The sequence below is a fragment of the Paenibacillus sp. 7541 genome, assembly GCF_002276395.1.
Lineage (GTDB): Bacteria > Bacillota > Bacilli > Paenibacillales > Paenibacillaceae > Paenibacillus_AQ > Paenibacillus_AQ campinasensis.
This window is the reverse complement of sequence record NZ_NQLZ01000027.1, coordinates 1-57,671: the sequence shown is the minus strand read 5'-3', so window position 1 is coordinate 57,671 and position 57,671 is coordinate 1. Positions and strand designations below refer to the sequence as shown.

52 protein-coding genes and 1 tRNA gene are annotated in these 57,671 nt (G+C 50.3%); 19 read left to right on the top strand and 34 right to left on the bottom strand.

Translation table 11 applies throughout. From position 1 onward, the window contains the following. Positions 1–260 precede the first annotated feature (260 nt). The 17 genes from dnaB to rpsF form a co-directional block, all read right to left on the bottom strand. Positions 261–1,625 (bottom strand): replicative DNA helicase, encoded by a 1,365-nt coding sequence (dnaB, locus tag CHH75_RS17025; RefSeq protein ID WP_095266679.1) that lies wholly within the window; start codon positions 1,623–1,625, stop codon positions 261–263. 2 nt (positions 1,626–1,627) lie between these two features. Continuing rightward, positions 1,628–2,071, bottom strand: coding sequence for a 50S ribosomal protein L9 (gene rplI, locus CHH75_RS17020; protein WP_095266678.1), 444 nt, complete (start codon positions 2,069–2,071; stop codon positions 1,628–1,630). Further along, positions 2,068–4,059: a DHH family phosphoesterase gene (locus CHH75_RS17015; RefSeq protein WP_095398725.1), complete on the bottom strand. Its 1,992-nt coding sequence runs from the start codon at positions 4,057–4,059 to the stop codon at positions 2,068–2,070. The genes rplI and CHH75_RS17015 overlap by 4 nt, the downstream gene beginning before the upstream one ends. A gap of 11 nt (positions 4,060–4,070) precedes the next feature. After that, positions 4,071–4,994, bottom strand: coding sequence for a DUF2232 domain-containing protein (locus CHH75_RS17010; RefSeq protein ID WP_244908248.1), 924 nt, complete (start codon positions 4,992–4,994; stop codon positions 4,071–4,073). After that, complete coding sequence (locus CHH75_RS17005) at positions 4,991–5,293, bottom strand: MazG-like family protein (RefSeq protein ID WP_176475605.1); 303 nt, start codon at positions 5,291–5,293, stop codon at positions 4,991–4,993. The genes CHH75_RS17010 and CHH75_RS17005 overlap by 4 nt, the downstream gene beginning before the upstream one ends. A gap of 185 nt (positions 5,294–5,478) precedes the next feature. After that, positions 5,479–5,913 (bottom strand): CBS domain-containing protein, encoded by a 435-nt coding sequence (locus CHH75_RS17000; RefSeq protein ID WP_095266674.1) that lies wholly within the window; start codon positions 5,911–5,913, stop codon positions 5,479–5,481. 187 nt (positions 5,914–6,100) lie between these two features. Then, entirely contained in the window at positions 6,101–7,081 is a 981-nt protein-coding gene (locus tag CHH75_RS16995) for an LCP family protein (RefSeq protein ID WP_095398724.1), read from the bottom strand. 303 nt (positions 7,082–7,384) lie between these two features. After that, positions 7,385–8,359, bottom strand: a complete 975-nt coding sequence (locus CHH75_RS16990) for a D-alanyl-D-alanine carboxypeptidase family protein (protein ID WP_413773636.1) — start codon at positions 8,357–8,359, stop codon at positions 7,385–7,387. Positions 8,360–8,544: 185 nt separating this feature from the next. Next, positions 8,545–9,510: an ABC transporter ATP-binding protein gene (locus CHH75_RS16985; protein WP_095398723.1), complete on the bottom strand. Its 966-nt coding sequence runs from the start codon at positions 9,508–9,510 to the stop codon at positions 8,545–8,547. Further along, positions 9,507–10,484, bottom strand: coding sequence for an ABC transporter ATP-binding protein (locus CHH75_RS16980; RefSeq protein WP_095266671.1), 978 nt, complete (start codon positions 10,482–10,484; stop codon positions 9,507–9,509). The genes CHH75_RS16985 and CHH75_RS16980 overlap by 4 nt, the downstream gene beginning before the upstream one ends. Before the next feature lie 10 nt (positions 10,485–10,494). Beyond that, positions 10,495–11,418 (bottom strand): oligopeptide ABC transporter permease, encoded by a 924-nt coding sequence (gene opp4C, locus CHH75_RS16975; protein ID WP_095266670.1) that lies wholly within the window; start codon positions 11,416–11,418, stop codon positions 10,495–10,497. Positions 11,419–11,430: 12 nt separating this feature from the next. Next, positions 11,431–12,393 carry an ABC transporter permease gene (locus CHH75_RS16970; protein ID WP_095266669.1) on the bottom strand — a complete coding sequence of 321 codons (963 nt, stop codon included), beginning with the start codon at positions 12,391–12,393 and terminating at the stop codon, positions 11,431–11,433. 66 nt (positions 12,394–12,459) lie between these two features. Then, positions 12,460–14,220, bottom strand: coding sequence for an ABC transporter substrate-binding protein (locus tag CHH75_RS16965; protein WP_095398722.1), 1,761 nt, complete (start codon positions 14,218–14,220; stop codon positions 12,460–12,462). A gap of 762 nt (positions 14,221–14,982) precedes the next feature. Beyond that, a complete protein-coding gene (locus tag CHH75_RS16960; protein ID WP_095266667.1) occupies positions 14,983–15,657 on the bottom strand; it encodes an SOS response-associated peptidase in 675 nt (224 codons plus the stop codon). Between the two features lie 739 nt (positions 15,658–16,396). Then, on the bottom strand, positions 16,397–16,669 hold the full coding sequence (rpsR, locus tag CHH75_RS16955; RefSeq protein ID WP_006207333.1) for a 30S ribosomal protein S18: 273 nt from the start codon (positions 16,667–16,669) through the stop codon (positions 16,397–16,399). A 21-nt stretch (positions 16,670–16,690) separates the two neighbouring features. After that, positions 16,691–17,173 carry a single-stranded DNA-binding protein gene (gene ssb, locus CHH75_RS16950; RefSeq protein WP_095266666.1) on the bottom strand — a complete coding sequence of 161 codons (483 nt, stop codon included), beginning with the start codon at positions 17,171–17,173 and terminating at the stop codon, positions 16,691–16,693. A gap of 52 nt (positions 17,174–17,225) precedes the next feature. Then, positions 17,226–17,510, bottom strand: a complete 285-nt coding sequence (gene rpsF / locus CHH75_RS16945; protein WP_095266665.1) for a 30S ribosomal protein S6 — start codon at positions 17,508–17,510, stop codon at positions 17,226–17,228. A 194-nt stretch (positions 17,511–17,704) separates the two neighbouring features. Between rpsF and CHH75_RS16940 the strand changes: the two genes are divergently transcribed. After that, a complete protein-coding gene (locus tag CHH75_RS16940) occupies positions 17,705–17,899 on the top strand; it encodes a YjzC family protein (RefSeq protein WP_095266664.1) in 195 nt (64 codons plus the stop codon). 529 nt (positions 17,900–18,428) lie between these two features. On the opposite strand, the gene CHH75_RS16935 is transcribed toward CHH75_RS16940, so the two are convergent. The 4 genes from CHH75_RS16935 to CHH75_RS16920 all read right to left on the bottom strand — a co-directional run bounded on the left by CHH75_RS16935 (position 18,429) and on the right by CHH75_RS16920 (position 20,108). Then, positions 18,429–18,519, bottom strand: a tRNA-Ser gene (locus CHH75_RS16935). A 144-nt stretch (positions 18,520–18,663) separates the two neighbouring features. Continuing rightward, positions 18,664–18,882, bottom strand: a complete 219-nt coding sequence (locus CHH75_RS16930) for a DUF951 domain-containing protein (RefSeq protein ID WP_095266663.1) — start codon at positions 18,880–18,882, stop codon at positions 18,664–18,666. An 81-nt stretch (positions 18,883–18,963) separates the two neighbouring features. After that, the gene (locus tag CHH75_RS16925) at positions 18,964–19,854 is read right to left on the bottom strand and encodes a mechanosensitive ion channel family protein (RefSeq protein WP_413773639.1); all 891 of its coding nucleotides are present in this window, start codon (positions 19,852–19,854) and stop codon (positions 18,964–18,966) included. 11 nt (positions 19,855–19,865) lie between these two features. Next, on the bottom strand, positions 19,866–20,108 hold the full coding sequence (locus CHH75_RS16920) for a putative Se/S carrier protein (protein WP_155618994.1): 243 nt from the start codon (positions 20,106–20,108) through the stop codon (positions 19,866–19,868). Between the two features lie 240 nt (positions 20,109–20,348). On the opposite strand from CHH75_RS16920, the gene yyaC reads away from it, so the two are divergent. Then, positions 20,349–20,954 (top strand): spore protease YyaC, encoded by a 606-nt coding sequence (yyaC, locus tag CHH75_RS16915; protein WP_095266661.1) that lies wholly within the window; start codon positions 20,349–20,351, stop codon positions 20,952–20,954. Here the strand turns inward: yyaC and CHH75_RS16910 are convergent. From CHH75_RS16910 to rpmH, 12 genes are all read right to left on the bottom strand, one after another. Then, positions 20,929–21,429 carry a DUF4446 family protein gene (locus tag CHH75_RS16910; RefSeq protein WP_095266740.1) on the bottom strand — a complete coding sequence of 167 codons (501 nt, stop codon included), beginning with the start codon at positions 21,427–21,429 and terminating at the stop codon, positions 20,929–20,931. The two genes, yyaC and CHH75_RS16910, sit on opposite strands and share 26 nt — an antisense overlap. Positions 21,430–21,467: 38 nt before the next feature. Continuing rightward, entirely contained in the window at positions 21,468–22,616 is a 1,149-nt protein-coding gene (locus tag CHH75_RS16905; RefSeq protein WP_095266660.1) for an aminotransferase class V-fold PLP-dependent enzyme, read from the bottom strand. A 280-nt stretch (positions 22,617–22,896) separates the two neighbouring features. After that, positions 22,897–23,736: a ParB/RepB/Spo0J family partition protein gene (locus CHH75_RS16900; RefSeq protein WP_095266659.1), complete on the bottom strand. Its 840-nt coding sequence runs from the start codon at positions 23,734–23,736 to the stop codon at positions 22,897–22,899. Then, a complete protein-coding gene (locus tag CHH75_RS16895) occupies positions 23,729–24,490 on the bottom strand; it encodes a ParA family protein (protein ID WP_095266658.1) in 762 nt (253 codons plus the stop codon). The genes CHH75_RS16900 and CHH75_RS16895 overlap by 8 nt, the downstream gene beginning before the upstream one ends. 345 nt (positions 24,491–24,835) lie before the next feature. Beyond that, the gene (gene noc, locus CHH75_RS16885; RefSeq protein ID WP_095266657.1) at positions 24,836–25,654 is read right to left on the bottom strand and encodes a nucleoid occlusion protein; all 819 of its coding nucleotides are present in this window, start codon (positions 25,652–25,654) and stop codon (positions 24,836–24,838) included. A 777-nt stretch (positions 25,655–26,431) separates the two neighbouring features. Next, positions 26,432–27,154 (bottom strand): 16S rRNA (guanine(527)-N(7))-methyltransferase RsmG, encoded by a 723-nt coding sequence (gene rsmG, locus CHH75_RS16880; RefSeq protein ID WP_095266656.1) that lies wholly within the window; start codon positions 27,152–27,154, stop codon positions 26,432–26,434. Positions 27,155–27,157: 3 nt separating this feature from the next. Beyond that, a complete protein-coding gene (gene mnmG / locus CHH75_RS16875) occupies positions 27,158–29,044 on the bottom strand; it encodes a tRNA uridine-5-carboxymethylaminomethyl(34) synthesis enzyme MnmG (RefSeq protein WP_095398720.1) in 1,887 nt (628 codons plus the stop codon). Positions 29,045–29,222: 178 nt separating this feature from the next. Next, positions 29,223–30,599, bottom strand: a complete 1,377-nt coding sequence (mnmE, locus tag CHH75_RS16870) for a tRNA uridine-5-carboxymethylaminomethyl(34) synthesis GTPase MnmE (protein WP_095398719.1) — start codon at positions 30,597–30,599, stop codon at positions 29,223–29,225. 161 nt (positions 30,600–30,760) lie between these two features. Continuing rightward, positions 30,761–31,543: an RNA-binding cell elongation regulator Jag/EloR gene (gene jag, locus CHH75_RS16865; protein ID WP_095266653.1), complete on the bottom strand. Its 783-nt coding sequence runs from the start codon at positions 31,541–31,543 to the stop codon at positions 30,761–30,763. Then, a complete protein-coding gene (locus CHH75_RS16860) occupies positions 31,540–32,406 on the bottom strand; it encodes a YidC/Oxa1 family membrane protein insertase (RefSeq protein WP_095266652.1) in 867 nt (288 codons plus the stop codon). Before CHH75_RS16860 ends, jag begins: the two co-directional genes overlap by 4 nt. Before the next feature lie 77 nt (positions 32,407–32,483). Further along, the gene (gene rnpA, locus CHH75_RS16855) at positions 32,484–32,834 is read right to left on the bottom strand and encodes a ribonuclease P protein component (protein WP_095266651.1); all 351 of its coding nucleotides are present in this window, start codon (positions 32,832–32,834) and stop codon (positions 32,484–32,486) included. Positions 32,835–33,069: 235 nt separating this feature from the next. Next, on the bottom strand, positions 33,070–33,204 hold the full coding sequence (gene rpmH, locus CHH75_RS16850; RefSeq protein WP_095266650.1) for a 50S ribosomal protein L34: 135 nt from the start codon (positions 33,202–33,204) through the stop codon (positions 33,070–33,072). A 382-nt stretch (positions 33,205–33,586) separates the two neighbouring features. Between rpmH and gnd the strand changes: the two genes are divergently transcribed. The 9 genes from gnd (at position 33,587) to gyrB (ending at position 43,989) form a co-directional block, all read left to right on the top strand. After that, the gene (gene gnd / locus CHH75_RS16845) at positions 33,587–34,486 is read left to right on the top strand and encodes a phosphogluconate dehydrogenase (NAD(+)-dependent, decarboxylating) (protein ID WP_095398718.1); all 900 of its coding nucleotides are present in this window, start codon (positions 33,587–33,589) and stop codon (positions 34,484–34,486) included. Between the two features lie 133 nt (positions 34,487–34,619). After that, positions 34,620–35,300 (top strand): GntR family transcriptional regulator, encoded by a 681-nt coding sequence (locus tag CHH75_RS16840; protein ID WP_095398717.1) that lies wholly within the window; start codon positions 34,620–34,622, stop codon positions 35,298–35,300. Positions 35,301–35,534: 234 nt separating this feature from the next. Beyond that, positions 35,535–37,082 carry a gluconokinase gene (gntK, locus tag CHH75_RS16835; RefSeq protein WP_095266738.1) on the top strand — a complete coding sequence of 516 codons (1,548 nt, stop codon included), beginning with the start codon at positions 35,535–35,537 and terminating at the stop codon, positions 37,080–37,082. Between the two features lie 555 nt (positions 37,083–37,637). Then, entirely contained in the window at positions 37,638–38,984 is a 1,347-nt protein-coding gene (dnaA, locus tag CHH75_RS16830; RefSeq protein WP_095266647.1) for a chromosomal replication initiator protein DnaA, read from the top strand. A 202-nt stretch (positions 38,985–39,186) separates the two neighbouring features. Beyond that, on the top strand, positions 39,187–40,329 hold the full coding sequence (dnaN, locus tag CHH75_RS16825) for a DNA polymerase III subunit beta (protein ID WP_095266646.1): 1,143 nt from the start codon (positions 39,187–39,189) through the stop codon (positions 40,327–40,329). Between the two features lie 73 nt (positions 40,330–40,402). Beyond that, positions 40,403–40,618: a S4 domain-containing protein YaaA gene (gene yaaA, locus CHH75_RS16820; protein WP_095398716.1), complete on the top strand. Its 216-nt coding sequence runs from the start codon at positions 40,403–40,405 to the stop codon at positions 40,616–40,618. 54 nt (positions 40,619–40,672) lie between these two features. Then, positions 40,673–41,785, top strand: coding sequence for a DNA replication/repair protein RecF (recF, locus tag CHH75_RS16815; RefSeq protein WP_095266644.1), 1,113 nt, complete (start codon positions 40,673–40,675; stop codon positions 41,783–41,785). Between the two features lie 15 nt (positions 41,786–41,800). Further along, positions 41,801–42,052, top strand: a complete 252-nt coding sequence (gene remB / locus CHH75_RS16810; protein WP_095266643.1) for an extracellular matrix regulator RemB — start codon at positions 41,801–41,803, stop codon at positions 42,050–42,052. A 26-nt stretch (positions 42,053–42,078) separates the two neighbouring features. After that, positions 42,079–43,989 carry a DNA topoisomerase (ATP-hydrolyzing) subunit B gene (gyrB, locus tag CHH75_RS16805; protein ID WP_095266642.1) on the top strand — a complete coding sequence of 637 codons (1,911 nt, stop codon included), beginning with the start codon at positions 42,079–42,081 and terminating at the stop codon, positions 43,987–43,989. 48 nt (positions 43,990–44,037) lie between these two features. Here the strand turns inward: gyrB and CHH75_RS16800 are convergent, their stop codons facing one another. Continuing rightward, positions 44,038–44,871 carry a YheC/YheD family protein gene (locus tag CHH75_RS16800; RefSeq protein WP_095266641.1) on the bottom strand — a complete coding sequence of 278 codons (834 nt, stop codon included), beginning with the start codon at positions 44,869–44,871 and terminating at the stop codon, positions 44,038–44,040. 433 nt (positions 44,872–45,304) lie between these two features. Here CHH75_RS16800 and gyrA point away from each other — a divergent pair, with 433 nt between their 5' ends. From gyrA to CHH75_RS16760, 8 genes are all read left to right on the top strand, one after another. After that, entirely contained in the window at positions 45,305–47,797 is a 2,493-nt protein-coding gene (gyrA, locus tag CHH75_RS16795) for a DNA gyrase subunit A (RefSeq protein WP_095266640.1), read from the top strand. A 165-nt stretch (positions 47,798–47,962) separates the two neighbouring features. Then, on the top strand, positions 47,963–49,795 hold the full coding sequence (locus tag CHH75_RS16790; RefSeq protein ID WP_095266639.1) for a cache domain-containing sensor histidine kinase: 1,833 nt from the start codon (positions 47,963–47,965) through the stop codon (positions 49,793–49,795). Beyond that, a complete protein-coding gene (locus CHH75_RS16785) occupies positions 49,792–51,330 on the top strand; it encodes a helix-turn-helix domain-containing protein (RefSeq protein WP_095398715.1) in 1,539 nt (512 codons plus the stop codon). Before CHH75_RS16790 ends, CHH75_RS16785 begins: the two co-directional genes overlap by 4 nt. A 118-nt stretch (positions 51,331–51,448) precedes the next feature. Continuing rightward, positions 51,449–52,720, top strand: a complete 1,272-nt coding sequence (locus CHH75_RS16780) for an ABC transporter substrate-binding protein (protein ID WP_095266637.1) — start codon at positions 51,449–51,451, stop codon at positions 52,718–52,720. Positions 52,721–52,749: 29 nt separating this feature from the next. Then, the gene (locus CHH75_RS16775; RefSeq protein WP_095266636.1) at positions 52,750–53,634 is read left to right on the top strand and encodes a carbohydrate ABC transporter permease; all 885 of its coding nucleotides are present in this window, start codon (positions 52,750–52,752) and stop codon (positions 53,632–53,634) included. Then, the gene (locus CHH75_RS16770; RefSeq protein ID WP_095266635.1) at positions 53,631–54,455 is read left to right on the top strand and encodes a carbohydrate ABC transporter permease; all 825 of its coding nucleotides are present in this window, start codon (positions 53,631–53,633) and stop codon (positions 54,453–54,455) included. Before CHH75_RS16775 ends, CHH75_RS16770 begins: the two co-directional genes overlap by 4 nt. A gap of 85 nt (positions 54,456–54,540) precedes the next feature. Further along, positions 54,541–56,034: an alpha-N-arabinofuranosidase gene (locus tag CHH75_RS16765; protein ID WP_095398714.1), complete on the top strand. Its 1,494-nt coding sequence runs from the start codon at positions 54,541–54,543 to the stop codon at positions 56,032–56,034. A 354-nt stretch (positions 56,035–56,388) separates the two neighbouring features. After that, on the top strand, positions 56,389–57,501 hold the full coding sequence (locus CHH75_RS16760; RefSeq protein WP_095266633.1) for an HD-GYP domain-containing protein: 1,113 nt from the start codon (positions 56,389–56,391) through the stop codon (positions 57,499–57,501). The last annotated feature ends 170 nt before the right edge of the window (positions 57,502–57,671 follow it).

Below are 57,671 nucleotides of genomic sequence, written 5' to 3'. Positions count from 1 at the left end.
GAATCATGTTATAGATATAGTAGTCGCTGTTTACGGGATTACGTCGTGGATTATCAATTTGCATTGATGTTGATCCCGATCCGTCCAACATAATCGAGTCTACCGCATTCAATCCGAGGCCATCCATAATATCTCGGCATACCAAATTGTGCCTATGCTCCATCAACACGTCCCTTTTAGGTACTTGTCGCACGAAAGTGCGCCTCTGCTCCGCCGATAATAAGCTTAGTACTATTCAGCTGCGTCCCCCGCTCCCGGCGCTAACCGGCGGCAAATGCATCCGCATGAGTCCGCTCGTAATTGACGAATTTATTGAAGTTCTTCAGGAAGACCAGCTCCACGGTGCCGACCGGACCGTTACGCTGCTTGGCGATGATGATCTCGATGATGTTCTTTTTCTCCGTTTCCTGGTTGTAATAATCATCCCGGTACAAGAATGCCACGATGTCGGCGTCCTGCTCGATCGAGCCGGATTCCCGAAGATCACTCATCATCGGACGCTTGTCCTGACGCTGCTCTACGCCCCGGCTGAGCTGGGACAGCGCAATGACCGGCACTTCCAGTTCCCGCGCAATCTGCTTCAGTGTACGCGAAATCTCGGACACTTCCTGCTGCCGGTTCTCGCCCGGCTTGCCGCGGCCGTGAATGAGCTGCAGATAGTCGATCAGAATCATGCCGAGGCCCTTCTCCTTCTTGAGGCGGCGGCATTTGGCCCGGATATCGGCCACGGTCACACCCGGCGTATCGTCGATATAGATCTCCGCTTCCGACAGGGCGGCAATGCCCATCGTCAGCTTCGACCAATCCTCGTCGCCCTTGAAATCCCCGTTTCGCATAACGCCGGCATCCAGGTTGGCCTCCGCACAGATCATCCGTTGTACGAGCTGCGGCGCAGACATCTCCAGACTGAAGATGGCAACCGTCTCCTTCGCCCGGATCGCCACATTCTGGGCGATGTTCAAGGCGAAGGCCGTCTTCCCGACCGATGGACGGGCGGCCACGATGATCAAGTCACTGCGCTGGAATCCGCTGGTCATCTTGTCGAGGTCTACGAATCCCGACGGAATGCCCGTCGTGCTTCCCCGGTTCTGGTGCAGCGTCTCCACCTTCTCGAACACTTCCATCAGCACATCCCGGATCGCGATAAAGCCGCTTCCCGTACGGCGGTTCGAGATTTCCAGGATGCGCCGCTCGGCTTCGCTCAACAGCGAACCGACGTCATCCCCGCCGGTATAGCCCTCGCTGACGATTTGCGTCGCTGTCCGGATCAGACGCCGCAGCATCGATTTCTCCTCGATAATCTGGGCGTAGTAGTCGACGTTCGCAGCTGTCGGTACCGCGTGGGCCAGCTTCGCCAGATAGCTGACGCCGCCCACTTCCTCCAGCTGGCCTTTATCCTGAAGCCTGGAGGTGAGAGTCACCAAATCGATCGGCTGATTCTCTTCCCCGAGCTGAACCATCACTTCGTAGATCATCTGGTGCGTCTTGTCGTAGAAATCTTCGCTCTGCACCCGTTCCATCGCCGTGATCAGCGCTTCGCTCTGCAGCAGGATGGCGCCCAGCACCGCCTGCTCCGCCTCCAGGTTTTGCGGAGGCACCCGATCGAAATAGAGTTCTCCCCCCATGCTTATTCCTCCGTAATTTGAACCTTGAGCGTCGCTTTGACCTCAGGATGCAGTTTCACCGGCACCTGTGTTACGCCAAGCGTGCGGATCGGCTCACCCAGTTCAATTTTGCGTTTGTCGATTTTAATCTTCTGCTCAGCCAACGCTTCGGCAATCTGCTTGCTCGTAATGGCGCCGAACAATCGTCCGCCCTCGCCGGCTTTTGCTTTCAGCACAACGGTCATCTCATCCAGCTTCTTGCCGAGCTGCGCCGCTTCTTCCTTCTCTTCCGCCTTCCGCTTCTGTTCGGAGGCATTTTGCTGCTGCAAAGTCTTCATATTGCCTTCCGTCGCCGGACGAGCGATGCCGCGCGGGAACAGGAAATTCGTTGCATAGCCTTCCGAGACCTCTTTAACCTCGCCTTTCTTGCCTTGACCCTTCATATCTTTGATAAAAATGACTTTCATTCGAATAACCCCTCTTTCGCTTCAATGTCTGCCAGTACTTCCAGCAGCCTCTCCTCTGCTTCCTCCAGCGTCGTATTCAGCTGGACTGCGGCGTTCGTTAAGTGTCCGCCACCGCCCAGCCGCTCCATGATGACCTGGACATTGAGCTTTCCCATCGAGCGGGCACTGATGCCGATTCGGCCGTCAGGACGCTCGCTAATGACGAATGAAGCTTGAACATCGGTCATATTCAGCAATAAATCTGCCACCTGAGCTATAAGCAGCTGCGGAATCTTCTCCCCGCTCTTCGAGACTGCAAGTGCGATATGTTCATATACCATTCTAGCATGCTTCACGATTTCTGCCTTGGCAATGAATTCCGTCAAATCCTCCTTCATCACCCGCTGGATCATCATCGTGTCGGCACCATGCCGCCGCAGGAAACCGGCCGCCTCAAACGTGCGGGACCCGGTGTGCAGCGCATAATGCTTCGTATCAACCGTAATACCCGCCAGGATCGCCGTGGCCTCCAGCGGCGTCAGCGATACGCGGTCGTGGATATACTGCAGCACTTCGGTCACCAGCTCACAGGTTGACGACGCATAGGGCTCAAGATATATGAGCACCGCATCGTTAATAAACTCCTCGCCCCGGCGATGGTGGTCCATAACGACCACCCGGCTGGCTCGCTCCACCAGACGCGGCTCCATCGTCATCGACGCCTTATGCGTATCCACAACGACGAGCAAGGAGTGCTCGCTGAGCAGCTGCATCGCTTGTTCCGGGGAGATGAACCGGTCCATGAGCGCCTCGTCCTTGCGCACCTCGCTCATCAAACGCTGGATGGACGGGTTCAGTCCCTCCAGCACGATGAATGCCTCAACATTGTACAGCTGTGCCGCTTTCAGGACACCGATGGAAGCTCCGATCACGTCCATATCCGGCAGCTTATGCCCCATAATGATGACGCGATCGCTCTCCTGCATCAGATCGCGCAGCGCATGGGAAATGACCCGCGCCCGGACCCTGGTCCGCTTCTCCACCGCATTGGATTTGCCTCCGTAGAAGGAGAGGCGTTGCCCAGCCTTCACAGCGGCCTGATCCCCGCCCCGTCCAAGCGCCATATCGAGACTGGACTGGGCTAGCTGACCCAGCTCGGTGATATCGTCCGAGCCGAAGGCCAGCCCCACGCTCAAGGTGAGCGGCACCTTCAGCTCCGCTGTCATCTCCCGGACCTCGTCCAGAATCACGAAACGGCTGTTCTCGAGCGCATCCAGCGAACGCTTGTTCAGCATCATCAGATAGCGGTCAGACGACAGTCTGCGCAGGTATACGTTGAACTCGCGCGCCCAATCCGTAATTTCGCTGGTCACCTTGGCAATGAGTGCGGTCCGCTGCTGGTCATCCATTCCTTGCGAAGCCTCGTCCATGTTGTCCATCATAATAATCCCGAGCGCCAGCCGCTCTTCTTCGTATCGTTGACGAAGCACGGCCAGCTCGGTAATCTCGTCCAGATAGATTAGACGTTCCTCCGGAATAACTGTCGCTTCGTAATGCTTGTCCTCATGCGCGATTTCCAGCCGGAACCTCTCGGGCGCAGGCTCCTTGCCATCCTTGGCATCACGCATCGACGTGCTCAGCTGCGGAAACAGTTCGTTCAATGACTGCCCGACCAGCTTCTCGTGAGGAAACATGTTCAGCACGAACTGATTATGCCACTCCACCGTCTTGTCTTCGCTGTATAGCACAATGCCGATTGGAAGAGCGCTGATGGCTTCGCCCTCGACCCTCTGAATACGAAAGGACAGATCGCCGATGTAATCCACCAGCTCCCGGCGGAATTTCATCTCTGCCTTCAGCATCGTGTAGCCGCCAACCACCGCCAGCAGCAATGCGATGATGCCGAGAATCGTATTATAGTAAGACAGCAGGATCACTAGCAGGAGTACCAGTGCGAACGCCCAAACGGTATGATAGCCGTGCCAGCGTTTCTGCAGAAATTTAGGCATGACTGATCACCCTATCTTTTGTTTTTACTGATCGCTTGACGAAGCGGAAACGCCAGGTCTATGATGCCGACAATGATCGCCGGTGGAAACAGGACAATCGGAATAGCCGTCAACAGCGGAATGACGGGGTGCCACTTTTTCTCATGAGCGAGGAAATAGAAGAATCCCAGCGCCTGAATCATGAAACAAATCTGCAGCAGCGGCATCGCGTTGGCTACAATCAAATGCATAAAGTTGTTGTCCGAATCTCGGATAGCCAAGCTTATGAAAAAAATAAGCAGGTAATACCAGAGCAAGGAGCGCGGCATCATCCACTCTCTAGCCGGCTTCAACCGGGGTACGGACAGCCCCATGCTGTTCAAGGTCGGACGGGCCAGCGCATGCGTAACCACCGTCATCAGGAACGCGCTGATAATCATCGCAAACGGCACCAGCTGCATCGTTCTGTCCTTTAATGCGGCGGTGTCTGCCTCTGTCCAGAACTGGCTGCCCAGACTGCTGTTCACACCCATTTCTGTCAGCGGAGCTGTGGTCATCTGTACGATCTCATCCACATACCGCGACAAACTCAACTCGAAGAAGGTTGTGCTTACCATCAGCAGGACAAGCATCTCAAGCAGCAGGACTGCAATCCCGTATTTGAGCACCTGCATCGCCGGTCTTCTTTTGCGGTACAAGTACCCGAACACAAGTCCCGGTATTAAGAAATACAGCGCCAGCAACAGGAAAAACGGTTCAATCAACATCGCAATAATCCATACCGGTGCGATGTGCACAATAAATGATCTAGTATCTAACGCCGTAAACAGAATCGCAACCGGCAGAACGAGCAAAAATGCGGTCACGATCGAAAATGGTGTTACAAGCGAAAGCAGCAGCAACAGATAGATGATGCTCCAAGCCGCTGTAGTCCAGCGAAGTTTCAATATGTTCACCTCTTACGCAAATGTTCTTCTAGCGCGGATATGTCCTGGTACCAATCCTCAAGCTGGTGACCTTCCTGCTTATGCTTTTTCAATTTCTCCAATAAGAGACTGTCTAAATCCCGATACGACATGCCCAGCCTGCGCCCTAGTATGTAGGAGCTCATCATCAGGCTTGCCAAACTGTCTGCAACCTTGGTGGTACTTCCTTCCCATAAAGCTTTGAACAACCGGGATACATTGTCAATCACTTCCGTTTTGAGCCATTCAATGACTTTGGCCCGTTTGGCTACATCCAAGTCTTTCGGCATATTTGACATCCCCATCTCTCCCCGAAAAAGCTTTATTCTCCATTATAGCACAAAAAAATCCCACTCACACAAAGCCCCCCGGCCCCGGATGCATAAGCTTCTCTTCCTGCCGTTTGCAAATAAATAGGACGTGCTTCCCGCCATCAATCGCGGTTACACGCCCTGCCGGTACAACTGCCGGCTTCTTACGAAGCCCCTTGCGGCTCAACCGTCTCCTTGGACACAAATCGTTCGCAATATTCAATAATCAGGCTGCGGCGGACGATACCGATAAACCGGTTCATATCGTCCACAACCGGCACAAAGTTCTGCACCTTCGCCAGATTGATTAAATCCTCCATGTTGGCGTCGATCGACACCGGCTTAATATCCATTCGAAACGGGACATCCTTAAGCACAAACTTTGAAGCGTTCTCAAAAGTAATCTTGCCGCCGGAGTTCTTCATATGCCACAGCAGGTCCCCTTCGGTTACCGTGCCGGCATACTCCCCGTTGTCATTCAATACAGGCACAGCCGTGTACCTGTGGTATTCCATCCGCTCCAGCGTCTGCCTGAGCGTGGAATCAAGCGTTAAACAAATCACGTCTTGTTTCGGTAATAGAAAGAACGCGATATTCATTCTGTTATCCTCCTTATGACCTTTGCCAAAAGCCATTTTACCCTTATACCCATACATACGTTGCTGGAGGCAATTCCCATTCATCGGGGACACAAAATCAGCAGCCAATTCCGGACTGCTGAATCACTATTATTGGAATGACACGCGAATCCGCCGATCCGGTCCGGCCGGAGGCGGCGGAGCGCAGTCATATTTGTACATCCGCATCGCGCGGTTTCAGCAGCTGTTCCGCCTTCGTATCGGGATTCATCCAGTTGTCAATCAACGCCCGGGCTTCGCGAACATCCTCCAGGTCGGGATCGTTGTAGTAAATGCCGCCAATCCGCATCCCGTCACCCATAATCGTAAAGCTGGTCATATCGACCTTGCCCCCGGTCAGCATCTGTTTGGCCAGATCAATGATAAATTTAGGCTGCATATCGGTCTGGAAGTTGTCTCCCATAATCTCGATCAATTCCGGAACTTTGCCAATCTGGTCAGGCTGTCTGAGCCGCTTGGCGGCCACATCGAGAAACACCTGCTGACGCTTGGCCCGGTTAAAATCGCTATCCTCCCGATATCTTACATAGTTCAAAGCCTCTTCCCCGTTATATATCGGTTTGTTGGCTTCTATCGTGAACTTCTCGTGATCTCTTCCCTTATTCACAATATCCTTGCCGATCGGCAGCGCCACGCCGCCCATCGCATCAACAACATCTTTCAAACCCTGGAAATTAATCGAGGCGTAATAATCGATCCTCTGATCCAGGAAAGCCTCCATCGTGTCCTTGGCCATCTGGTGGCCTCCAAAGGCAAACGCATGCGTAATCTTATCCTTGCTGCCACGCCCGATAATGTCGGTATACGTGTCGCGTGGAACCGATATGAGCAATACCTTGGATTCTTTCGGACGCACAACAGCATAGATCATCGTGTCTGAACGGGCAGGTTCATTCTCGCGCTGGTCGCTTCCCAGCAGCATGACCGAGAACGGCTTGCTCTGAAGCATCACCGGATCGGGCGCTTGACTACCTTCGAGCGGCTTATACGACCGCTGCAAGGAGTTCTCAACCTCTTCTGCCATGAACAGATCGAACGCCATCACCGCTAGCTGGGTTCGGAACATCCATGCGGTTGCACCCGCAACCAGCAGGACTGCAAGGGTAATATATATTGTTTTCCTCTTCATGAGTCAGATTCCTTCTTTTATATGAAAATATTTATTTATCCTTCTCCAAGAGCCAGGGCATCGCCGGGAAGAGGGCGCTAACCTCCCTTTTACTATTAAACGGGACGCTATCTTCTGACACACTGGGTCTGGGTCATCACGCCATGTCGCAGGCAGCTTCTGGCGAGCCAGGACGTCACCTAACGGTGAGTCATCGTCATTACTCCCCGGGCTCTATTGTAACCAGCGGCTTGTGAAATGTGAACCTCTCAGACGGTATTCACAACATGTACCTCAGTTTCTATTACATGGAATGCTAGATTCCTATAGGCGTGAGAAAGACTCGTGAGTGACGGCCTCAGCCGCTACCGGATGCGTCATCCAGTCTCCGAGTCTTTCTTTCCAGCTTAATGTTTTGGAGAAGCCGTATTCAAACAGCTTGCGCGTTTCCTCAAACCTGGCTTCCTTCGTCGGCGTTCCCATAACGACGGCGATCAGCCGCGTTCCATGTCTCTCCGCCGTGCCTGTAAAGCAGTAGCCAAGCTGTTCGTTGTACCCTGTTTTCAACCCGTCTGTGCCCTCATAGGAGTAGGGACCTCTCAAGGAAGGGAGCATCCAGTTCGTGTTGCTTAAGTATAAATCACGTCCTACAATCTTCAGTTGAGTCTGGCTCGAGGCAGTGAGAACATCGGGATGATGATCAATAAGATGCGCAGCCAGCAGCGCCGTATCTCTTGCTGTCATTCTAGTCCCTTCATCCTGCCCTGAACCGGCCTTCCCGCTTCCCCGGCCATCAATCGCGGATGCGCTGCTAAAGCGCGTATGGCTCGACAGTCCAATCTCCTTCGCCTTGGCGTTCATCCGCTGCACGAAAGCCTTCTCGGAGCCGGATGCATGCTCAGCCAGCGCCATAGCGGCATCATTGGCCGAGTAAACCGCTACGCTTTGAAACAGCTCGCGAACGGTTAGCACATCGCCTTCTTTAAGAGACAGCTGAACGCCTCCGATGGTAGATGCTTCCTCGCTGATGGCAACCTCGTCGTCCCAGGATATTCTTCCGGCCTTGAGATCTTCGAGAATTATCAGCTCTGTCATCAAATTGGACATGCTTGCAGGCGGCAAAGGCATCTCTCCATTGTGATTGACAAGAATCCGCCCTGTGTCAATCTCCATCAGAACGACCGCTTGCGCGTTGATGGCAGGCTTAAAACCGAGGCGTTCTGTATTTGAAAATAATACCGTACCGACAAATATCACTAAACCTATGCATAGGATAATAAGCCACCGTTTTTTCATCATGAAAAAGCCCTCCGTATATATATAAGACGGTTGAAAACGGCGTTTGGTCTGCATTTTTTCAAAAAAAGTTAAGTGGAAATTTATGTAACGCGGTATCATTGGCCATGACAAACAGGCCTCCTCGAGTGAATCACTTGAGGAGGCCTGGCATCTAGTCTGAAAATATGAGATTTCGATGATTTGTATTAAGCGTAGTGGCAGGCAACAAAATGATCGTTGCCCACATTCCGGTACTCCGGCACCTGCTGTTTGCACAGGTCGGAAGCCAGCGGGCAGCGAGTATGGAACTTGCAGCCTGTAGGCGGGTTCGCCGGGCTCGGAATGTCCCCTGTGAGGACGATCCGTTCTCTCTTCAGCGTCGGATCCGGAACAGGCACCGCAGACAGCAGCGCTTTCGTGTACGGATGCAGCGGATTACGGAACAGCTCTTCCTTGCTCGCCATCTCCACCATCGATCCGAGGTACATAACTCCTATCCGGTCACACAGATGCTCCACCACACTAAGATCATGGGAGATGAACAGATAGGTCAGCTGTTTATCCCGCTGCAGATCGCTCAGTAGGTTAATGATTTGTGCCTGAATCGATACGTCCAGTGCGGAAACCGGCTCGTCGGCAACGATGAAATCCGGGTTCATAATCAGCGCCCGTGCAATCCCGATGCGTTGGCGCTGACCACCCGAGAACTCATGCGGGTAACGGTCATAGTGATACGCTGCAAGTCCGCAGATTTCCAGCGTTTCAATAACCCGGTCCTTCAATTCTTTTCTGCTTACTAACCGATGGTCAATAAGAGCCTCGCCAATCGCCTCACCGACCTTGATCCTTGGGTTCAGGGAGCTGAATGGGTCCTGGAAAACAATTTGCATTTTCGGACGCAACGTACGCATTTTCTCCTTAGGCAGCTCATGAATATCTTGCCCTTGGAAGATGACCTTGCCTTCCGTCTTTTCCAGCAGTCGCAGAATGGTACGCCCGATGGTGCTCTTGCCGCAGCCTGACTCACCCACAAGACCGAAGGATTCACCCTTATTGATCGTGAAGCTAACGCCATCTACCGCTCGAACATGGCCTACCGTACGCTGCAGAATGCCGCCGGTGACAGGGAAGTATTTCTTCAGGTTATTAACTTCAATCAGCGCTTGACTCATTCTACTTTCCCCTCCTCTTCATACAGCCAGCAGGCAACCTTATGGCCGTTCGGATCAGTACCAAGCGGGGGTTCTTTCTCCTTGCAAATCTGCATGCAGAATTCGCAACGATCATGGAAATGACAGTTGTCTCCAAGATCCACCGGGTTTGGAACCTGTCCCGGAATCGAATACAATCGCTCCTGCTTTTGGTTAATCACCGGCTTCGCTTTCAGCAGGCCTTTCGTATAAGGATGCTTCGGCCTTTGGAACAGCTCGATCACCGGCGCTTCCTCAATGACCTTCCCTGCATACATAACAACCACATAATCAGCCATCTCGGCCACAACACCGAGGTCATGAGTAATCAGCATGATGGCGGTGTTAAATTTCTCCTTGATATCACGCATCAAGTCGAGAATCTGGGCCTGGATAGTAACGTCCAGCGCCGTTGTCGGCTCATCCGCGATCAGAAGCTTCGGATTACAGCTAAGCGCAATCGCAATCATGATCCGCTGGCGCATACCGCCACTCAATTCATGCGGGTAAGAGTCAAAGATCTTCTCCGCACGCGGAATACCTACAAGATTGATCAGCTCAATCGCACGCTGTTTCGCTTCCTTCCGATTGACAAGCTGGTGAAGCATAATCGGTTCCACGATTTGCTCTCCAATCGTTAGAACGGGATTGAGTGAGGTCATTGGCTCCTGAAAGATCATGGCAATATCGTTGCCGCGAATCAAGCTCATATCACGCTTGCTCATCTTCAACAGATCTTTGCCTTCAAACAGGATCTCTCCTCCAACAGGAGGAACGTCAATCAAACGCATCAGCGACATCGCAGTCACGCTTTTACCGCAGCCGGACTCACCAACTACACACAGCGTTTCGCCTTCGCGAATTTTGAAACTCACATCGTCGACGGCTTTCACGGTGCCTGCTGAGGTTTGAAAATGCGTTTTTAAATTTCGAAATTCAACTAAATCTTTAGCCATATCGCATCTCCTACTTCTTCATTTTCGGGTCAAGGGCATCCCGAAGTCCGTCACCGATCAGATTAATCGCCACAACGGTAACCAGAATACATGTGCCAGGTGGAATCCATAACCATGGTCTTTTACGGAAATCAATCAGGTTGTTCGCTGCAGTAATCATATTTCCCCATGATGGCGTTGGCGGCACGACACCAATGCCGAGATAGCTCAGTGCGGATTCTGATATGATCGCACCGGCAACAAAAAGGGTTGCTGAAACAATAACAATCGGAATCGTATTGGGCAGCAGATGCCGGAAGATCTTCCGGCGGTCTCTAAGACCCAGCGCCTCGGTTGCTTGCATAAATTCCTGCTCACGGAGCGTCAATATTTGACCGCGTACGAGACGGGAGATACTACTCCACCCCAATACACCAATGATCACCATTAGAAAATAAATTCGTCTACTAGGATCAACCTTCAAATCAGACAATATGGTACCTAGAATAATCAGGATCGGAAGCGTTGGCAATGCCATGAAAATATCCGCCATACGCATGATGAGTGTGTCTACCCATCTGCGATAGAATCCGGCCAATGCGCCGAGCGTCGATCCGATGAGAACGGCAATAGCCATTGCCACAAGTCCGACTGTCAGGGAGATACGTCCTGCAAGCATCATACGCAGTAAAATATCGCGCCCCATCTTATCGGTTCCGAGCCAATACTTGGAGCTTGGCGGCAGGTTTTTATCCTGTACATTGGTATCAAGCACATTATAAGGCGAAAATAAGGGCCCAATAAAGCAAAGCATAAACATAAAAACAATGATAACCAGCCCGATGACAGCAAGGCGATTTTTGGAAAAGCGGCGAATAGCCATTCTCCACGGGGAATCCGGCTGTCTTTTCGGAGCTGTTAGATTCGTCTCTAACGGTGCAGTCTCTGCGGACAAATGAATCTCCTCCTACTTTAAGCGAATTCTTGGGTCAGCGACTCCATACAAGACATCAGACAACAAGTTGCCGACAAGTGTCAAGATAGAGATAAAGATCGTGAAGCCGAGCATAAACGGATAGTCCCGCATACTGATCGATTCCAGATACACCTGACCAACCCCTGGCCAAATGAAGATTTTCTCCAAAATGATAGCTCCGCCGAACAGTCCCGGCAATTCAAAGCCCATCAGTGTGATCGCTGGCAGCAGGGCATTACGAAGCGCATGCTTGAATATAACAGTGCGTTCCTTCAATCCTTTGGCACGCGCTGTCCGGATGTAATCCTGACGAATAACCTCCAGCATGCTGGTACGGAAATAACGAGTCAGGCTGCCTGTGCTAAGCATGGTAAGAACCGTTACTGGCAATATCATATGCCAAGCAATATCCATCAATTGTTCCCATGTACTTCCGTTCATTCCGGACGTCGTCATGCCACCCACCGGGAACCATCCCAGATCCAGTGCAAAGAACTTGATGAGCAAAAGTCCTATAAAGAAAGAAGGCAGCGACATACAGAGGAAGACAAAGAGCGTAATCAGCTTGTCTAACAAGGAGTATTGGAATTTCGCAGAGAAAACGCCGGCAAAAATCGCAATAATCCAGCTAAACATCAAAGAAAAGAACGCAATGAAAAAGGAATTCCAGACGTAATTCCCCATCACGGTTGTAACTGGCTTTTTGTGCTGAAGGGAATCTCCGAGATTACCCTTTAACATATTGCCTGCCCAGGTGAAATAACGTTCAACCGGCGGCTTATCTAAACCATAAATTTCCCGAAGCTGCGCTGCCTTCTCAGCAGACATCGTCGGGTTGTTCACTGCGGTGATGTAGTCTCCAGGCACCATTGCTGATATTGCAAATATAAGAATCGAAATTCCGATCATTGTCGGAATGATCTGCAGCAGCCTCCGGATAATGTACTGCTTCATAATATTCCTCCCGGCTTATAAGTGGATATGCCCAGCTCTTGCGAGCTGAGCATATATTTCCTGCTGTTATTGTTCAATCTCGACTTTGTACAGTTCAAGAGTGAAGTTTTTGTATGGCGTAATATCCAATCCTTTGATTCTGCTGTTGATTGCCCAGCCGTCACGTCTTTGGTAGATGAGAAGAGCCGGAACATCTTCATTCAGAATTTGGTAGGACTTAGCGTATGCCACCTTACGTTCTTCCAGGTCAAATGCTTTCAGACCTTCCTGCATAGCAGCATCGTATTCTGGATTAGAGTATCCAAGATCGTTCTGCTGACCATCTGTTTTGTATACTGTGCTATCCGGATCTGGTGTCAAGCCCCAAGCTGCGAAGAACATTTCGAAGTCGCCTCTGTCCTTCTTATCCATGATGGCGTTGAAATCCAGCATCTCAGCTTTAACCGTAATTCCGAGATCTTGGTAGTTCTTCGTCATAATAGGAATCATGGCATCAATTACAGGGTTATCTGCCGTTGCGGAGAAGTCAATTTCAAACTTCACGCCGTCCTTCTCGCGAATACCGTCAGCACCAACTACCCAACCAGCTTCATCAAGCAGCTGCTTCGCTTTTTCTTGATCAAATTCATAAGGTTCAATACCTTCGTCAGAGTAAGACCAAGACAAGTTCGACTGAGGAATATTCAATACGTTAGCATATGGACCATAGATGATTTCTACAATCTCGGAACGATTCAAGCCATACATAAGCGCTTGACGAACCTTCTTATCTTGGAATTTAGGGCTCTCATGGTTCATTGCTACATATCCATAACCGTTCGTCCGGAAGAGATTAAGGTCCATGAAGCCCATCCCCATAACCTCTGCAACACTGTCCTCATTCACACTAATCATGTCAACATCGACTTCACCGGATTGCAGCATAGCCAATCTGGTTTCTTCGGTTGTTGTTTTGTAAATCAGGTTTTTGATTTTTGGTGCGCCCAGGAAGTAATTAGGGTTGGCTTCCATTACTACTTCTTGCCCTGGTTTGAAATCTTTCAAGATGTATTGACCACTGCCGATTGGTTTGTCATGCAGTTCAGTCATATAACCGAGTTCACCAAATTTATAGTCTTTGCCGTAGTAAGATTCAGGCATGAAACGTATGGTCGCCAAGTCATCCTTGGTCATAGCTGTAGCTTCTGTAACCGTAATTTCGATCGTATGATCGTCGATGATGTTAATACCGGAGATCTCATCCGCTTTGCCATCATGATAATCTTGACCGCCTACAATGTGGGTAGTGAAAATATCAGACTGACCGTCATAGCTAGGATCATGAAGAACCTTCAGCGCGAACGCAAAATCCTTAACTGTTACCGGTGAACCATCAGAGTAAGTGACACCTTTCTTCAGCTTGAAGGTATACTTCAACTTATCTTCGGATACTTCGATGCTCTCAGCCAGACGATTCGAGTAAGTGCCGTCATCGTTCAAGACGGTCCAAGCATCAAACAAAGTGTCTACAACATATCTGTCATAAGCCGTTTGCCAGTAAAGCGGGTTGAATACCCCTTTTGGCGCTGTCATACCTACAATCAGCGTGTCTGTGCGAGACAGGGCGGTTTGCGGGTTTTTAGAAGGATCCTGAGCTTCGAAATAACCTTCGCTTTCAACTCCTTCTTCGGCTGGCGGCGTTTCTGTGTTTTCGCCGTTGCCTTCAGTTTGTTCTGTTTGCTCCCCTTGACTTGGCTGTTCTGCTGTCTGACCACCGCCGGAGCATGCTGCCAGGAACGTAACCGTCATGAGCATGATCACAAGCAGTAACGACATTTTCTTTTTCATGCTAATCCTCCTTCTAAATAATGATAATGCTATAAATTATCAGGACGAATATTGAAATCATCCTTGAATAATTTCGGGAATGGGTTCATAGCTGTCGAATCTTGTTGAGAAAATAGTGAAAGACTTACAGAAAATATACCATTGGTCAATTAGTGCCAAAGTCTCTAGCAACCTGGTGCCTATAAAATTAATGTTATGATACGTGTAAAATTAGGTAACGTCAATTACTTTTTTGCAATTTTTAAAAAAACATGTTTTTCGCGGTCCAAAAGAGGTTAATGAATTGGTTTGCTGCCATCGTTAATCCTAAGTTTACTTAAAATGTATACAATATCAACCTCCATTTAACATTTTCTAACTGTACTGCAGCAATCAGCATGCAACCGATGTAAACTTATGTTACGTAAAACCCCTTAATCCGTCAATAGTAAACCTCAAATTCTAATATATGGCGATTTTAACGTTATGTTTATGTCATTTATAATTACACATATAATATTGCAAGATGCCCCTTCATTCCTAGACAACCCTAGTAAAAAGCCCACCTGTTCTTTTAACCTAGCGGAAAAATCGGAATTATTGGCCGTTGTGACCCGTGGCAGAAATTATAACCCCAATGTGCTGCGAGATTCCATCCAACATAAAAATCCGGCCCTTAGGCCGGATCGTTCTCGTTCTCTTACCCGTCTTACCCGTTTGCATGGTTCGGAGCTTCATATGTCACGGATCCACCCCTGTCGCTCGATCATGCTTGATCGCGTACTAGACGTGTTTCACCCAGGCTTGCTTCAAGTCCATTTCCTCAATGCACTGCTGATGGTCATGCTTGTCATCCGCAATGAGCGGTGTGACCGGATATACTCGCATAGGCCCATGATAAGTGCGCAGCAACGGCTCGATCGCGTATATGCCCTTTCGCTCGGGGTCAAGCCAGTGATCAATATCATCCTTCGTCAATATCGCCGGCATCCGCGTATCAAATTCCCGAATGGTCACATTCGCTTCCGCCATCAGCAGCGTACAGGTACGCATCTCATTTCCCTGCGCGTCCCGCCAGGTCTCATACAGTCCCGCAATGCCAAAAAGCTCCTGGGCACCGATGACCGTGCGAACCGCATAGCTTTTCTTGCCTACTGTCCGCCAATAATACAATCCGTTACACGGAATGATACAGCGTCTTGTGTCTATCGCTTTCCGGTAGGTCGGGTTCTGATGCACGGTGTGCAAATTCGCATTGACCGCATCTTTTCCCCAATACGGCACCAGCCCCCAGCGGTATTCGTCGAGCGTCCGCTCCTCCTGCTCCTGCAGCACTATCGGAACCGTCTGTGTCGGACTGATGTTGTAACGGCTTTTATAATAATACTTGACCCGGCTTATTCCAAAATGTTCACTGACCTCGTCGAGTCCTGCCGACAAGGAGTAACGTCTGCACATGGGGATTCCTCCTTTTTCCTTTAGCCTTTGGAATGGGCAGGAGGATTATGCATGACCATACAAGATTTATCATCTACCATCTCATGTACGTTTGTTTCCTCTGAGTGGACATCACCGTGTACTGGTCTGCATCTGCAAGCTCTCCGACGGGGACGTATGCTTCGCGTTCTCAGTGAAGACCGATATGTAATAGGACCGATGTTTATGTTGAAAAGACATGTCCTTGCTGGCGGAAGCGCTCCTTGCTTCCTGCCTAATTTCTTAGACCCGTTGGCGATGTAATGAAAGTAATTTAAGATAAATAAATTTCAGTTTTCAGGACAGCTGTAAACTCACCTATATATAATAGAAGGAATTTTTTCGAAGGATGGCTTGATTCAACCGTTTAAGCAGGCTTTGCACGGAGATGACCCCCATTTCCCTATATTGCATATGTATTTTCTATAATAGACACTGTCCATTATAAAAAGACATTATTTCAGGGCTTTAAAACTTTCAAGCGTTACTCCAACCTTGCAATTAATATGACATATTGCTTCTTTCAGTGTACGCGCTCAGGAGACAATGTCCTGACAGCGGACACAGCGTAACCTCTTCTTATCTTGAAACCGTTCCGCTCCAGCGCAGCTGCTCGATCTGCAAACGTACACGCAGTCTTACACCTATCCGGAAGGAACGAAACAGTACATAAAAAAGCGGCCCCGCCTTGTTCGGCTGGACCGCTTATTCCCTCAACAGATTATTCTGTTGTGTATGGAAGCAATGCAATTTGACGGGAGCGTTTGATCGCAATCGTCAGCGCGCGTTGATACTTCGCGCTTGTGCCCGTTACACGGCGAGGCAGGATTTTACCGCGCTCGCTGATGAATTTCTTGAGCAGATCTGTATCTTTATAGTCAATGTGAGTAATTTTGTTCACAGTGAAGAAACATACTTTACGACGTTTGTTGCGGCCGCCACGGCGAGCCGGTCTTTTGTCGTTGTCTCCGCCTTCTCTTTGTTTAAAAGCCATGCTTTGTCAGTCCTTTCCGTATTAAAATGGCAAATCATCATCCGATATGTCAATCGGTTTTCCTTCGTCGGAGAAAGGATCCTGATTGTTGCGCGAATAACCGCTGCTGTTGCCGCGGTTTCCACCGCCGCTTCCGCCGCCGAATGGTGATTCCTCACGAGGTGCAGCACCTCCGTTGTTGTCACGGTTGGACTCCAAGAAACGAACATTGTCCGCAATAACTTCAGTAACGTATACACGCTTACCTTCGTTGTTCTCGTAGTTCCGCACCTGAATGCGCCCTTCCACAGCTGTTAGACGGCCTTTGCGCAAGTAGTTCGCGCAAGTCTCCGCCAGCTGCCTCCAGGTCACGATTGGAATAAAATCCGCCTCACGCTCTCCGCCTTGTGCGGTGAACGGACGATCTACAGCCAGTGTGAATTGTGTGACAGCAACACCTGAAGGAGTATATCTCAGCTCGGGATCCCGAGTCAGTCGGCCAATTAAAATGACGCGGTTCAACAATCCAATCCCCTCCCTAGAACGAATCAATTACAAAGTCTGGTCGTTTCACGTATTAAGCAACGTCGTTCGTGATGAGATAACGAATAACTTCGTCAGAAATTTTCATCAGGCGCTCAAGTTCGGCTACAACTTCTGGAGTTGCACTGAAGTTAACCAGAACATAAACACCATCACGGAATTTCTTGATCTCATACGCAAGACGGCGTTTACCCATTACATCATGCTTTGTAATTTCTCCGCCGTTGGAGATGATGCCTTGGAATTTTTCGACTGCAGCTTGAACAGCTTCTTGTTCAATGTCAGGACGAATAATGTACATCACTTCATATTTGCGCATATCTTTCACCTCCTTATGGACTTCGGCCCTCAATCCCATGTTGAGAGCAAGGAGCGAGCCTAACTCGCACCAATATACTATAGCAGAACGGATGATCGGATGCAAGTGCTGGCGCTCTTTCCCTGCCATGAAGCGATTGATTTTGGAGAACGATAATTAATGCACTACAACTATATAGAAGGATGGTGACGGATATGGGAGAACAAAGCGAGTTCCATGCCGGGGATACAGCTCCCAATGACGGCGTATACATCGAATCCGGCGTACGTGACCGCGTGATGGGGATCGAGGATCCACAGCAGATCAAGCTCAAACGCGGAGACACCTTTCCCGAGAACACCAATGATGATCGGGTATGGGTCAACAAGAGACGGGTTCAGCCAAAATAAACCTGTTCCATGACCACGCATAAAAAGCCAGCGATTGCACATGATAACATCAGGCGGTGCATGAGAGAGGTGTGGTTCCGTTGAACGTAACAGCTGAACGACGCATAGGATATCTGATTTTGCACTTCATGCAAGCGCAAGGGAACTAGCAGCAGCTTCTCCGTTAGGTAAAGCCAGGCAGTTGCCGTAGTTTGCTACTCCGTGTAGAATGCCAGAATTCCAATTCACAAGCACCGCCTAACCAGTGGAAGGACCTAGAAGGGTCCTTCCTTTTTTTGATCAGCAGCAACCGAATATGAGCATAGAGAAGAATTCCTGCCCCCTCCTGCTCAGGTACAGAAGTCGAGACCTTCGCGGAGGAAGACGCTCCAACCCAATATTTCCTGCTCTACAATATCAAAAAATACCCTTCACTTGATCGTGAAGAGTATCTAATCTCTAAGATGTTAGCTGCTGAGTATCATTCAAAAGCACGCTAACTATGTATGAGGTTGTTCGTAAATCGCTTCAGCGAATATGTTAACGGGAATGGCGGAAAGGGTGGGATTCGAACCCACGCACGCCTTGCGACGCCTAGCTGATTTCGAGTCAGCCCCCTTGGACCTCTTGGGTACCTTTCCACAGCAAGATTTATTATACCATGAGGACTTGATTAGGTCAATAGGCTTGTCTCGAATTGTGGTGTAAACTTATCCTGATTTTGTGCTAATTTTAAATTTATACTTTCCTTTATGCATAGTCCTATTATGCGTCAGGCGTAGCTCTCACTGCTCCCCTTCCCCCTCAGCGCTGGCGGCAGAGCGAATGACCTTCTTCATATTCTTCTCAAATTTGGCGCGCGGGATCAGCACACTGTGCTGGCATTTCGTGCATTTGATACGAATGTCCATTCCCATCCTAATAATTTCCATTTCATTATTGCCGCAAGGATGCGGCTTTTTCATCTGAACGATATCCCCCAATTGAAATACCTTGCGCTCCATAGCTCCAAGCTCCTTTATATTCTACTTCTATGATCTCTATCTATCTCTATTATATAACATACAGCCGCGGTGACGCCCAACTTATGCATCAGAGGCAGACTCTTCTCGCTGTTGATCCTCCAACGCCTGTTTAAGCTCCATATAGATTTGGCGCTCGACGAGATCCCGGGCATTCGGGCTGCATTCGGCCACAATCCGGATCGTATACTCTGCGGTACCGAGCGCTTGAATGCCGAGGATGTCCGGTTCCTTATGCAGTTCAGGGCAGCGCTCCTGAAGCCCTTGCAGCGCCTCCTGAATCATCGAGATGGTGTCTTTCACCTGCTGCTCATTCTTCATCGGCAGATCCACAACAGCCAGTGAATTGGAGAGGGAATAGTTCGTAACACTTGTAATCATTCCATTGGGGATAATGTAGGTCTCTCCATTCAACCCCTTCACCCGTGTTGTCCGCAGTCCGATCATCTCTACCGTGCCTCGATACTCCCCGATTTTGATCACGTCACCGACTGCAAATTGATCCTCGAATATAATGAAGAATCCGGTGATCACGTCCTTCACCAGGCTCTGTGCACCAAACCCGATAGCCAGGCCAAGCACACCCGCTCCAGCCAGCAGCGGCCCCAGCTTGAAATTGAACTCTGCCAGGATGATCAGAATCATTATAAAATTGCAGACGATCGCCGTTCCATTCTTGAGCAGTTCCCCAACAGTGACAAAACGTCTGGCATTGACATGTATCCGGCTTCTCTCCTGCCGCACCATAAAGTTGTCTATCATCCTGCACACAATTCGAATTACAACGCGCGTGAGCAGAAAGATGAGGACCACCCGGATGACAGATAACAGGACGTCCATCCACATCGCCTCATTCGTGAACCAATTCCACACCATGGTTTTCCACTTGTCGGTCTCATCCCGAAGGTCGCTCTCGAGGCTAGCCAACATATATAAATCGATACCCTGGCGCATGTCTACTCCTCCTACTCGTCGATACCGACATATAACTGATCTTCATTCAGTTTGAAAATGCCGCGTATCTCCACCTGTTCATGAACAATGATGTCCTGTACATCATTTAACGCCTCTGGCGGAAATTGAATCGACAATGCGCAGCCTGCTGTAATCTCTTTCGGTGTAGGAAACAGGTCAATCTCTATGTCTGCATACTCCAGCAGCATCTCTGCTCGCAGCGCCTGCTGAGTGGAATCAAAAGCGATCAGCATCGCACCTTCCACTATGTCATCCCTCCATGGTTCCATCCTCTTCACTATGCCCTAATCATGCCATCGCTACCCGAAGCAATCAGCCTGATTATACAGGAATGAGAATGACTTATGTATGTCTCTCCTTCCGTCTTATGATCAGGAAGAATCGACTTTTCATTTCATTTTAATTCCCAAAGTATAAAAACAATCTTTCATCCATATACTGATACTACCAAAAGCAGATGAAAGGAAGATTCTATGAACCGGTTATCCAAGATAACGTCTCGCGCGGAGACTTCAAGTTTAAAATTACCACATACCGATCCGGAAATCCATTCAGCCCTTATTCATCGTTTGCTGCTTCATTTATCCGCAGCCGGCGTTCAGCATCGCCCTCTGGTCATTGTGTGCATCGGGACGGACCGGTCAACAGGAGATTGTCTTGGCCCCCTGGTTGGAACCTCTCTCGCCCGCTATCAAACTTCCATGTTCCATCTTTACGGCACACTGGATGAACCGGTCCATGCCATGAATCTTGAGGACACCTTGAACTCTATTTATACCAGATTTGATAATCCGTTTATCATCGGCATTGACGCATGTCTTGGACAATCCTCCAGCGTAGGCTCCATTCAGATCTCTGACGGCCCGCTGAAGCCAGGAGCAGGTGTACATAAAGAATTACCGCCTGTCGGCGACATCCATGTTACGGGAATTGTCAACGTAGGCGGCTTTATGGAATACTTCGTGCTGCAGAACACACGGTTAAGTTTGGTCATGCGTCTGTCGGAGATCATTTCCGACTGTGTCTTTACAGGGATTAAGGAGTGGAGCCGCTCTATCCGTCTTGCCGCGCAAGATTGACAGCCTCTTTCTCCTCCGGAGACAACGGATACTTGGACTCCCCTTTTTCCACAGGCTTTGCGTACACATAAGAGCTCTCCCGGTTATGCAAACCGGTTAAGACAACGCCATCCTCATGCTCACTGAGTATAGCCAGGGAGAAGCTCATATCGTTGCCACGCTCGCCAAAAGCATTATAGCGAATGATGCCAACCTTCGATTTCATCCCTTTCAATTCTTTGGTGATAGATTCCAGCATGGTCTGATGCCGATTCTGACTCTCTTCAGCCTGATCAACCTGGATCTTCAAGTTAACAAGCAGCGACTCCAGGTCTTCCACACCGCTGCCGGCCATCATGGCCTCATACCGACGTCTCATTTTCCTCAGCTTAAAGCCTTGAACCATCACTGTAATCCATAAGATCAAGATGATCATGACCATTACGACGACAAACCAATGCAGCTGCTCCATGATCAATTCATTCAACTCTGCCATGCTTTCTTCCTTTCTCTTCTTCATCTTGACCTGTCTCTTCAGCCATGAATTTCCGACATCGCCATGATCAGGCGATCCACATCCTCTTTCGTCGTTGAGTAGCCCACACTTGCTCTTACCGCTCCGGTCTGTTCTGTACCAGCGGCCATATGTCCGAGCGGAGTACAGTGGTAACCGGAACGCACGGCGATACCATACTCCCGGTCCAGACGGAACGCAAGTTCCGACGCCCCTAGCCTGTCCGATGTCAAAGCAACGATGCCTGTTCGTGCCTCTCCTAACCGGGGACCGAGCACACGAACGCCGCGAAGATGAAGCATCGCCTCCATCGCATACTGCGTAAGCTCCCACTCATGATGATATATCGCAGACGGCGTCAACTCCAGCACTTTTTTTATCCCGGCCTGTAATCCGGCATATCCTATCGTATTCGGCGTACCCGCTTCATAACGATCCGGCCGAACTGAAGGTTGGTCTATCGATTCCGACTGACTTCCGGTGCCGCCATGCAGCAAAGGCTCAAGCTCCACATCCGGAGCGATGTATAGCCCCCCTGTCCCCTGCGGGCCAAGCAATCCTTTATGCCCCGGGAAGGCCAGCAGGCTAATATTCATCTCCTGCACCCGGATATCCAGCATGCCTGCACTTTGCGCTGCATCTACAAGCAATACAGCGCCATGACGTTTGGCGAGTTCCCCAATCTCAGCCACTGGAAGGATGGAGCCAAGCAGATTGGAGCTGTGACTGCACACGACCATTCTCGTATTACGGCGAAAAGCTTCCTTCATCCGGTTCATGTCCAGGTGACCCTCTTCATCCACCGGAATATAATCAACCTCGACTCCCCTCGTCCTTCTCAAGTATTCAAGCGGACGCCGGACCGAGTTATGCTCGATCATCGTCGCGATCACATGATCTCCTTGCCGTAAATAGCCTTTAAGCGCCAAATTCAACGCTTCGGTTGTATTGGAAGTCAGTGCAATGTCATTCGGGTTGTTCACACCGAACAACTGGGCCAACGACTTTCGTGTCTCATATAGAACCCTGGAGGCCTTCACAGCCATTCGGTGACTGCCTCGCCCCGGATTGGCTGCCGCCTCCTCCATCGCAAGCCTCATTGCCTCCATCACCTCAGGCGGCTTGGGCCACGAGGTAGCTGCATGATCCAGATAAACGATAGTATCCATATCGTCTCTCCCTCAGTTTAAGAAAGACATCCCTTACCCTTCCCGCAGGAATTACCGACATGTCTTTGATTTTATAATGATAAAACAGCACTATAGCTGATGAATATTCACAGTGACGCAACAGTGACTCCATCGATATCATCATTTCATTTTGCCTTCGAGCTTATTCGACCCACTTATATCACCACAATAGGTCGTTATAGTTCCACACCTATGAACACGAACTCGACATCCAACATACGAACCCGGACTCGATATCCGAGCTCGCCTCATACTCAACCTACTGCAGCAATTCCAACAACCGTTCTAAATCCTGCTTGCTGTAGTAGTTCAATTCAATTTTTCCTTTATCCTTGTTGTGCTTGATTTTGACCGTGGTTTTGAATCGTTCCCGCAGGCTTTCCTCCAGGTGGTCAATGTACGGATCTTTTTTCTTCGTTTTGACCTTCGTCTTCTCTTCCGGCTTGCGATCCAGATTCTTCACCGCTTCTTCAAGCTCGCGAACGCTCCACTCCTGTTCCACACATTGCTTCGCCAATTGTTTCACAAGTGCCGGGTCCTTCAAGCCAACAATTGCCCGGGCATGTCCCATGGACAATGTTCCACGTGAAACATTTTCTTTGACTTCCTCCGGCAATGACAGCAACCTTAAAAAGTTAGCGATATGCGAACGCGACTTCCCTACCTTCAGCGACAGCTCTTCCTGAGTCAAGGAAAATTGTTCCATCAATCCTTGATATGCAACAGCGATTTCAATGGCATTCAGATTTTCACGCTGCAAGTTTTCGATCAGAGCGATTTCCATGACTTGCTGGTCGCTGAAAGAACGAACAACCGCTGGAATCGTAGCTTTACCGCAATATTGAGATGCTCTGAAACGACGTTCCCCGGCAATAATCTCATAGCCCTTCAGAACGCTGCGCACGATAATCGGCTGAATGACACCATGCTGACGAATGGACTCCGCTAACTCCTGAATGGCTTCCTCGTTAAAATTTTTACGAGGCTGATACGGGTTCGCACGCAATTGACTTAGCGGAATTTCCACGACCTTGTCATCCTCGTTAATCGACAAAGAAGGAATAAGTGCATCCAATCCTTTTCCCAATCGTTTACTCATAAGAGATCACTTCCTTTGCCAGCTCCAAGTATACTTCCGCACCCTTAGAACGCGGATCATAGGTGATGATCGACTGTCCGTGGGACGGTGCTTCACTTAACCGAACATTTCTAGGGATGATGGTCTTATATACTTTCTCCTGAAAATACTTCTTCACTTCTTCAATTACTTGAATGCCAAGATTCGTTCTTGCATCCAGCATTGTGAGCAGAACACCTTCAATCTTAAGCGAAGTGTTCAGGTGCTTCTGAACCAGGCGGACCGTATTCAGCAGCTGACTGAGTCCCTCCAGCGCGTAATATTCACACTGGATTGGAATGATGACCGAATCTGCAGCCGTCAAGGAATTAATCGTTAGGATTCCAAGTGAAGGCGGGCAATCAATCAAAATGTAATCATAGGATGACTTAATGAGCTGGAGTGATTTCTTCAAGCGAACTTCGCGAGAGATGGTTGGTACAAGTTCAATCTCCGCCCCTGCCAGCTGAATCGTAGCCGGAATGATGTCCAGGCCTTCAACGACGGTTCCACAAATTGCATCCTTCGGATGCACTTCATTAATAATGACATCATATATACAGTTCGAGACATCGGCTTTATTGATCCCTACCCCGCTCGTTGTATTGCCCTGAGGATCGATATCCACGAGCAGTACCCGTTTGCCTAGCGAAGCCAGTCCAGCCCCCAGATTGACGGACGTCGTCGTTTTGCCGACACCGCCTTTTTGATTTGCTATGGCAATAATTTTTGACACTCATTTCACCTCAATGTAGGTAGACTCTAGTAAGTATGACGCAATGATGTTCATTCAGTCAGTCTGAATATAAATAAAAGAAAACCTCTATCGAGGTAGATTATGCTAACAAATCCACAGTCAGCCGCTGGGGCCTCACAAATATAAATGTTCCGTTCTCCGTTATGGCTACCCTACCTTGGTTATGAGGCGCAGCGTTCTTGAATCCGCCTAAACACATGGCCATAAGTCCCCTCTGCCCCAATAGATACCCGTCAGTAAGCAGCCTCGACCGATCCAGGAACAATCCCGCATTCCTGATCAAAAGAAAAAGCGGCACGAAGAATACCGCTTTCACGCTTAATCTTATCGTTTAGGTATTTTAATCACAATCTCGTAATGATCCTCATGGTCGTTCTCGGTTGTCTTGATAGCCATCCCCGAGCCCGATACCATGTCAATGGATTGACGGATCGTATTCAGTGCAAGACGAACGTCCTTACTGTAAGAGATGCGTTTAGATTTTTTCACGGTGGAGACTTCTTTATAGAAGGCAATCCGCGCTTCCGTCTGCTTCACATTTAGTTCCTTGGCAATAATCTCATCCAGCACTTTGAGCTGGGTCTCCTCATTATCCAGGGACAGCAATGCACGAGCATGACGCTCCGTAATTTTCCGTTCCATGAGCGCTGTCTTCACTTGTTCCGGCAGCTGCAGCAACCGGATCTTGTTCGCAATCGTGGACTGGCTCTTGCCAAGCCGCTGTGCCAGACTCTCCTGAGTCAATTGATGCAGATCAATTAACTTCTGATAAGCGACGGCCTCTTCAATCGATGTCAGTCCTTCACGCTGCAAGTTCTCAATAAGTGCAATCGAAGCCGCCTGCGAATCATTAAACTCACGAATGATAGCCGGAATCGTATCGAGTCCCAGCTTCTTGACGGCTCGCCAGCGGCGCTCCCCGGCGATAATCTCGTAGCCGCCATTGCGAACCCTGACCACAATCGGCTGAATCACACCATGTGTCTTGATCGTTTGCAGCAGCTCATCGATTTTGTCATCATCAAATATGGTCCGTGGTTGATAAGGGCTGCTGACGACCTCATGTACCGGAATATGCTTTACTTCATCTCCCTGATTTCGTTCCGCCGCCAATCCAAACAACTTCGAAAATTGTTCTTTCATTCCGTATATTACCACCTAATTTCATGATAGCATGGATGATGTCCCGGCTTGGGTTCCCGATCTGAGAACACTCAGATCAGCATGGATGCTGTCGCCCGCCCACTCTCTCTCTTGAACGGCAGAATACAGAATCCACCGTATTCAGGGCAGCTTGTATGTACAACGAAAGCAGCCAGGCATATCCCTGCAAAAACTAACTCCTTCACATTAACCCTGCGTTCATCTGTCATCGTCGCTGTCGACACGATAGAGAATAGGATCAATCATGATGTGGATGGTCTTATAACCTGATCGAGATATCAGAAAATGAATGCATACAGCTGGATCACGATCTGATACCACAAGAAAAACAACCTTCACATGCAGTTTGTCTACTGTTCAAATACATGACAAGGCGTTGTTCTCTAAAAAGCCGGTAAATAAACCGGACTCTTACAGTATGCTTGTCTCTATTCTACCACTTTTTGTTCTATAACTCTATTCTTCAAATTAACCTTTTTTGCTCGATTTTCGTGTCCCTACTCTTCATAACAAGTACAGAATATAATTGCCTCAAGTTTCCATAGAAAAGGAGAGGGAATGTTCCACGTGAAACATCCCCTCTCCACCGTATCGAATCATCTTGTAAGTTCTATCGATCACATTGTTGCTCTTACCACCTATATAATAGAAGAAAAATGAACCAGGTCGCATTTTCACCCAACAAATAATGATGTTAGCATGCCTCCGCCTTGCCCATTTCACTCCACCGGCATCCTATTGCTGCACCAATGTGTTCTACACCAGAGGCGACTTAGCCGCCATCCCCGGCTTGCGTGGATATTTGCCTGGCGTACTTCCCACCTTGTCGACTACGACGATATGACGATCAGACTGCTCAATCGGCAATGAGAACGAATGAACCTGATCAAGTCTCCCCCGCAGCTCTTTCAAGCTGCGCTTCGACTCTTCAATTTCCTCAGCCGGATTGCTCCCTTTCATGGCAGCGAATTGGCCGCCTACCTTCGTGAATGGAAGACAAAATTCATTCAGCAGCGCCATCCGGGCAACCGCTCTTGCCGTCACCAGATCGAAATGATCACGGTATTCGCGCTTGCGGGCAACTTCCTCCGCCCGGCCATGAATTAGCTCCACATCCGATAGGCCAAGCGTATCCACCACAAACTTGAGGAAATTAATCCGCTTGTTCAGCGAATCTACAATCGTCAGCTTGATATGTGGAAAGCAGATCTTAAGCGGAATGCCCGGGAAGCCAGCGCCGGAGCCAATATCAGCCAAGGTGCCGACCTGCGACATATCTACATAAAACGCAAGTGTCACTGAATCATAAAAATGCTTCGTATACACCTGATCCCGCTCGGTAATACCTGTCAGGTTCATTTTTTCATTCCACTCTACCAGCGTCTCGTAATACGTCTCAAACTGATCCAGCTGCTTCTGATCGACATGAATACCATGCTCCTGCAGCCGTTCTGCAAAATCCTTCTGAATCACGTCCATACCTTATCCTTTCGCCGCGGTCACCCGGTTGTAATGCTCCAGGTACACCAGAAGTATCGAAATGTCAGCTGGTGTAACGCCGCTGATCCGAGACGCCTGCCCGATGGAAATCGGACGGATTCTGTTCAGCTTCTGCCGTGCTTCCATCGCCAGACCATGAACATCATCATAGTTGATATCCTCCGGAATCCGTTTCTTCTCCATTTTTTGCAGACGTTCCACATGCCCGAGCTGTTTCTCAATATAACCGGCATATTTGATTTGGATCTCCACTTGCTCCTTCATTTCTTCATCCAGATTAAACGGAGATGGCGACAATTGCTCAATCATGGCAAACGTCACTTCTGGACGGCGCAGAATCGTCAGCAGTGTGCTTCCATCCTGGATAGGGGCCGAACCGGCAGCCTCCAGCATCGGGTTCACCTCAACCGGCTTCACCTTCGCTTGACGCAGACGTTCGATCTCTTGCTCGACCAGCTCTTTCTTACGAAGGAACTGTGCATAGCGCTCTTCCGAGATCAGGCCGATCTCATGACCGATTTCAGTCAGGCGCAAATCGGCATTGTCATGGCGAAGCAACAGGCGATATTCCGCACGCGAGGTCAGCAAGCGATAAGGCTCATTCGTGCCCTTTGTAACCAGATCATCAATCAATACGCCGATATAGCCCTGCGAACGATCCAGAATGACCGGCTCTTTGCCTTGCACTTTGCGTGCCGCATTAATGCCAGCCATGATCCCTTGCCCTGCTGCTTCCTCATAACCGGAGGTTCCGTTAATTTGCCCCGCCGTGAACAGGCCAGGCAATTTCTTGGTCTCCAGCGAAGGCCACAGCTGGGTTGGAACAATTGCATCATACTCAATGGCATAGCCGTTGCGCATCATTTCCACTTTCTCCATTCCAGGAATGGAGCGCAGCACCGCCAGCTGCACATCCTCTGGCAGACTGGTGGAGAGGCCTTGCACATAATATTCCTTTGTATTTTTGCCTTCTGGCTCCAGGAATATTTGATGTTTTGGCTTATCTGCGAAACGAACGATTTTATCCTCAATCGACGGGCAATAGCGAGGACCGGTGCCTTCAATTACCCCCGAGAACATCGGTGCGCGATGGAGATTATCGTTAATAATTTGATGTGTATCCACAGACGTATACGTCAGCCAGCATGGCAGCTGTTCATTATCCGAGGACTTCGTCTCATACGAGAAGAATTTCGGCTTTTCATCCCCAGGCTGAATTTCCGTCTTCGAAAAATCAATCGTGTCCTTATGCACACGCGGAGGTGTGCCGGTTTTGAAGCGGACGAGATCAAATCCAAGCTCACGCAGATTCTCCGCCAGCTTCACCGACGGCTGCTGATTGTTCGGTCCGCTCTCATACATCAGCTCGCCCATGATCACTTTTCCACGCAGATAGGTTCCTGTTGTGAGCACAACCGCTTTCGCCCGGTATTCCGTGCCCGTCTGCGTCACAACTCCAACACAGACGCCGTCCTCAACGATCAACTGATCGACCATGCCTTGACGCAGCGTCAGCTTCTCTTCCTTCTCCAGCGTTTCCTTCATCGTGTGCTGATACTGGAATTTGTCAGCTTGGGCACGCAGCGCGTGAACCGCAGGCCCCTTCCCTGTATTCAGCATCCGCATTTGAATGAAGGTTTTATCGATATTGCGGCCCATTTCCCCGCCCAGTGCATCAATTTCGCGCACCACATGACCTTTGGCAGGTCCTCCGATGGACGGGTTACAAGGCATAAAAGCAACCATATCCAGGTTAATCGTAATCATCAATGTCTCCGACCCCATCCGAGCTGCTGCAAGTGCAGCCTCACAGCCGGCATGACCCGCACCCACAACGATCACGTCATAGGTGCCTCCCATGTAACTCATGGCAAACCCTCCTTGTTGTTCATATTTGTGAATATATAGAGACGAACGATCTATATCCTGAAGGCAAACACTCCAAGGCAGACCCGCTTCTCAGGCGAGCCTGCCGGGAAGTGCCGCCTAATTGACAACCTTAGCTACGAATCGACAACAACGGCAAGTACAGATATTATGCACGCCCTTACTTGCCCAGGCAGAATTGTGAGAAAATCTGGTCAATGAGCGAATCGCCGACCGCCTCGCCCAGAATCTCACCCAGCTGCTCCCAAGCTAGACGAACATCGATCTGGATCATATCAATCGGTATAAGCTGCTCTGCAGCTTCATAAGCATCTTCAAGCGACGCCTTCGCTTTCTTCAAAAGAGCAATATGCCGCACATTGCTGACATAGGTCAAATCTCCGCCCTCGATCCGTCCGCTGAAGAACAGATTCGAGATGGCCTCCTCCAGCTTATCAATGCCTTCCTGTTCTATAACAGACATCGGCACGATCAGTTCAGGCGGATAATATCGATGCAGAATCTCCATATCCAATTGTGTCGGTAAGTCCATTTTATTCATAATCACAATGCATTGTCTACCGCGTATTTGTTCCATCAATTCCAGTTCATCCGGATGCAGCGGCTCACTGGCGTTCAGCACCAGCAGAATCAGATCCGCTTCATTGACCGCATGCTTCGAGCGCTCTACCCCAATCTGCTCCACTACGTCCATCGTTTCCCGGATTCCGGCCGTGTCGAGCAGCTTCAACGGGATATTGTTAATTGTGACAAATTCCTCAATAACATCCCGGGTTGTCCCTGGAATATCGGTCACAATCGCCTTATTATCATGGGCAAGCGTGTTGAGCAGCGACGATTTGCCGACGTTCGGACGCCCGACAATCGCGGTGGTGATCCCTTCGCGCAGAATTTTGCCTTCCTCCGCCGTCTTCAGCAGCTTGTCGATTTCATCCATAACCAGCCGGCTTTTATCCTTAATAAAATCAGCAGTCAGGGACTCCACATCATGTTCCGGATAATCGATGTTGACCTCTATGTGGGCCAGTGTCTCCACCAGCGTATGGCGGAGATCCTTAATTTTGCGGGACAGGGTGCCTTCGACCTGCTTCAATGCCACCGAGAACGCTCGGTCCGATTTCGAACGAATGAGGTCAATGACAGCCTCAGCCTGCGACAGGTCAATCCGCCCATTCAAGAAGGCCCGTTTGGTGAACTCCCCAGGCTCTGCAAGCCGCACTTGCTGCTGAAGCAGAATGTCCATCACCCGCTTAACCGAAATGACCCCGCCATGGGCGCTGATTTCGACTACATCCTCTGTTGTAAAAGAACGCGGTGCCCGCATCACCGTCACCAGCACTTCCTCCAGGTTTTCCTTCGTTCTCGGGTCGATGATATGTCCGTAATGCACCGTATGGGAAGCCGCTTCGCTTAAGCGGATCTTGCTCTTGAATATGTTCTCAACTTCCTTGATCGAATCCGGTCCGCTAACCCGAATGATCGCGATTCCACCCTCACCTACCGCTGTGGAAATCGCAGCAATTGTATCACTATACACAACCTGTCACCTCTTTCTGTCCTTCACTAAGCAAGCAAGCTTGAAACCTATACGTTTCTCTATATTCACAGGATCATCCAAAATCCCATTTCTAAAAAACAATGACTCCCTGTCATCCTAAGGAGTCATTGTACGATATACGGCTCTGTTCAACTCTAATGCTACATCTTCGGTGTAATGACAACGCGCCGGTTCGGTTCATCGCCCTTGCTGTACGTCTTCACGCCGCCCTTGGCCTGAAGCCGGGCGTGAATGACCTTGCGCTCCGGCGCCGACATCGGCTCGAGCACGATCTCCTTGCGCGTCTTCAGCACGCGTGCGGCCAGACGGTCGGCAAGATCCTCCAGCGTCTTCTTGCGCCGTTCGCGGAAATTCTCCGCGTCCAGCACAATGCGCAAATAGCTGTCGGAATACCGGTTCGCCACAATGTTGGCCAAATATTGAAGCGCATCAAGCGTCTGCCCCCGGCGTCCAATCATCAAGCCTAGACCTGAACCTGATATATGAAGGGTGGTGTAATCCTTACCCTTCTCCATTTCAATCGTTACTTCAATCCCCATAGCACGGCCGGTTTCCTGTAGAAAGGAAATCGCTTCGTGATATGGGTCTTTGCCTTCATGGCCAGTGGAATTCACGTCCGCAGGCGTCGATTCGACAGCTTCTTCAGCCGGCATGGATACGGTCGCTGCCGTTTCCGTCTGGTTTGCTTTGATCGATACCTCCTGCTTCGCGAGCGGAGTCTCAGATTGCAATTCGCCGCCAGCTCGTTCAGGCAGGAGCTCAAGTTCCACTTTCGCTTCCTTGACCCCGAACAGGCCCAGGAATCCTCTTGACGGCTGACTCAATACTTGAACCGACACGCGGTCCCGACTTACGCCCCACTTGGCAAGCCCTTGTGCGACAGCATCTTCAATGGTTTTTCCTGTTGCGACGATCTTGCTCATTTCGACTTCTTGGCTCCTTTCGAACCTTTTTTCCTACTTTTGTTTCCTTTTCTCTGACCTTGACTTGCGCTAGTGCTAGCGGCTACGTTAGCCTGAACAGCGGCCGTGTCATTGTTGCGGTACAAGAAGTAGTTCTGCACGATCGTATACAGGTTGCTGTAGAACCAGTACAGCGGAAGTGCTGAAGGAAATTGAAAGGACATGACAAAGATCAGAATCGGGTACACAAACAGCATGAACTGCATCATGCCCATCTGCGGCGAAGGATTCATCTTCATCATCATCTTGGTCTGAAGATATGTCGTAATTGCAGCGAGCAGCGGAAGGATGAACAGCTTGTCCGGCTGTCCGAGCTGCATCCACAAAAATTCATGGCCGCGCAATTCTCCGTTATAGTAAATCGAATGATAGAGTGCGATAAATATCGGCATTTGTAGCAGCAGCGGGAAACAGCCAGCCATCGGGTTGACTTTGTGCTCTTGGAACAGCTTCATCGTTTCCATCTGCATCTTTTCCGGATTATCCTTATACTTCTCACGAACCTTCTGAATTTCAGGTTGAATCGCCTGCATTGCCTTGGAGCTTCGAACCTGCTTCAGCGTTAACGGCAATATTAACGTACGGACGATCAACACCATCACCAGTACGGATAATCCATATTCACCGTCAAACCATTGAGCAAATGTATCAAGCGCCAGTGTGAAGTAATAAACTACGTTACTTTGCCAAAAGCCCCCGTTCTTCAGGTCTTCAATCGTACGCATCTGCTCTTCGCCAGTCGCACAGCCTGAAATCACGGCCACTGCAAGTAATACAGCGGTGAGGAGGAACCATTTTCCTCGTCTTGTCATCATTTGCGACACTTCATAACCCCTCTCTTCGCCATTGCCATTCCACGGTAAATCATAACATATTTATATGAACAAATAAACACAACCCACTAGCCCTTCTTCGCCTTCAAAAGAGATGATTTGCGCAGCACATGCAGCACGCTTTTCTCCAGTTCCCGGTAGGACTTGTCCAGAGCGCCTTTGCGCACAATAAAGATCAGATCCGTATGCTCAGCAATCTCATCCTTGTGCCGCCGGACGATCTCCTTGACGAGACGACGCATCCGGTTGCGCACAACGGCATTGCCGATCTTTTTGCTGCACGACACACCTACCCGAAACTGCTCTACCTCTTTTTTGCGTGACCAATACACTACAAACTGATGATTGGCGAAAGACTTTCCGTGGCGATATACCCGGCTAAAGTCAGCGCGGTTTCGTAATCGAAGTTTTCTATGCACGAGTATCTCCCTGCCTGCCGTTAATCCATGTCTTTACACTCATTGCATCCGGCATCTCTTCCTATATTAATATAGTATAGTCATGCCCAAGCAAGTTAAACGCAAGATGTCACACGAATGCGGTCCATTTATAGCTTATGCTGCCGACAGCTCCGGGCACATGACCTGCTGGACACACATAATCGGAGCCTATTACGAAAAAAAGACCACCTCGGTGGTCTTCGTGGCGACAGTATTAAGCGCTCAATACTTTTCTTCCTTTAAGACGGCGTCTGGCCAATACCTTACGTCCGTTCTTTGTGCTCATTCTTTGACGGAAGCCGTGTACTTTCTTGCGCTTGCTCACGTTCGGTTTAAAAGTCGGTCTCATGATTTAATGCACCCCCTTACAGAAATCTTTGACTTGCCATATTCAAAAAATAAACGCCGGTTTGCGACGCATTTTGATAGACAGATTCAAGTACTGTCCTATCTTCAATGTTCGAACATCATTTACATCTTCACAGAAAATGCCTTTATACATTTAATCACGTCCTGGCCCAAAAGTCAAACCAAACTTCCACGTTTGCCCCCGTATAAGTTTTCCACAACTACTCTTTTTTACTTGGAGTGCATTTATCCACATGGGGATAACCTAATGAAACGACACGAACGGAACAACCCTTATTTACAGATGACTTATTTAAGAGTAGTATGATAATTGGTAATATACTTGTATACAAGTATACATTGTTAAAAGGAGCTGTACTTATATGAAAATAGGGATGATCGGCCTCGGCAAAATGGGGCTTAATCTGGTGCAAAATTTACGGCATCATCAACATCAAGTGGTCGCTTATGACCTGAACGCCGATTCAGTCCAATTGGCAGCGGGCTTTGGTGCTGAAGGGGTGCACGCTTTGGAAGAAATGACAGTCAGACTGGAGAGCCCGCGCATCATATGGATGATGGTGCCTGCCGGCGCCGTTGTGGACTCGGTTATTGATTCCCTCTCCCCGCTTCTTCAGCCTGGAGATATTCTCATCGACGGCGGAAACTCGCACTATAAAGATTCGATTGCACGCGCAGCACGGCTGGCCGAGCAAGACATCCATTACTTTGATGTAGGCACCTCCGGCGGGATGGAAGGCGCCCAGCATGGCGGCTGCTTCATGATCGGCGGCAATCGCGAAGTATTCGCCAGCATTGAGCCTCTATTTCAAGACATGGCTGTGGAGAACGGATACCTGTACGCCGGAGATATCGGCAGCGGACATTTTCTGAAGATGGTTCATAACGGTATTGAATACGGCATGATGCAATCGATTGCTGAGGGTTTCGAAGTGCTGGAGAAAAGCGCGTTCAATTATAGCTATGAGGATGTGGCCCGCGTCTGGTCCAATGGTTCCGTTATTCGCGGCTGGCTGATGGAGCTGATGCAAAATGCTTTCTCCAAGGATCCGAAGCTGGACAGCATCAAAGGGGTCATGAAATCGTCCGGCGAAGGAAAATGGACCGTCGAAACGGCGCTTGATCTGCAGGCCAATGCCCCAGTCATCGCGATGTCGCTGTTCATGCGCTACCGCTCTCTGGAAGACGATACGTTCCATGGTAAGGTAGTTGCGGCGCTCCGCAACGAATTCGGCGGCCATGCTGTGGAAAAGTCGGAGTAAATTCTCCCTGGCATGACCGGCTCTGAGGCCTGACACAGCGGCACTTTGCTGATGGAACCAAGACATCCCGTATGTTACAATCATTATCAACTTAGTATCATGAGATTACATACTCGGATAGGGGAATCAGTGTATGAAATATCCTGCCTCTTGGCTTCAGGGCGCTTCCCTCGGGGAAGCGATTGCCAACGAATTGCGTCTGCAAATCATTAGCGGCGCGATCAAGAAAGGAGAAATTCTGTCGGAAAACCGGATTGCAGGTGAATTCGGAACGAGCCGGTCTCCGGTACGCGAAGCATTGAAAACGCTGTCCAGTGAAGGGTTGATCCAATTGGAGCGCATGGGCGCGGTCGTCATTGGCTTATCGCTCAAGGAAGTCGAAGAGCTGTACGATGTGCGTTACCTGATCGAAAGCTTCGTGCAAACCCATGTGTTTGCGAAGCCACAGCCTGCCTTGATCCAGCATTTGAAGCAAATCGTGGACCGGATGGAGCTGGCCGCAAAGCATGGCGATCCGGAAGAGTTCTCGCTCCAGGACTTGTCCTTTCACGAGCGCATCGTGGCCGAAGCCGACCATAAGCGCATACTTCATCTGTGGCGCAGCATCCGCCAAATCGTGATCACCGTCATTCTGATCACCACCCGGCAAGTATTCAGTGAAGGCGAATCCAGAATTGAAGCGGTGCTAAGCAAGCACCATCAGCTCATTCGCGACCTGGAATCCTCGGATCCTGTCCGGATTCAGAACGCGGCACAGCAGTATTTTGACGATTCCCGAGAGACGCTGCATCTCAGTTTCTCGGAAGGAGAGTAGATCCGTTCATCCTCCCTCTCCCCCTCCGGAGCAGCGGTGTGCGGCTCGGAGATGATAAGGATAGGGCCTGACTCGACACAGCATTCATGGGCGGGCTGCCCACCTTTGCTTCGCCTTTTATTGTCGACAAGTATACACAATTACAAATTCGGTTTATGGATTATATAAGTATAAAGGGGCCGTTAGTATGGCCTTGAACGAAAGAAGGTATGTCTTGTGAGTACGCTCCATTACATGATCGGTGTAGACATCGGAACGACCAGCACCAAGGCCGTTCTGTTCAAAGAAAACGGTGAAGTCGTGACCAAGGCCGGCGGCGAATATCCCCTGCTCACCCCCACTCCGTCAACCGCGGAGCAGGACCCGGAGCAAATATTTCAAACCGTCCTTGCTGCAGTCCAAAGCGTGATGCACCAGAGCGGCATCGACCCGGCACAGCTGCTATTCGTCTCCTTCAGTGCCGCCATGCACAGTGTCATTGCCGTCGACGACGATGGAAAGCCCCTAACGCGCTGTATCACCTGGGCGGATAATCGCAGTGCATCATGGTCGAACCGACTGAAGAAGGAAATGGGCGGCATGGAGCTCTACATGCGCACCGGCACGCCGATCCACCCGATGTCCCCTGTGACGAAGCTGATGTGGCTCCGCCATGAACATGAGGACATTTTTAAGCAGACGGCCAAATTTATATCAATTAAGGAATACGTCTATTTCAAGCTGTTCGGCCGCTACGTGGTCGATCACTCTATCGCCTCCAGCACCGGCATGATGAATTTAAGAGAGCTGGCCTGGGATCAAGAGGCGCTAAGGCTTGCGGGAATTACAGAGGAGCATCTGTCCGAGCTAGTGCCGACCACCCATGCGCTAACCGGCTTGAATGCGGATTATGCCCGTATCATGGGGCTGCTCCCCTCCACCCCGTTCGTGCTCGGTGCCGCCGACGGCGTGCTGTCGAATCTCGGCGTGAATGCGATCCAGCCGGGAGTCGTTGCCGCTACGATCGGTACGAGCGGTGCGATCCGGACCGTGGTCGACAAGCCCATGACCGACCCGAAGGGGCGGATATTCTGCTATGCGTTAACCGAGAAGCATTGGGTCATTGGCGGTGCGGTCAACAATGGCGGGATGATTTTCCGCTGGGTAAGGGACCAGTTGGCCGCTTCGGAGATTGAGACAGCGAAGCGGCTCGGCATTAATCCTTATGATGTGCTAACCCAAATTGCCGACCGTGTTCGTCCCGGCTCCGACGGCCTGCTCTTCCATCCTTACTTAACCGGAGAACGGGCTCCTCTATGGGACCCGAACGCCCGCGGTTCTTTCTTCGGACTGACGCTGAACCATCAGAAGGAGCATATGATTCGCGCCGTGCTCGAAGGCGTTATCTTCAACATGTACACCGTGCTGCTGGCAATGGAGGAACAGATCGGCCGTCCCGCGAAGATCCACGCCACCGGCGGCTTCGCCCGATCCCCGATCTGGCGGCAGATGATGGCCGACATCTTCGATCAGCAGGTGATCGTGCCGGAAAGCTATGAGAGCTCCTGTCTCGGCGCTGCCGTCCTCGGACTGTATGCCATCGGCCGGACCGACTCGCTGGAGATTGTCTCGTCGATGGTCGGCGGAACGCATGAGCATCAGCCGAAGACAGAGCATGCCGAAATCTACCGCTCGCTCCTCCCGATCTACATACGCATCTCGCGCAAGCTGGAAGAAGATTACGAAGCAATCGCCGAGTTTCAGCGCAAATTCGAGCATAATGGACCAGACCGCGTATTGTAATCGCCTGTGAAAGTAGAAACAGCCCGTCCGGCTGCGGAAAGATTCCGCGGCGGAACGGGCTGTTTTTTCTTCCAGGCACTCTCCTAGTTCCCCCATTTTACCTTTGGTAGAATCCAAACCGATGATCCGGGCAACCAGCCAAGCGGTTATTCACATGGTTTTGGAAGTAAATATTGCCTCTATACGCACAACCTGTGTATATTTTTTTTCGGATCCAAGGTGATCCTGTCGAAAGTTGAACAGCTTATAAACAATATATAGTGGTGTGAATAAGATTTATGCACAACGTATTGAATTTGTGGATAAATTAGCGACATACATTGAAAATAAGCCCTTCTTTTGCTATGATGATATTACTTTTGGATGTGAATATGTGAATGAACGGATAATATTATCAACAGCCTGTGGATAAAGTTGTGAACAATTTCAATTTATCCATATTTTTTTGTTTCCACAGGGGTGGAACTCTGGGGATAATTCTACATCATTCATTTTCTTTCGACATTTTCAACTTGGCTCTGGGCCACGTTTGGAAGATTTAAAGGAGTGACAGTTTTGGATAGCCATACTTCCGAATTATGGCAGGAAATTTTATCGATAATACAGACCAAGCTGAGCAAACCCAGCTTTGATACTTGGTTTAAAGCTACAAAAGCATTGACGCTGAACGATCATTCCGTTGTCATATCCGCGCCGACCACCTTTGCGGTGGAATGGCTGGAGAGCCGATATACGAAGCTGGTGAGCTCCACCGTATATGAAGTGCTCGGCAAACAGGTTGATGTTCGTTTTGTCATTGAAGAGCCTAAGCCTGCGGATCCGGTTCCCCAGCAGCCAGCCCCCGTATCGGAGGTCAGCAGCGACGAGATTCAGTCGCATATGCTGAACCCGAAGTACACCTTCGACACCTTTGTCATCGGGTCAGGCAACCGGTTTGCCCATGCGGCGTCGCTTGCCGTAGCGGAGGCGCCAGCCAAGGCGTACAATCCGCTGTTTCTGTATGGAGGCGTGGGACTAGGGAAGACGCATTTGATGCATGCGATAGGCCATTATATTTTGGAGCATAATCCGAGCAGCAAGGTCGTTTATATTTCCTCAGAAAAATTCACCAACGAGTTCATCAACTCCATTCGAGACAACCGTGCCGAAAGTTTCCGGAACAAATACCGCAATGTAGACATTCTGCTCATTGACGATATTCAGTTTTTGGCCGGCAAGGAATCGACCCAGGAGGAGTTTTTCCATACCTTCAATGCGCTGCATGAGGAACGGAAGCAGATTATCATCTCCAGTGACCGTCCGCCGAAGGAAATTCCGACGCTTGAAGAGCGGCTTCGTTCCCGCTTTGAGTGGGGCCTGATCACCGATATTCAGCCACCGGATCTGGAGACGCGGATCGCCATTCTTCGCAAGAAAGCGAAGGCTGAGAACCTGGACATACCGAACGAAGCGATGATGTATATCGCCAATCAGATCGATACGAACATTCGCGAGCTCGAAGGCGCACTGATTCGCGTTGTGGCCTACTCCTCATTAACCAATCAGGATGTAACCACCCATCTGGCAGCCGAAGCGCTGAAGGATATTATCCCTTCCAGCCGGCCACGAATGATCACGATCCAGGACATTCAGCAGAAGGTCGGAGAATACTACAATCTGAAGCTTGAGGACTTCAAGGCGCGCAAAAGAACGAAAGCCGTAGCCTTCCCAAGACAGATTGCGATGTACTTGTCCCGTGAATTGACCGACTATTCCCTGCCGAAGATCGGCGAGGCATTTGGAGGACGGGATCATACGACCGTGATCCATGCCCACGAGAAGATCAGCCAGTCGCTGAAAACCGACCAGGAGCTGTTCAAAGTGGTCAATAACATTACGGAGAAAATCAAAAATCCTACCTGAACAAGTTCAAAGCCTATGCACAATCTGTACACATGTGGATAGGCTTAATTTTATGCCCTTTCTTGGGCTTATCCACATATTCAGTGTCCCTACTACTGATACTATTAATAATTAATAAATATATTATCCATAAAGAGGGTGTCTTAACCGGCTTCGCCTGCAGCAGAACATCCTCCCCTATCTATCCGCAAGGAGTGAAAATATGAAAATCAGCATATTGAAAAACGCATTAAACGAATCCATCCAGCATGTTTCCAAAGCGATATCGAGCCGGACGACCATTCCGATTCTGAGCGGGATCAAACTGGACGTGACGTATTCCGGCGTGACGCTGACCGCAAGCGATACCGATATTTCAATTCAATCGTTTATTCCTGCCGAGGATGATAAACAGACGATCGTGGAGGTGGAACAACCGGGCAGCGTCGTGCTTCCTGCGAAGTTTTTTGTCGAGATTATCAAGAAGCTTCCTTCCCAGGATGTCCAAATGGAGGTGAAGGAGAACTTCCACACTTTTATCTCCGCCGGCGCTACCGAAATTCAGATGGTCGGGCTTGATCCCGAGGAATTCCCTGTCCTGCCAAGCATTGAAGGCAACCAGACGATATCCCTTCCGGGCGACCTGCTGAAGAATATGATCAAACAAACGGTATTCTCCATCTCCAGCAACGAAACGACGCCGATTCTGACCGGGGTGCTGTGGACGCTGTCTGACAATGAGCTGAAATTTACGGCGACCGACCGCCACCGTCTGGCCACGCGCTCCATTCACCTGGAAGGCACGGATGATATCAGTTTCAACAACGTGGTGATTGCAGGCAAAACGCTCAACGAGCTGAGCAAAATCATTCCGGACCAGAATACGCTGGTGGACATCGTCGTATCGGACAATCAGGTGCTGTTCAAGATCGACCGGGTTCTTTTCTATTCCCGCATTTTGGACGGCATTTATCCTGATACTTCTAGAATTATTCCGGACACGCATAAAACAGAACTCATTTTGGATACAAAGAAACTAACCGAGTCGATCGACCGCGCTTATCTGCTCTCCCGAGAGGAGAAAACGAATATCGTGCTGCTGCAGACGATGGAAAATGGCGGCATCGAGATTTCCTCCAGCTCCTCCGAGCTTGGCAAGGTCCGCGAGGAACTGGACCTGGTCGAGTTCAAGGGAGAGCCGCTGCGCATCTCGTTCAACTCGAAATATATGCTCGATGTGCTGAAGGTGGTAGAGAGCGAGCAGCTCATGATCGCGTTTGTCGGCGTGATGAGCCCGATTATTTTGAAGCCGCTGGATGACAGCAAGAGCCAGTACATCATCCTGCCATACCGGACGGCGAACTAAGAAGATCCTGTTCCCAGGAACACGCCATTGCCATTAAAGTTATCCCCAATCCACAGGGGCGAAAGGAAGTCACATGAAACAAATTTTTATCCACAGTGAATATATCAAGCTGGATCAGTTTATGAAGCTGGCCGATTGCGTATCCACAGGCGGCATGGCCAAGGCGCTGCTTGCGGAGGATGCGGTTTTGGTCAATGATGAGAAGGAAGACCGGCGCGGGCGCAAGTTGTATCCAGGCGACATCATCAAGGTGGAAGGCTGCGGGACCTTTCAGGTCGCCGCGCAATAGACAGCCTCCCGCAGCCGCTTGCTTAAAGGAGCGGAAGACGAGGGAGAGGATATCATGTTTGTCAAAAATGTCAGTCTGCAGCATTACCGCAACTATGAGGCTCTGCAGCTCGAAGCCTTCGGCGATGTCAACCTGATTATCGGGCGCAACGCCCAGGGCAAGACCAATCTGATGGAGGCGCTCTTCGTGCTCGCCTTAACGAAGAGCCACCGCACCTCCAAGGATCGGGAGCTCATCGCCTTCGAGCAGCCAAGCGCGCATATCTCGGCTGAGGTAGAGAAGAAGTACGGAGCTGTCAGGCTGGAGCTGTCCTTGTCGCAGCAGGGGAAAAAAGCCAAAATCAACGGGCTGGAGCAGCGGAAGCTGAGCGATTTTATCGGTACGCTGAATGTGGTCATGTTTGCACCTGAGGATCTGGAAATTGTCAAAGGAACGCCGGGGGTACGCCGCCGGTTTCTTGACATGGAGATCGGCCAGGTGGCGCCGAGCTACCTGTTCCACCTCCAGCAGTACCAGAAGGTGCTCGTTCAGCGCAACAATCTGCTCAAGCAGCTGTGGGGGAAAGATGCGGCGCAGCAGGCGATGCTGGACATCTGGGATACCCAATTGGTGGAGCATGGTGTTAAAATCGTCAAGAAGAGGAAACAATTTATAAAAAAATTGCAAAAATGGGCTGAAACGATCCATCAGGGGATTACAAACGGCCTTGAGGAGCTGTCTCTACACTACCTTCCGTCCTTTGCGGACGCGGAGGAAGAAGATGAAGCTGTCTTATTTGACCGATTTATGATAAAATTATCACAAATGAAAGAACAAGAAATACGGCGTGGTATGACATTGGCAGGTCCTCATCGAGATGATCTGGCTTTTTATATTAACGGCAAAGAGGTCCAAACGTACGGATCGCAGGGCCAGCAGCGGACGACGGCATTATCGCTGAAGCTCGCGGAGATCGAACTCATCCAGGAGGAGATCGGGGAATATCCGGTCCTGCTTCTGGACGATGTGCTGTCCGAACTGGACCCGTACCGTCAGACACAGCTGATTGAGACATTCCAGAGCAAAGTGCAGACATTCATCACGGCAACGGGAATCGAAAGTTTGAATACCGACAAATTGAAGGGTGCCAGCATTTTTCATGTCCATGACGGGCAGGTGGGCTCTTAAGGGAGTGGTTGCCATATGTATATTCATTTGGGCGGTGAGAAGATCATTCGTTCGTCCGAGCTGGTTGGGATCTTTGACATCTCGATTGAGAAGTCCTCGAAGATTTCCAAGCAGTTCGTCACGCATGCCCAGCAGCATAAGGTGGTGGAGCGGATTGGCGAAGAAGACCCCAAGTCGATTGTGGTCACGAAGCAGATCGTTTATTACTCTCCGATCTCCTCTGCGACACTTAAGAAGCGAGCTAGCCAGTTTGTAGCTCAGGCATAACAGAATCTGTAGAAGTAGGTGAAGGCATGTCTATGAATCAACCAACTTATGATGAGAATCAGATTCAGGTGCTGGAAGGACTCGAAGCCGTCCGGAAACGGCCGGGGATGTATATCGGCTCCACCAGCGCCAAGGGTCTGCATCATTTGGTATGGGAAGTAGTGGACAATAGTATCGACGAAGCGATGGCTGGCGTATGCGATACGATCGAGATTATTGTGCACGAGGATAACAGTGTCACGGTGATTGACAATGGTCGCGGCATCCCGGTCGGCGAGAACGCCAAGCTCAAGAAATCGACGCTTGAAGTCGTCATGACCGTGCTTCATGCCGGCGGTAAATTCGGCGGCGGCGGATACAAAGTGTCCGGCGGTCTGCACGGGGTTGGCGTATCGGTTGTGAATGCTTTGTCGACCCAGGTTGTCGTTCAGGTTAAACGCGACGGCCATATTTATCAACAGGAATATCGCCGCGGTGTTCCGCAATACGATATCAAAGTCATCGGCGACACGGAGGAGCATGGCACAACCGTGACGTTCCTGCCGGATCCGGAGATTTTTACGGAAACGACCGTTTTTGATTACAATACGCTGCTGACGCGCATCCGGGAGCTGGCCTTCCTCAACAAGGGCATCAAGCTGACCTTGAAGGATGAGCGCACCGGTGCCTTCGATTCGTTTAAATACGACGGCGGAATTATCGAGTACGTCCGATTTTTGAACGACAAGAAGGAGGCTCTGCATGAGGAGCCGATCTATGTGGAAGGCGCGCGTGACAATATTCAGGTTGAAATTGCGCTGCAATACAACGACAGCTACACCGAGAATATTTACTCGTTTGCCAACAACATTAACACGCACGAGGGCGGTACGCATGAATCCGGCTTCAAGAGTGCGTTGACGCGGATCATTAACGATTACGCCCGCAAGACCGGCGCGATCAAGGACAACAACGGCAACCTGTCCGGGGACGATGTGCGTGAAGGATTGACGGCGATCATCTCGGTGAAGGTGCCGGAGCCGCAATTCGAAGGTCAGACGAAGACCAAGCTCGGCAACAGCGAGGTGCGCGGGATCGTTGAATCCTTGTTCGCCGAGAAGCTGCAGGAGTTCCTGCAGGAGAACCCGTCGGTGTCCCGCCGCATTCTTGACAAGGCGCTTCAGGCCTCCCGCGCCCGGGAAGCCGCCCGTAAAGCGCGCGAGATGACGCGGCGTAAGAGCGCCCTCGAAGTGAGCGCCCTGCCGGGCAAGCTGGCAGACTGCTCCTCGAAGGATGCCTCGATCAGTGAGCTGTACATCGTCGAAGGGGACTCCGCCGGCGGATCTGCGAAGCAGGGCCGGGATCGGCATTTCCAGGCGATCCTGCCGCTGCGGGGGAAAATCCTGAACGTCGAGAAGGCGCGTCTGGACCGCATTTTGTCCAATGCGGAGATCCGGGCGATCATCACCGCGCTTGGCACCGGCATTGCCGATGATTTCGATCTGTCCAAGGCCCGTTATCACAAAATCATCATCATGACCGATGCCGACGTGGACGGTGCCCATATCCGCACGCTGCTGCTGACGTTCTTCTACCGCTACATGCGCAAGCTGCTGGAAGCGGGATACGTGTATATTGCCCAGCCGCCGCTCTTCAAGATCGAACGCAACAAAGTGGTGCGGTATGCAGGCAGCGAGAAAGAGCGGGATGAGATCATTAAGGAGTTCGGCGAGAATGTGAAGCTGAATATCCAGCGTTACAAAGGTTTGGGTGAGATGAACGCCACGCAGCTGTGGGAAACGACGATGGACCCTGAGAGCCGGACGATGCTCCAGGTTACCATCGAGGACGCGATGCTCGCAGATACGTTGTTCGACACGCTGATGGGTGACAACGTGGAACCACGGCGTGACTTTATCCAGGAGCATGCCAAGTCGGTGCGCAATCTGGACGTGTAAATATGCCCTGTCCCTTACTGCCCTCAAGCAGTAAGGGATTTTTTTGTGCTAGCGGGCCTTTTTGGCGTCAGGCAGCTTGCGGCCGTAGGCCTGCGCATATTTTCTGACCGTGTTGTAGATGCTGGGGTCTTTGAAGAATTTCTTGAACGGAAACAGAGCCGGTCTAGTATTTACCTCGAGAATCCAAATGTTCCAGCGGCTGTCAATCGCCACGTCGAGTCCGATCTCCTTGAGACGGGGATATGATTTTTGCAGCTGGGCTGCGACGTTCACCCCCAGTATTTTCAGCTCCTGACGGATGTTCTCAATCTCCTCCGCGTTCATATGCTCCGACATCAGCGTTTTGAAATGCTTGACGATGCCGCCGCTGTGATGGTTAGTCACAATTTTGTTCTTGGCTGCGACGCGGCCGATGATGCCCGTGGTTGCCCATTGCCCCGTCGGCGTTTTCTGCGTCAGCACCCGGAGGTCGAATGGCCGGCCCTCGAACCTCAGCAGGTCTATGCCCTGCTGAGCAAGATATTCGCGCTTGTTGATCAGCGACTTTAGCGTTTTGTGCAAGGCTTCGATGGAGGAGAAGGTCTCCTTCTTCTGTTCGTAACGAAGCCTGTAGGAAGGGGAAGCGGATTCCGCGATGCTCTGGCTGTCCTGAAGATCACTGTTCTCGGAGGATTTCTCCGGCGGAACGATCTCAACGGACATAACGCCAATCCCGTAGGTTCCACGGTCGGGCTTGATGTATACCACCGTATGTGCGGCGAGCAGTTCTCTAAGGGCCTCTATGGAATAGCGGCGGGTTGTAGGAATGTAAGCGGCAATCCCTTTGTTCTGGAGAAGTATTTTCGTTTTCGCCCACTTGCTTGCTACGCGCTGTATAGCCAATGATCTTCATCCTTTCCGTTGATTTCGTGCTCCAGCTGTTCCGATGCTCAAACGAACCTAAGTGTATACTCGTGACAGGAAGTACTCCCGGGCGCGGCTTCCATCAGCCGATATAAGGTCTTATCGCGCCTCCGGCAAGTCCTGCCGCGTGAAAACATAGGACAAGAAAAACAAATAGTGGTATAATATACAGATGTGATGATTCGAAATACTTTGCACTGCATTGTATGTGAAAGGAAGCACGGAGGACAGGGCGTATATCCCGACTTCCGGTACAAAAACATACATTCACACAGCCAAGCGCTGGGTTTAATTGTGAACGGTTTGTGAAAGTAATATAATAGAAAATGGTGCATTTATAGTTTTCTGATCATTATTCTGCTTTTTTCATATAGAGCAAGGCTTGGTTGATTGAAAATGAAGGAGGTCCAGCATGGCGGAAGAAAATTTCTCCCAAATCAAAGATCGGGACATTGGTGAGGAGATGCGCGAATCCTTTATGGATTATGCGATGAGCATCATTGTCAGCCGGGCTTTGCCAGATGTGCGGGACGGAATGAAGCCGGTTCACCGTCGTATTCTTTATGCGATGTCGGAACTCGGCATGGCCCCGGACAAACCGTACAAGAAATCGGCAAGGATCGTTGGCGAGGTTATCGGTAAGTACCATCCGCACGGTGATTCCGCGGTGTATGAATCCATGGTCCGGATGGCGCAGGACTTCTCCATGCGTTACATGCTCGTTGACGGTCATGGTAACTTCGGTTCCATTGACGGAGATATGGCAGCGGCAATGCGGTACACGGAAGCCCGTTTATCAAAAATTGCGATGGAAATGCTGCGTGATATTAATAAAGAGACGATTGATTTTGCACCCAACTATGACGGTGAGGAGCATGAGCCTGTCGTTCTGCCTGCCCGCTTCCCGAACCTGCTTGTTAACGGGGTCTCAGGGATCGCGGTCGGGATGGCCACCAATATCCCGCCGCATAACCTCGGTGAGGTTATCGATGGCGTTCAGGCGATGATTCGTAATCCGGATATTACACCGATGGAGCTCATGGAATACATTCAGGGCCCGGACTTCCCGACTGCGGGTTACATTCTGGGACGCGAAGGCATCCGTCAAGCTTATCGTACGGGCCGCGGCTCTGTCACGATGCGCGCCAAGGCAACCATCGAAGAGAACAACAACAAAGCGCGTATCGTTGTGCACGAGATTCCGTATCAAGTGAACAAGGCGCGCTTGGTGGAGAAAATCGCTGAGCTCGTTCGGGAGAAGCGCATAGACGGCATTACCGATCTGCGTGATGAATCTGACCGTAACGGCATGCGGATTGTCATCGAGCTGCGCCGGGACGTCAATCCGAACGTTGTGCTGAATAACCTGTATAAGCATACGGCGATGCAGTCCAACTTCGGGATCAACATGCTGGCGATCGTGAACAACGAGCCTAAAATCCTGAATTTGCGCGATGTTCTGCATTATTATTTGGAGCATCAGGTATCGGTTATTCGCCGCCGTACTGAATTCGAGCTGAAAAAAGCCGAGGCCCGCGCGCACATTCTGGAAGGTTTGCGGATCGCGCTGGATCATCTGGACGAAGTCATCGCCCTGATCCGCGGATCGCAGACGACGGAAGCCGCACGCGATGGCCTGATGGAACGATTCGGCCTTAGCCAAGAGCAGGCCCAGGCCATCCTGGATATGCGCCTGCAGCGTCTGACCGGACTCGAACGCGAGAAGATCGAGAGCGAATATCAGGAGCTGCTGCTGCGCATCGCAGAGCTGCGTGAGATTCTGTCGAACGAACAGCTTGTTCTCCAGATTATCAACGACGAGCTGCAGGAGATCAAGGAGCGTTTCGCTGACGAGCGCCGCACTGAAATTACGGTGGGTGAGGACAGCATTCTGGACGAGGACCTGATTCCTCGCGAGGAAGTGGTCATTACGATTACGCATACCGGTTATGTGAAACGTCTGCCGGTCAATACGTATCGAAGCCAGAAGCGGGGCGGCCGCGGGGTTGTCGGGATGGAAACGAAGAGCGAGGATTTCGTTGAGCATCTCTTCGTCACGAACTCCCATCATTACCTGATGTTCTTCACGGACAAGGGTAAGGCTTATCGCCTGAAGGCCTACGAGATTCCAGAGCTAAGCCGGACCGCTCGCGGCACGCCGATCATCAACCTGATCCAGATTGAGCAGGGAGAAACGGTCAATGCCGTCATTCCGGTGGAAAGCTTCGATATGGATAAGTTCCTGTTCTTCGCTACCCGTCAGGGTGTCGTGAAGAAAACGCCGCTTGAGGATTACGTCAATATCCGCAAGGGCGGTCTGATCGCGATTAATCTGCGCGAAGACGATTCCTTGATCGATGTGAAGCTGACCGACGGCCAGCAGGAGATCATCATGGGTACAGCCCACGGCATGTCGATCCGCTTCGAGGAGAGCGATGTGCGTTCTATGGGACGCAGCGCGACCGGTGTGAAGGGGATCACCCTGGACGAGGGCGACAGCGTCATCGGCATGGACGTTGTCGATCCGGAGCTGGATATCCTGATCGTCACGACCAAGGGCTACGGCAAACGGACACCAGCAGGTGATTATCGTGTGCAGACCCGCGGTGGTAAAGGGATCAAAACGATCAGCATCACCGAGAAGAACGGCCCTGTCGTTGCTCTGAAGGTGGTAAAATCGGAGCAGGATCTGATGATCATTACAGCGACGGGCACCCTGATCCGGACCAGCATCGAGGGCATCTCCTCCATGGGCCGGTATGCTCAGGGCGTCAAGCTGATTAATATCCGTGAGGACGACTCGGTCGGCACGGTATGTCATGCAGATAAGAGTGATGAACCGGATCACGAAGATGAGGATGGCGGAGACCATCATGACGAGATGGAAACGCCAGAGTCTGAATAAGCCTTCGTTTTATCTAGAGCATAGAGAGCATGGATGCGCCCAGCATCTGTGCTCTTTTATTTTTATATTGAATGACAATGGTTTGTCTTGATAGGCTTTACTTATGGTATATTGATAGCGTTTACTTTCTCTTGGAGAGATTATGACGAAATCGGGGTTTATGGCATGAAGAAGATGATGCACTTTATACGTAATTTTGTTCTGGAAAAAACGATTTACCGGACCTTCCTGATCTATTATCTGCTTGGCAACATGCTGCTGCTTCTGCTGCTCGGCATTCTGTCGATTCGCGATTCCACCCGTATGATTACCGAAGAGGTCATACGTTCAAGCAATAAGGTGATGGAGCAGGCGGCCCAGGGAATCAGCTTCTATCTGGAGGAGACCAAGCGGTCGCTGCTTGTTCTGGCAAGCAATCAGTCGGTGGGAGCCATTCTCAGGCAGGACGAGATTCCCGACATGGCTTATCTGCTTCAACATGAACGGAACATCTCGGAGATCATGCAGAGTATCAACACCTACCAGTCGCTCATCAGCGATGTGCTGATTCTGGGCAAGAACGGCTATGTGAATAATTTGAATGCGCGCAGCTCACTCTGGTGGGATTATCCCTTTACCGAACAGACTTGGGCCCTGGAGTCGTTCGAGTCCCGGCAGGGGGACTATTTCTTCAGCCTCGGGATTCATAACCAGGACTACTACATGAACTCGGACATTTCCCGTTACGGAAAGCCCACGTTATCTGTGGCGATGCAGGTGAAAGGATACCGCCGGGAGGTACTTGGCTCGGTTATCGCGAATCTGGACTTGCAGAAAGTGAACAGCATGTTTGAACGCAGCATGTACCAGAGTCAGGCGAACATCTTTATGATCGACGAGCACCGGCGGATTATCGTACATCAGGATAGTGCAGAAATTGGCCAAACGATGCATTTTGCAGGCATCGATAACATCTATCTTGAGAAATCAGGCAATTTCCGCGAACAGCTATTTGGGGAGGAACATCTGATCATTTACCAGCCTACTGTGATTGAAGGATGGATGATGATCTCTGCGATCCCCATGACGGAAATTACGAGCCAGTCGGCTCCGCTCAAATCCAATCTGAACCGCATTTTATATCTGTGCCTTGTGCTGAACGTGCTGATCAGTCTGGCGGTAACCTTCCGGATATCCCGTCCGCTGCAGGGACTGCTGCGGACGCTGAACAAAATCGGAACCGATGACATGCTGTACATCCGAAACAAAAACTATCAGTACCGGGAGATCAACATCATTGGCACCAAATTCAAAGAATTAATGGACCGGATCGACCTTCTGATCCAGCAGAACTATTTAACACAAATTGCTTTGAAGGAAGAAGAGCTGAAGGCGCTGCAGGCACAGATCAACCCGCACTTTCTGTTTAATACGCTACAGCTTCTGCAAACCGAGATTGTATGCGGTAACATTGAGTCCTCCAACCGGATTGTGCTGTCGCTCAGCAACCTGTTCCGGTATTCGCTGCGGCAGACCGGCGAACTGGTAACGCTTCATACCGAACTGAAGCAGTTGAATGACTATTTATACATCATGAACAAGAAATACGATGACCGTATAACCGTGAAGCAGCATATTCCGGATGAGGACGTGCTGCAGGTGAACATTCCGAAGCTCCTGCTCCAGCCAATTGTAGAGAACTGCATCCGGCATGGATTTGGCGAAGATCGCAGAGAGGGGACGATATGCATCAGCGCTGTCAAGGTGAAGAAGGGGCTCCTAATTGCCATTGGCGACACGGGCGAGGGGATGGACAGACAGGAGCTGAGAGCCCTCAGGCAGCAGATTGAGAAGCCTGATCAAGACGTTGGAAACATTGGCTTGTACAATGTCAATCACCGCATCAAGCTGAACTATGGCAGCGATTATGGTCTTCGGATTCGCAGCCGCAGGCAAGCCGGCACCTGGGTATATCTCGTCGTGCCTGCCCGAAGCAGAGAAGGGGGGAGAACGGAATGAAATTACTGATTGCGGATGATCAGAAGTCTCTGCATACTTTTTTGGACAAAACGATGGACTGGACTGCGCTTGGCATTACCGAGAAGAAGCATGCTTATGACGGTCGGGAAACCTTACAGCTACTAGAGGAATTTCTGCCGGACGTGGTCATTCTTGATATTCAGATGCCCTATATGACCGGTATCGAGACGTTGCGGCAGCTGGATGAGACGGTTAAGAAGCCTAAAACGATTATTCTGAGCGCTCATGACGAATTCAGTTATGCACGGGACGCTCTGAGGCTCGAAGTGTATCAATATTTGCTTAAGCCGGTAGATATCGTGTCACTGACAGCCACCATTCAAGAGCTGCTGAGCACCATTCGAGAAGAAGAGATATCTAAGCTGTCCCGGGAGTTCGGGAAGCTTGTGCATACCAGGACGCTGGAATCGGCAAGCATCGCTAAGGTCAAACGGGCCTTAAATCTGCTGCAAATTCAGTATATCGCTGTCCTTGATCTGTTGAATGCCGCGGATGTAAGCGAATCTCAGCTCCGGGAACAGTTGCTCTGGACGAGCTCAGTAATTCCACCGATCATCTATCGGAGAAGCCAGGATTATTACAGTGTTCTGGTTGGACTGGACAGCATGATGGACATGGATCAACTGAAGGAGCTCTCCCGGCTGGTTGGTGCCAGCGGACGGGGTCAGACACAGGAATTAGCGCAGTGCCTACAAGATATCCCGGTTATGATCGGCGTCAGCCCGCTGATGGCAGTTACCGGTGATTCCGCTCACAGATTGCTAGAGCTGGTGAAGAGAAGTGAAGAAGCGCTTATGGCAGGCTTCTATACCGATGATCCGGTCAACGTATACGGAGAGGTGGTTGTTTCGCAAGAATGGCGGATGGCGGACTTCCAGCCAGTCGAACAGGCTTTCCGGGAGATGGTCGTCCATGATTTCAATCTTGAAGCGGCCAAGAAGCTGAGTGCAGATCTGTTCCGTCAAATCCGCAGTTTGCAGATCCACCCGGAAGGCGTATATTCCATCGTGCTGCATATGCTCTACGCGATCGCCCAATCCAGCCCCCGCATGGCGGGAACGACAAGCGGACGGCATACGATGGCTATGGAGGATCTGAGGCAATGCCGCCATGTGACACAACTGGAGCAGCTGTTCAACGAGTTTCTTACCAGCATTGCGGACAGCATCAAGGGTGTGAATCCGGCGGTAGACTTAATGATGCGGATCAAGCAGTATATCGATCTGAATTATGGCGAGGATCTGTCCTTGCAGGTCATCGCCGACCGGTTCGGGATTGACAAGTTCCAGCTCAGCCGCTTATTTAAACAGGAGATGGACATCAATTATTGGAACTATGTCCTTCAGGTCAGAGTAGAGAAGGCTGCTGACTTGCTGATACGCACGGATGAGAAGAACAGCCTGATCGCTTCCGTTACCGGTTTTGTGGACGAGAGTCATTTCAGCCGAACGTTTAAGAAGTACTACGGGATGTCCCCTAAACAGTACCGCCAGTCCCGTCAGAATGATCATTAAGCTGCGCAACGAAATACAAGAAATTGCGCAACAATATGAATTCAACCAGTCACGGAATAGAGGTAAGCTTGTAGTCGATGAAAGTGCTTACAACAATCCAAAGAGGGGGACGTTACAAGTGAAAAGAAAGTCACTGCTGTTCGTGGTGGTTATGCTGGTATCGGTCATTTTGGGGGCGTGCGGGAGTAATAATGACTCGGCTACGGGCAATAACGGAAGCGCTTCCGAACCCAATCAAGTGAAATTGAGTATTCTGGCGTGGAACAATGAGTCAGAAATGAAGCCTGTTCTGCAAGGCTTCCAGGAGAAGTATCCGCATATTACCTTTGACTTCCAGTTCGCTCCTCCAGTAAGAGACTATATATCCAAGCTGCAGACGATGCTGCTGTCAGATTCGGCTACCGATATTTTTATGATTGCGGCAGAGAATCGGAATGAGATTATCGATGGAGGGCATGCGCTTGATCTGACGGATTATCCGTTTATGGAGGTAATGCTCGACAGCAACAAACCGATGTTGAGCAAGGACGGAAGAACGTACGCCTTCACCCAAAACGGCTGGGTAGGCGGATGGTTCTATAACAAGGCGCTGTTTGAGCAAGCGGGCATTACAGAACTCCCGCAGACCTGGGATGAGTTCGTGGAAGTATGCCTCAAGCTGAAAGAGGCGGGCATTATTCCACTGTACGACAATATGCAGGATTTAACGCAAGTGCACTCTGCTTTGTACGGAAATATGGTATTGTCCCAGGATCCTGAATTCGATGACAAAATCTTCGCCGGAGAGAAAACATTCGCCGACGGATGGACGGAAGTGTTCAACGTATGGAAGCGGGACCTTATTGATACAGGGATCCTGACGCCGGATATGATCGGTCTGACGGGTGAGCAGGTCGAAAGTGAATTTGCCCTCGGCAATGTGGCGATGTTCTTCAGCGGACCTTGGGTGCTTGATAAGCTGGATCAAACGCCGGACCTCGACTATGGTGTTATGGGGCTGCCAGGATTCGAAGAGGGTCAGCGCTATTATGTAGGTGCGCCGGGTGTCGGCTTCGCAGTAAACAGCAAAACACCGCGCCAAGAGGAAGCTCTGTTATTCCTGGAATACTTGAGCAGTGAAGAGGGGCTGCAGCTGTTCTATGAAGGCACCGGATTGATTATGACAGCCGAAGGATTTGAAGCGGAAGTTCATCCTGCGCTGCAGCAGGCTTATGAAGAAGGATTGATCGAGGGCAATATCTATCTTCCGATGGTGACATGGCCAAGATATCAGGAAGCGTTAAGAAACCAGTTCGTGGTCTCCACGCAAGATGTGGCTGTAGGCAAGATTTCAGTGGATGAAGCCATTCAAGCCATAGATAGAAAATTTGAAGAAATGGAGAACTACTAAGGGGTAACGCGCCTGAAAGGAAGATGAACATGGGTAAATTTATGCGTCAGCTGCAATACCAGGTGTTTCTGATTCCGATTCTGGTAATCTACACATTGTTCACGATCTATCCGCTCATCCGTTCATTTACACTGAGCCTGACGAATTTCAACGGGTATTCGAACAATTACGATTTTATCGGATTAAGAAATTATGCCAGACTGTTTGCCGATCCGGCGATTATGTCCGGGATTTCCTTCACCGTACTGTTTGCGGTAGCAACGACAGTGCTGGTAACGCTGCTGGCGATTCCGCTGGCGCTCATCCTGGACCAGAAATTTCTGAGTAAAAATGTGCTCAGAGCGGTATTCTTCTTCCCGTCGATACCGAGCGGATTGCTGTTGGCCTTCGTCTGGGGCTTTATCTTTGCCCCGGTTCCTTCGGGAATCTTGAATACCATCCTGCGCGAGCTGTTCGGCAGCGGACCGCAGCCTTGGTTATCGGATCCTGTATTGGCCAAAATATCGACGATTGTGGTTGCTGTATGGGCGGTGACGGGTTGGCATGCCATCATTTATCTGGCCTTTCTGCAGTCCATTCCTCGTGATTTCTATGAGGCGGCATCCATTGACGGGGCCAGCAGATGGCAGCAAATCCGGTATCTGACGATACCACTGCTTGCCCCAGCCATGACGGTCAGCATTCTGCTGCTGATTACGAACGGACTGAAGGTATACGAAATTCCGTTTGCTTTGACGAATGGAGGTCCTGGATTCGAAACGCACACCATTACACACGTTATTGTGCTGCGAGGGATCTCGGAAGCCCAGTTTGGTCTGGCTTCGGCCATCTCCGTCGTCTTCTTCCTGATCGTGCTTGTGATAGGCTTCCTGCAGTTCAATCTGATGCAACGAAGGGAGGAACGCATGCAATGAGACAATCAAACCGGAACCATTGGCTGCTTGACGTCCTCATGCTGCCGATCGGGTTGCTGATGTTCTTCCCCTTCTACATCATTATTGTCAACACCTTCAAGACAGAGATGGAGACACTGAGAAGTCCGCTAAGCTTGCCTACGGAGTGGGTGTTCTCGAACTATGCCAGAGTGTTTGAGGAGACGCCAATCCTGCGCAGCTTCGGCAACAGCTTGTTCCTCACTGTAACCTCCGTCGTCCTGATGGTTCTGATCGGAGCAATGGCGGCATACCCCATGGTATACAACCGCACCCGCTTGAACCGGATGATTATGGTATACCTGCTGCTCGGGTTCATGGTTCCTTTTCAAACTCTGTTGGTGCCATTATTCCAGCTCATGACCCAGTTTCGGCTGATCGACAGATTGTATGGGCTTGTCACGTTGTATCTGGGAGGCTCGGTATTCGTCTTCTTCCTGATACTTGGTTACATGAGGACGATTCCGAAGGATCTGTCGGAGGCAGCGACGATCGACGGATGCTCCATTCAGGGCATCTTCTGGCGAATTATTCTGCCGCTGCTTAAACCGATCACGGTAACCAGTGCCGTATTTCAAACCATGTGGATCTGGAACGACTTCTTGTCCCCGATGCTGTTTCTCAGCACTCGGGAGAATACAACGCTTGTTCTGGAAATTTACAGAGCCAAGGGAGAGTTTACCGTTAACTGGCCGATGTTCATGACAATGACGGTCATTACGCTGATCCCGGTATTCATCTTCTTCATCTTCATGCAGAAGCAGATCGTGAAAGGTATCGTTGGCGGAGCGGTCAAAGGATAAGTGACTGTTAGGCCATGCCCGTCTCCACAAGGCTGGTGGAGACGGGCATCTGTGCAGGTATCCATATTAGGAGGTTGTTGATAGAATGGCCCATCAAGCAATAATTAATGTAGATATGCCTAAAGGCATCATTAATCGAAATATATATGGTCATTTTGCCGAACATCTTGGCAGATGCATTTATGAAGGAATATGGGTAGGGGAGGATTCACCAATCTCCAATACGAAGGGAATAAGGAACGATGTCCTGGCTGCTCTGAAACAGCTTCAGATTCCGGTATTGCGGTGGCCGGGCGGCTGTTTCGCTGATGAATATCACTGGAAGGACGGCATCGGTCCAAGAGATGAGCGCAAACGGATGGTGAACACCAACTGGGGCGGCGTGATCGAGAACAATCACTTCGGTACGCATGAGTTCATGCTGCTGTGTGAGCTGCTGGAATGTGAACCTTACATCTGCGGCAATGTCGGCAGTGGGACCGTGCAGGAAATGTCCGAGTGGGTTGAGTATATGACGTTTGACGGCGAGTCTCCGATGGCGGACTGGCGGCGCGATAACGGCAGAGCAGAGCCGTGGAAGCTGAAATATTTCGGGGTAGGCAACGAGAACTGGGGCTGCGGCGGCAATATGCGGCCGGAATATTATGCAGATCTGTACCGTCAATATCAGACATACGTAAGGAACTACGGGGACAACAAGGTGTACAAAATCGCCGGTGGAGCCAATACCGACGATTACAACTGGACGGAAGTGCTGATGAGCAATGCCGGTGCGTATATGGACGGACTCAGCTTGCATTATTACACGGTTCCGGGCGATTTTTTCCTCGGCAAAGGCTCTGCGTTAGGGTTTCCGGAGGACGAATGGTTCATGACGATGAAGAAAGCGCTGTATATGGATGAGCTGATTACGAAGCACAGCGCGATTATGGACAAGTATGATCCGGAGAAGCGGGTCGGTCTCATTATCGATGAATGGGGAACCTGGTATGATGTGGAGCCAGGCACCAATCCGGGCTTCCTGTATCAGCAGAATACGATCCGCGATGCGCTGGTGGCCGGCCTGCATCTAAACATCTTCCATCACCACGCGGATCGTGTACAGATGACCAATATCGCGCAGACCGTCAATGTGCTGCAGGCAATGATCCTGACGGAAGGGCAGGATATGCTGCTGACGCCTACCTATCATGTGTTCAATATGTTTAAAGTGCATCAGGATGCAGAACTGCTGCCAGTCGCATCTTCCTTCGGCACCTATGAATATGAGGGGCACCGTCTGCCACAGGTCACCGTATCCGCATCACGAAATTCCGCAGGTGCTATTCATATCAGCTTGTGCAATATTGATCATCAACAGAAGGCGGACCTGAAGCTGGAGCTCCGCGGCATGGATGCCCTGCATTCAGCGGCAGTGTCGGGCAGCATCATTACCGCAGACCGGATGGATGCGCATAATACGTTCGAGCATCCGAATGCTGTGCAACCGGCACCGTTCACCGGCGTTGCAGTTGAACAAGGAGCGCTTGCGGTCCAGCTTCCGCCGATGTCGGTTGTCACCATCTCCGTTCAGCCATAAGGATGTGGGGCTGAACCTGTTCAGTGAAACGACAGCTTCTTCTCGACGCTTAACGATGATAGAAGCCGAAGCGATTGTAGGGTGGCTCAGAAGAGAATAGAGGAAGTTACAATCAGTCATAAGACAGCATCCCGGTCATGTGCCAAGGCAGATATGACCGGGATGCTGCTGCATTTTGCAGGATTCTCGTACTGGATGGATTTCGCTCAAGAGCAGCTCGGGAATTGTGATATCGAGATACTATCTTGGAAACCGATATTGTGCAGGCCGAGGGACAAGAACTATAATATGGAATAGGAATAAGGTGATGAAGGCTGCGCGGCAGTCCGAAGAAGATGGAGAGGGCAATGAATCATGACGATCAAAACCGTTAGTGATTTACAGATCGGTATCAAGCTGGCTGAAGACGTATACACGCCTTTGGGCGGCCTTTTAATGCAAAAAGGAAAGGTTCTTCTTCCCCGTGATATTGAGGTGCTTAAAGCTTTTATGGTGGAGCAAGTGACGGTGGAATCTGTCGAAGGGGACAGCACGAGAGTGCCTACTGTGAAATCAGCGGGACAGAAGCCGTCCTTGCTGTTCAGTGAGCAGCCTCAAGCGAGTGCCGAGGAAGAGTCGTCAGCCCGGAAGGAACAATCTCTGCATGAGGAATATGACAAGATGCTGGCCCTCATTAAACGATGCTATCAGTCTGCCATTACCGGCGAGCTTCATATGTATGAAGTACGGCGACAAATGCAGCAGCTTCTTGAGCATCAGAAGGACTATTATGCGCTCAAGTTCATTCCCCGCGTGACGAACAGGCACGATTACCGGTATCACCATGCCGTTCTATGTGCGCTCTCCTCGTACAAGCTGGCGCAGTGGGTTGGTCTTCCGGAGAAGGAATGGATGCAGGTTGCATTTGCAGGACTGCTGCATGACATCGGGAACGTGAGGATTGACCCGATTATCCTGAACAAGCCATCCAAGCTGACACAGGAGGAGCAGGAAGAGGTGCGCAGGCATACGACGTACGGTTATCAGATTTTGAAAAATGTAGCGGCTGTAAATGAAGGAGTTCGGCTTGCAGCGCTGCAGCATCATGAGAAAGTCGACGGAACAGGCTATCCCCTTAAACTGGAGGGAAGCCGAATTCATATGTATGCCAAAATCGTCGCCGTAACCGATGTGTTCCATGCGATGACTCTCGATAAGTTCCACCGCAACGCACAGTCATCTTACGCCGTGCTCGAGCAGCTCCATCTTGAATCCTTCGGCAAGCTTGATCCGATGCTGGTGCAGACCTTTATTCAAAGACTGACCTCGTTCCATCACGGCATGAGGGTACGCCTCAGCAATGGAAGCCTGGGCGAGATCGTATTTACGGATAGCAAGCATCCAACAAGACCGATGGTTTCCGTACACGGGGAGATCGTGAATCTGGCTCAGCAGCGTCATCTTTTCATACAGGAAGTTATTTACTAGTGTTTATGAATTGACCTGAAGGAAATGCTATGTTATATTATTTCTTGCCGCTTTAAACGGCAGCAATCATCGCCAGAATAAATGTTCAAAAAAAAGCTTGCGATGTGAATCTGGTTGTGATATATTATAAGAGTTGCTGATGCGAACGAGATTCGCCGGTAACGAAGCAG

Excerpts from the sequence above, each read along its gene's own strand:
- dnaB (WP_095266679.1), bottom strand. The coding sequence starts at position 1,625 with ATGGGGGGAGAACTCTATTTCGATCGGGTGCCTCCGCAAAACCTGGAG.
- rplI (WP_095266678.1), bottom strand. The coding sequence starts at position 2,071 with ATGAAAGTCATTTTTATCAAAGATATGAAGGGTCAAGGCAAGAAAGGC.
- CHH75_RS17015 (WP_095398725.1), bottom strand. The coding sequence starts at position 4,059 with ATGCCTAAATTTCTGCAGAAACGCTGGCACGGCTATCATACCGTTTGG.
- CHH75_RS17005 (WP_176475605.1), bottom strand. The coding sequence starts at position 5,293 with ATGCCGAAAGACTTGGATGTAGCCAAACGGGCCAAAGTCATTGAATGG.
- CHH75_RS17000 (WP_095266674.1), bottom strand. The coding sequence starts at position 5,913 with ATGAATATCGCGTTCTTTCTATTACCGAAACAAGACGTGATTTGTTTA.
- CHH75_RS16995 (WP_095398724.1), bottom strand. The coding sequence starts at position 7,081 with ATGAAGAGGAAAACAATATATATTACCCTTGCAGTCCTGCTGGTTGCG.
- CHH75_RS16990 (WP_413773636.1), bottom strand. The coding sequence starts at position 8,359 with ATGATGAAAAAACGGTGGCTTATTATCCTATGCATAGGTTTAGTGATA.
- CHH75_RS16985 (WP_095398723.1), bottom strand. The coding sequence starts at position 9,510 with ATGAGTCAAGCGCTGATTGAAGTTAATAACCTGAAGAAATACTTCCCT.
- CHH75_RS16980 (WP_095266671.1), bottom strand. The coding sequence starts at position 10,484 with ATGGCTAAAGATTTAGTTGAATTTCGAAATTTAAAAACGCATTTTCAA.
- CHH75_RS16970 (WP_095266669.1), bottom strand. The coding sequence starts at position 12,393 with ATGAAGCAGTACATTATCCGGAGGCTGCTGCAGATCATTCCGACAATG.
- CHH75_RS16965 (WP_095398722.1), bottom strand. The coding sequence starts at position 14,220 with ATGAAAAAGAAAATGTCGTTACTGCTTGTGATCATGCTCATGACGGTT.
- CHH75_RS16960 (WP_095266667.1), bottom strand. The coding sequence starts at position 15,657 with ATGTGCAGACGTTACTCCTTGTCGGCAGGACTCGACGAGGTCAGTGAA.
- rpsR (WP_006207333.1), bottom strand. The coding sequence starts at position 16,669 with ATGGCTTTTAAACAAAGAGAAGGCGGAGACAACGACAAAAGACCGGCT.
- rpsF (WP_095266665.1), bottom strand. The coding sequence starts at position 17,510 with ATGCGCAAATATGAAGTGATGTACATTATTCGTCCTGACATTGAACAA.
- CHH75_RS16940 (WP_095266664.1), top strand. The coding sequence starts at position 17,705 with ATGGGAGAACAAAGCGAGTTCCATGCCGGGGATACAGCTCCCAATGAC.
- CHH75_RS16930 (WP_095266663.1), bottom strand. The coding sequence starts at position 18,882 with ATGGAGCGCAAGGTATTTCAATTGGGGGATATCGTTCAGATGAAAAAG.
- CHH75_RS16925 (WP_413773639.1), bottom strand. The coding sequence starts at position 19,854 with ATGCGCCAGGGTATCGATTTATATATGTTGGCTAGCCTCGAGAGCGAC.
- CHH75_RS16920 (WP_155618994.1), bottom strand. The coding sequence starts at position 20,108 with ATGCTGATCGCTTTTGATTCCACTCAGCAGGCGCTGCGAGCAGAGATG.
- yyaC (WP_095266661.1), top strand. The coding sequence starts at position 20,349 with ATGAACCGGTTATCCAAGATAACGTCTCGCGCGGAGACTTCAAGTTTA.
- CHH75_RS16910 (WP_095266740.1), bottom strand. The coding sequence starts at position 21,429 with ATGGCAGAGTTGAATGAATTGATCATGGAGCAGCTGCATTGGTTTGTC.
- CHH75_RS16905 (WP_095266660.1), bottom strand. The coding sequence starts at position 22,616 with ATGGATACTATCGTTTATCTGGATCATGCAGCTACCTCGTGGCCCAAG.
- CHH75_RS16900 (WP_095266659.1), bottom strand. The coding sequence starts at position 23,736 with ATGAGTAAACGATTGGGAAAAGGATTGGATGCACTTATTCCTTCTTTG.
- noc (WP_095266657.1), bottom strand. The coding sequence starts at position 25,654 with ATGAAAGAACAATTTTCGAAGTTGTTTGGATTGGCGGCGGAACGAAAT.
- rsmG (WP_095266656.1), bottom strand. The coding sequence starts at position 27,154 with ATGGACGTGATTCAGAAGGATTTTGCAGAACGGCTGCAGGAGCATGGT.
- mnmG (WP_095398720.1), bottom strand. The coding sequence starts at position 29,044 with ATGAGTTACATGGGAGGCACCTATGACGTGATCGTTGTGGGTGCGGGT.
- jag (WP_095266653.1), bottom strand. The coding sequence starts at position 31,543 with ATGAGCAAGATCGTCGCAACAGGAAAAACCATTGAAGATGCTGTCGCA.
- rpmH (WP_095266650.1), bottom strand. The coding sequence starts at position 33,204 with ATGAGACCGACTTTTAAACCGAACGTGAGCAAGCGCAAGAAAGTACAC.
- gnd (WP_095398718.1), top strand. The coding sequence starts at position 33,587 with ATGAAAATAGGGATGATCGGCCTCGGCAAAATGGGGCTTAATCTGGTG.
- CHH75_RS16840 (WP_095398717.1), top strand. The coding sequence starts at position 34,620 with ATGAAATATCCTGCCTCTTGGCTTCAGGGCGCTTCCCTCGGGGAAGCG.
- gntK (WP_095266738.1), top strand. The coding sequence starts at position 35,535 with ATGATCGGTGTAGACATCGGAACGACCAGCACCAAGGCCGTTCTGTTC.
- dnaN (WP_095266646.1), top strand. The coding sequence starts at position 39,187 with ATGAAAATCAGCATATTGAAAAACGCATTAAACGAATCCATCCAGCAT.
- yaaA (WP_095398716.1), top strand. The coding sequence starts at position 40,403 with ATGAAACAAATTTTTATCCACAGTGAATATATCAAGCTGGATCAGTTT.
- recF (WP_095266644.1), top strand. The coding sequence starts at position 40,673 with ATGTTTGTCAAAAATGTCAGTCTGCAGCATTACCGCAACTATGAGGCT.
- remB (WP_095266643.1), top strand. The coding sequence starts at position 41,801 with ATGTATATTCATTTGGGCGGTGAGAAGATCATTCGTTCGTCCGAGCTG.
- gyrB (WP_095266642.1), top strand. The coding sequence starts at position 42,079 with ATGTCTATGAATCAACCAACTTATGATGAGAATCAGATTCAGGTGCTG.
- gyrA (WP_095266640.1), top strand. The coding sequence starts at position 45,305 with ATGGCGGAAGAAAATTTCTCCCAAATCAAAGATCGGGACATTGGTGAG.
- CHH75_RS16790 (WP_095266639.1), top strand. The coding sequence starts at position 47,963 with ATGAAGAAGATGATGCACTTTATACGTAATTTTGTTCTGGAAAAAACG.
- CHH75_RS16785 (WP_095398715.1), top strand. The coding sequence starts at position 49,792 with ATGAAATTACTGATTGCGGATGATCAGAAGTCTCTGCATACTTTTTTG.
- CHH75_RS16775 (WP_095266636.1), top strand. The coding sequence starts at position 52,750 with ATGGGTAAATTTATGCGTCAGCTGCAATACCAGGTGTTTCTGATTCCG.
- CHH75_RS16770 (WP_095266635.1), top strand. The coding sequence starts at position 53,631 with ATGAGACAATCAAACCGGAACCATTGGCTGCTTGACGTCCTCATGCTG.
- CHH75_RS16765 (WP_095398714.1), top strand. The coding sequence starts at position 54,541 with ATGGCCCATCAAGCAATAATTAATGTAGATATGCCTAAAGGCATCATT.
- CHH75_RS16760 (WP_095266633.1), top strand. The coding sequence starts at position 56,389 with ATGACGATCAAAACCGTTAGTGATTTACAGATCGGTATCAAGCTGGCT.